The following is a 57671-nucleotide window of genomic DNA, read 5'->3' as shown; positions in this document are numbered from 1 at the left end:
GCGGATTCATCGCGTACTTCCACACTTTGCGCTACGTCGTCGGCAATCTCGTGGTCTGCGCAGCGTTCGCGGCCGTCTTTGCGTTTCGGCTCATCGAGGACACGGGTGATGTCGCCCTGGCGGCCGCCGCCGTGCTGACCGTCGCGGCACTCAATACCGGTGTACCGTTCGGGATCCGGTCCCTGGTGCACGCGTTGCGCTCGGATCTCACGGTGTCCGATCACGATCCGCTCACGGGCCTGCACACCCGACGCGCCTTCTACCGCTCGGCGCACGGCCTGATCCGGCAGCGAGCCGTGGGATCCCACCTGGTGGTCCTCGTGATCGACCTGGACAACTTCAAACTGCTCAACGACACATGGGGGCACGCTGTCGGAGACCGGGCGCTGGCCCGAGTCGGGGCAGCCCTGCGCGACAACTGCCCGTCGGCGGCGGTGATCGGACGGCTCGGGGGCGAGGAGTTCGTCATTATCGACATCCACAGCACACCGCGACCAGCCGATCTTGCCGAGCGGATTCGCCGGGCGATCGCGGCACTCCCGTACCCCACGACCGCCAGCATCGGCAGCGCCAACGCCCCACTCGACGGTGCCGGGACAACCCCTGATCCGCGATTCCTCGACGACGTCATCGTCGCGGCCGACCTGGCAATGTATGCGGCCAAACGTGCCGGCGGGAACCAGGCGTGCCACTACACCGATCTGCATCCCGCCTCCCTGCTCCGCGAGCGACCGTAGTAGCTGAGCTCACGGGGTGATCCGGGCGCCGGCACAGGCCGGGCGGTGTTCATCCCATCAGTTCTGAATTGCGTCGATCGCCTTGTAGATACGCTGCTCGCTGACCGGGCGCGGGGTACCGAGCTGCTGAGCCCACAGGCTCACCCGGAATTCCTCGATCTGCCACGCGATCTCGCCCACTTTGGGATCGGCGGCGCGGGCCTGCGAAAGCGCCTGCACCACATCGTCATAAGCGTCCTCGACGGCGTGCACCCTGGACATCCGCTCCCGGTCGGCAGCCACGGCCTGCGGCAATCGCTCCAACCGACGGGCGATCGCGGTGACATACCGGGCGAGGTCGGCCAACCGCGGCGCACCCGCGGCGGTCACAAACCCCTTGGGCAGCAAGCGGTCCAGTTGAGAGCGAATGTCGGCTACCGCGTCGGCCTGCGCCGGCAGCGGCTTGTCCGGCAGCGCAACGTGCACCTCGTGGGCCGCCGTCAGCACGGCCTGCACCCGGTTCACCACGGCCGTGGTGGTCGCCCCCAGTTCCTTGGCGGCTTGCTGCGCGAGCGCGGTGAAATCAGCCCCGGTCCACACCGCCCGCTTCAGCAGAACACCGGCCGCCGCATCGGCACAGTCCTCGAGCAGCGCGGCCAGGGTGCCGTCCGGGTTGGTGTTGAGCGTGAGGCGCACCCGGGGACTCAGACCGCGTTCGATCGCCTTGACCGGTGAGGGCACCGTGAGCCGCAGCAGCCGGCGCAGACCCGGGCCCATCGCCGCGGCCTGTTCGGCCTGGGTCGCGAACACCCGGATGTCCACGGCCTTACCGGCGTCCACGAACGCCGGGTAACCGCGCACGGTGTGACCGCCCGAGACGTTCTCGACGTTGCGAGGCAGTTCGTCGAGATCCTCGGGCCAGCCGCGTAACCCGCTACGTTCCAGACCTCCTCCGAGAGCGTCGGCCACCGCCGCAGCGACTGGCACCGCCAGCTGCTCACGCAACGCATCGATGTCCTTACCCCGGGCCACCTCGGTGCCGTCGGTGGATTCGACGGCAAAGGTCACCCGCAGATGCTCGGGCACCTTGCTCAGATCGAACGCGTCGATCGGCACCAGGACGCCGCTGCGCCTGCGCAGTTCGCGTTGCACCTCGTCCAGCAGTGAACCGGCGGCCGGATCCAGATCGGGCAGGATGGCCCGCGCGGTGTCCGGTGCCGGGACGAAGTTGCGCCGCAGATCCTTGGGCAGCGACTTGATCAGCGCCGTCACCAGCTCTTCCCGCAAAGCGGGTACCTGCCAGGCAAATCCGTCGCCACCGAGGCGGGCCAGCACTCCCACCGGAACATGCACGGTGACACCGTCGTCGGCGGCGCCGGGTTCGAAGCGGTAACTGAGCGGCAGCGTCAGGTCACCGGTCTGCCAGGCGTCAGGGTGTTCGTCGGCGGCGTCGGTACGCAGCAGATCGGTGCGGGTGAAGGTGAGCAGGTTCGGGGTCTGGTGCCGCTGCTTCTTCCACCAGGCATCGAAGTGGCGGGCCGAGATGACATCCGCGGGAACGCGGGCGTCGTACAGCGCGAAGATATCGTCGTCGCCGACGATCAGATCACGACGGCGGGCCCGCTCCTCCATCTCCTCCAGCTCCGTACGCAACCGCGCGTTGTCACGGAAGAAGTGGTGCCGGGTCTGCCAATCCCCCTCGACGAGCGCGTGCCGGATGAACAGCTCCCGGGCCAACTCCGGGTCCACCTGCGCATAGCCGACACGCCTGCGTGCCACGAGCGGCAGTCCGTAGAGCGTCACGCGCTCGAAGGCCATCACCGTGCCGCGCTTGGCGTCCCAGTGCGGTTCGCTGTAGCTGCGCTGCACCAGATGTCCCGCCACGCGTTCGATCGCCTCGGGCTCGATGCGGGCCGCGATGCGGCCGAACAACCTGCTGGTCTCCACCAGATCGGCCACCACGATCCAGTGGGGTGGCCTCTTGGTCAGCACCGAGCCCGGGGCCAGGACGAAGCGGGTGTTGCGGGCCCCCAGGAACTCCCGGGAATCGCGTCCGCGGGTCTCCTCACGCATCCCGACGTGCGACAACAGACCCGCCGCGAGCGCGGCATGTATGCGCGACGGGTCGGCCGGCTCGTCACTCTCGCGAATTCCGATGTCACGGGCGATGCTGCGCAGCTGCCCCACCAGATCCTGCCACTCCCGGATCCGCAGGTAGTGCAGGAACTCCTCGCGACACATCCTCCGGAAGGCATTGCCGGACAGCTCATTTCGCTGCTCTCGCAGATACCTCCACAGATTCAGGTAGGACACGAAATCGGAGTGCTCGTCGGCGAACCGGGCGTGCTTCTGGCGCGCGGCGTCCTCACGGTCGGCGGGACGTTCGCGCGGGTCCGGGATCGACAGCGCGGCCGCCAGCACCAGCACCTCAGCCACGCAACCTTCGGCCTCGGAGGCGAGGATCATCCGGCCGATCCGAGGGTCCAGCGGCAAGCGGGACAGCCGCCGGCCGATATCGGTCAGCCCACCGTCGGCGCCGAACGCACCGAGTTCCTGCAGCAGGCCGACACCGTCGCGGATGCTGCGCGGATCCGGCGGGTCTAAGAACGGGAACTGCGCGGGACCCTCCAGGTCACCGAGTCCCAGGGCTGCCATCTGCAGGATGACCGCGGCCAGGTTGGTGCGCAGGATCTCCGGATCGGTGTAGCGGGGCCGGGATTCGAAGTCTTCCTGGGAGTACAACCGGATGCAGATACCGGGTGCGGTACGGCCCGACCGCCCGGCGCGCTGCGCAGCCGACGCCTGTGAGATCGGCTCGATCGGCAGGCGCTGCACCTTGGTACGGCGGCTGTAGCGGGAGATGCGGGCCGTGCCGGGGTCGACGACGTAGCGAATCCCGGGAACCGTCAGCGAGGTCTCGGCGACGTTGGTGGCCAGCACAATTCGGCGCAACGCCCGGCTGGGCTGGAACACCTTCTGCTGGTCGGCGGTCGACAGCCGCGCATACAGCGGCAACACCTCGGTGTTCTGGCCGACCACGGTACGCAGGGCATCGGCGGCGTCCCGGATTTCGCGTTCGCCGGACAGGAAGACCAGCACGTCGCCGGGCGGCTCGGCTTCCAACTCGGCGACCGCGTCGACGATGGCTTCGACCGGGTCCCTGATCTCGGTACGCACGATCTCGTGATCGGGGTCGTCGGGATCGGCTGAGTCTGAGTCTGAATCATCAGCCGGTACAGGCACTTCCAGCGGACGGTACCGGATCTCGACCGGATACGTCCGGCCCGACACCTCGACAATCGGTGCTCCGCCGCTACATCCATGTTCGGCTCCACCGCTACATCTATGTTCGGCTCCACCGAAGTGCCTCGCAAAGCGCTCCGGCTCGATCGTCGCCGAGGTGACGATCACCTTCAGATCGGGCCGCCGCGGCAACAACTCCCGCAGATAGCCGAGCAGGAAGTCGATGTTGAGGCTGCGTTCGTGGGCTTCGTCGAGGATGAGCGTGTCGTAACGCAGCAGCCGACGGTCTCGTTGAATCTCCGCGAGGAGAATGCCGTCGGTCATCAGCTTGACCAGCGTTGCGTCGCTGGCCTGATCGGTGAACCGCACGGTATAGCCGACCGCCTCACCCAGCGGGGTTGCCAACTCGTCGGCGATGCGCTGGGCGACGGTCCGCGCGGCCAGTCGGCGCGGCTGCGTATGGCCGATGGTGCCGCGGATGCCGCGGCCGAGTTCCAGGCAGATCTTGGGCAGCTGCGTCGTCTTGCCCGAACCGGTGGCGCCCGCGACGATCACCACCTGGTTTTCGCTGATGGCCTTTGCGATCTCGTCGCGCCGCTGCGTGACCGGTAGATCGGGGTAGGTGATGGACGGGACGGCGGCCTGGCGCGTGAGCACCAGGGCCTCCGCAGCACGGAATTGTTCTATGAGGTTCGTCGGGACACTGACGTCACGAAGATTCCGCAACCGTCTGCCCAGGCGGGCGGCGTCACGAATCGTCAGGCCGTCGAGGCGGGAGCGCAGCTCGGCGACTGATGGTTCGGACACCCGACAAGGGTAGCGACGTCCGATCACCGGTGACGATGCGATCAGCGCCGCTACGATTGATCGGCGGGTTCCGGACTGCGGACTGCGGAGGTGGTCCGACGATCGTTGCCCTCGTGCCCGGTGGTGGCGATGCCCATCGGTTGGCTGACGGTCGCAGGCGTTCGTCTTGGGCCGCACGCTGGCCCCGCAGTTCCACCCCGAACTCGATCCGGCGCTGCTGGAGCTCTGGATGGGTGAAGACCAGGACGGCGCCGCCGCCGCGGCGGTCGGCCTGACCCACGATGAATTACGTTTGCGGACAAAGGAACTCGCGAATGACTCGGCCGTGCGCATGCGCGAACTGGTACGCGGTTACCTGGCACGGGTAGTCCACGCCGCGCCACAGTCTTGAGCTGAGCCGGGTCAGGCGTGATCCGGCGCCCAGTAGGCGAGCATTTCGGCGAACGTTGCGAACGCAGGCTTGGACACGCCGTAGGCCGCTTCGAAGTGAATGCTCAGCGGGAAGCCGAGGTCGGCCACTCCGTCGATCACCCGCTTGTACAGGTCCAGCATCAGCTTGCGCTTGTCGTCCGGGTCGCGATCCGCGAGCTGGCTGACGAATTCCTGCTCCGCAGCGACAGCCTCGTTGCCTGGGTCCTGGATCAGCCAGTTGATCAGACCGACCTTGGACTCCATCTTCGGTACGAAGCCGAATGACAACATGATCTCGGGTCGGTGTTCGGTGGTCTCGGCGAATTCCTTGAGGAATCCCACGATGGTGTCGGAGTACAGCAGCTGCGTCATGCCGTACGTCGCGCCCCGCTCGCATTTGAACTTGAACCGGCCCCGCTCGCCGTCGCGGGTCGGGATGAGGATGGCTCCCCGATTGGGAACCAACTGCTCATAGATCGACAACGCGTCAGTGGGCGCGACGCCCTCACCCTCGCCGTCCTTCATCGTCCTCGGTACTCCGACGAAGGCGATGCCGTCGAAACCGGCCGCGCTCAGATCGGCCAGCCGCCGGCCCAGCGCCGCCTCGTCCAAGAATGAGGTGACCTGCGTGCACAGACCGCCCATGCCGGGCAACTCGGGCCGCAGGATGTTCCAGTAGTCCAGGACATCCATCCGCGGCTTCATCTCGACCGGACGGTCGTCGTCCTCGTCGATCATCCCCGGGATCATGACGTGCCGGATCCGGCCTTCGATCCCGGTCTCGGCGGCCAGCGCGAGCACTTTGTGCGCTTCGTCGACGGGATACTGCACGCCGCGTTCCAGGTTCGGCGGAACGAGTTCCAGCGCGATGGTGTTCAGGGGCACGGACTTGCTCCACATCTCATTGCGTTCAGTCGCAGCATGCCGGGCAGCATTGACCAACAGCAGCCGATGACCTCCAGCCTACGTATCGGGACCGCCGCGGTGACGGGCCGGTCACCCCTGCACGAGCGCGGGAGAGGGCCGACGCGTACCTCGGTGGCGATTGGTACTGCGGTACCGTCACCGCATGACTGACGCAGCCACGCAGATCGCGTTCGTGCAGGCCACCTGGCACCGCAATATCGTCGACCGGGCGCGTGAAGGTTTCACCGAGCGGATCCGGACCGCCGGCTTCAGTGATGACCACCTCGAATTCTTCGAGGTACCCGGCGCGTTCGAAATCCCGCTGACGGCGAAGCGACTGGCGCGCAGCGGCCGGTACCGGGCGGTGGTCGCCGCGGCGCTGGTGATCGACGGCGGCACATACCGGCACGAATTCGTCGCCACGGCCGTCATCGACGGGCTGATGCGAGTCCAGCTGGATACCGATGTCCCGGTGTTCTCGGTGGTGCTGACGCCGCACCATTTCCACGAGCACGACGAACACGTCCGCTACTTCACCGAGCATTTCGTCAAGAAGGGGGCCGAGGCCGCCGAAGCCGTCGCGGCGACCCTGGAGCTGCATAAGTCCCTGGGTTAGCGGCCGAACGCGGACCGGTCATCATCCAGCACCCCTCGAACCGGATGATCGGCCGATCGCCGAACCGACATTAACATGAAGGTCGTTCATGTTATCTGTGTGGGACCATGCGTAGGTGGTCACCCAAACCGGGTTACGTCGCCGTCAGCCGGTGCAGGAACGTAGCAAGCGACGGGTCCAGCGGATCCTCGCCGCCGCGATGGAGCTGCTGGAGGCTCACGGCGCCGACGCGGTGACCACCCGGGCGATCGCCGAGCGCGCCGACGTACCGGTCGCGACGGTGTACCAGTTCTTCCCGAACCGGGACGCCATCCTGTCGGAGATCCTGTTGGAGCATCTCGATCAGCGCGATGCCGACGGCGCTGCCATGCTGGGTGCGATGGCACCGAGCAGCCTGAGCGAGGTCGCCCATACGCTCTTCGACTTTCACTACGAACACCTGCACACCTGCCCGCAGTTGGCGACGCTGCACTACAACAGCCTGGCGCGGGGCCTGCTGGCCGACCCGAGGCTGCGCCGCGCGGAGTTCGCCGAGGCACTCCACTCAGCACTGCTGGCGTGGCAGTTGGTGCGACCGGACACCGATCCGCTGGTCACCGCGGTGGCGGTGGAGATGGGTGACCGTCTGCTCGAAGTCGCCCACCGTGCCGGGCCAGAAGGGGACCGCTCTGTGCTTGCCGAAGGCGCCCGCGCGCTGACCGCGTATCTGCAGACCTACGCCGTCTCGCAGGACTGACCCGGCTCAGATCGGATTGCGGGCGATGAGCTGGGCCGCAATCACATTGCGTTGAATCTCGTTGGTGCCTTCACCGACAATCATCAACGGGGCGTCACGGAAGTAGGGCTCGACGTCGTATTCCTTGGAATAGCCGTAACCCCCGTGCACCCGGAGCGCATCGAACCGCGGCGTCGAGTGCGGCCGCATCCCATCGACGAATTCCGACACCAGTTCGACCATCTGGCGTTCATCGGCGGTGAGCGTTCCGGCAGGCATGCGCTGGACTATGCCTCCGCGATCGGCACCGAATACGGGTTGCCGGCTACCGTTTCGCGCCCACCTCTGCGGGCAACGGTGGGGGCAGTGGTGTCGACGGTGTTGCCGACTCCAGCGGTTGCGGGACGTTCTGCGCTGTCGGTGCACTCTGCGGCGCCGGACTTTCCTGTGGTGCCCCTTGCGGCGTCGAGGCACCCGGTCGGTGGAAATCGATCATGGTTTCCTCGCGGATCGTCGTGTCCCCCTGACTGACCACCAACGACTTTGCTGTCACCATGTAGGTGAAACCGCTGGATTCCGCACGGAAGCCATCGCCGGACGGCGTGGCCGGCACGACCAGTTTCGCCCCGTCCCGCACGCGCACACCGCGGTACTCGTAGGTGTTGCCGGTCTTGCAAATCGCCACCCGCGAGGCGTCGGTGCTGCCGTAGAGCACCGTCGCGTCGACGGTCCCGCACCGCGCGGTGGAATCGACGAACCCTTGGGCGTCGGTGACCGGACCTGCTGATGCGGGCGCCGAGGAAACCGCCAGCAGCGCCGTACACAACGCTGTGGCGAGGGCCAGCTGGGGTACGGGCAACCCGCGCATCGACAACAAAGAACGCACCATCACGGTCCACGACACCACGCGCGGGCGCGCCATGGGAGGGGTCGAAGCCGAGTTAGAACCCGATCGTTAGCTCCCCGAAACGTCAGAGGCGGCTGGCGACGAAATTCGCCGCCCGGTCGCTGTAGGGCGGCAGTTCGTAGTTGCTGTGTGCCGCGCGGTCCCGGCCGCGCTGGACACAAATCGGGTCACCCGGGCTGCACTGGTCGATGGCGCGGCCCGCGAACAGTCCGGTGCTCGACAGCGGCGTGCCGAAACGCTGACCGGGATTGCCGAACACCGCGACCGCCCGGATCTCATCGGCACTCGCCGGCGGCAGCGGCGGGGCCGACCCGAACGAACCGATGGTGCTGCCCAACGGCGGCACGCCCGCCAGCATCGACACGACAGCCGCACCCTGGGAGAACCCGCCCAACACCAATTGGGTCCCCGGGCACTGCTCCCCCATCCAGGCGATGTGCGCGGCCGCGTCGTTGGCGCCGTCAGCTGTGGTGAGGAAGTTGATGCCGGCCGGATAGTTCACGCCGTAGGTACTCACCGAACGCCCGCCCAGTTGTGGCATCAGCGCGTCGACGAATGCCTGCCCCACCCGACCGATACCGGGTGGCTCACCCGTACCTCTCGCGAACACCACATCGACGTCGGCGCACTGGTCGGCGGTTGCCGGGGGGACCGGACCGGCGACGACGACGAGCGCCACGATCAGCGCGGCGGTCAGCGCCATCCGGCGAATCAGCTGCGTCAACCCCCGGTGGCTCATCCGCCGATCAAAACACACCCGCAGCGCGTATGCGGTCGTTCACGGATGTGGCCGCTGCTGTGTGACCCGCCGGGCCTGACGCTCCTCGCAGCGCCGGACCGATGCGCGGAGCCGAGCCGATCGTATTTCGGTAGCGTGCCAACCGTGATCGACGCAGCCGGTCTGGCCTCAGCACTGGGCCGCGCCGGCGTGCGCGATGTCGCCGTCGACGACACCACCCGCGCGTTGTACACCTCCGATGCATCGCTGTACCGCGTGCTGCCCTTGCTGGTGGTACGGCCGTACGACGACGCTGAGGTGGACGCGGTCTTGACCGTCTGTCGCCGCGAAAGCGTCCCGCTGACCTCTCGTGGCGGCGGAACTTCGATCGCAGGCAATGCCATTGGCTCCGGTGTGGTCATGGACTTCAGCCGGCACATGAACCAGGTGTTCGACATCGACGTCGAATCCCGCACCGCGGTGGTGCAGCCCGGCGTCGTGCAGGCCGATCTGCAGCGTCGAGCCGCGGCTGTCGGCCTGCGGTACGGCCCCGACCCGTCTTCGTTCGACCGCGCCACGATCGGTGGCATGGTCGGCAACAACGCCTGTGGGTCACGGGCCTTGGGCTACGGCCGGACCTCCGACAATCTGCTCGGGGTCCGCGGCTATACCGGCTCCGGCGCGCGGTTGGACACCGCCGCCAACGATCCCGGCCCGATCATGCAGGCGCTGCGCGACGTCACCGCAGCACATCTGAGCACCATCCGCACCGAGCTGGGCACCTTCGGACGTCAGGTGTCCGGCTATGCGCTCGAGCACCTGGCGCCCGAACGCGGTTTCGACGTCACCCGGATGATGGCCGGCTCGGAGGGCACCCTCGCAGTCCTGACCGAGGCCACGGTGCGGCTCGTGACCGATCCGGTCCACGCGGTACTGGTTGTGCTCGGTTACGACGACATCGCCGCCGCCGGCGACGCGGCGCCCGGTGTGCTGGCCTTCTCCCCCACGGCGTGCGAGGGCCTCGATTCGCGCATCGTCGACGTGGTGACCGCGCGGCGCGGGCCGAGGGCGGTGCCGCCGCTGCCACGAGGACGGGCCTGGCTGTTCGTCGAGATCGCCGGCGACGATCTCGACGATGTGCTCGGCCGGGCTGCGCGGGTGTCCACGGAATGCGATGCCGTGGCCGCCCGTGTCGTCACCGACGCCGCCGACAAGGCCGCGCTGTGGCGTATCCGCGCCGACGGGGCCGGGCTGTCATCGCGCAGCCCGGCCGGCCGCCCGGCTCATGCGGGCTGGGAGGACGCCGCGGTGCCGCCGCGACGGCTCGGTGCCTATCTACGCGAATTCGATGCGCTGATGGCCGAATTCGGTGTCACCGGCCTGCCCTACGGACATTTCGGTGACGGCTGCCTGCACATCCGAATCGACTGGCCGCTCGAGCGAGCCGGCGGTGTCACAATCTTCCGTGAATTCCTCACCGCCGCAACGCATCTTGTGGTGGGATACCGCGGTTCGCTGTCTGGGGAACACGGCGATGGCCGGGCCCGCAGCGAACTGCTCGCCATGATGTACTCGCCCGCAGCGCTCGACGCTTTCGCGGCGGTCAAACACATCTTCGACCCGGGCAACGTACTCAACCCGGGGGTGATCGTCGACCCCCGCCCACTCGACGCGGATCTGCGGGTTCCCGCGGCACCTGCGCTGCGCCGTGAACTGGCCTTCTCCTACCGCCATGACGGCGGGGACTTCAGCCAGGCCGTGCATCGTTGCACCGGAGTCGCCAAATGCCGCGCCGACACCCGGACGACCGGTGGGGTGATGTGTCCGTCGTACCTGGCGACGCACGATGAGAAGGACTCCACCCGGGGCCGCGCGCGGGTGCTGCAGGAGATGATCAACGGCACCGCGGTCACCGGGGGCTGGCGGGCGCCGGAGGTGCACGAGGCTCTCGATTTGTGCTTGTCCTGCAAGGGCTGCACCTCGGACTGCCCGACCGGAGTCGACATGCCGATGTTCAAATCCGAAGTGCTGCATCAGAGCTACCGTCGGCGGCTGCGCCCGGTCGCGCACTACTCCCTCGGCTGGCTGCCCCGCTGGGCCCGGCTGGCCGGCACAGCGCCCGGTCTGGTCAACGCCGCTGTGCGCCTGCCCGGCGTGGACCGGTTGGCACGGCACGTCGCAGGCATCGACCACCGCCGCACCATCCCACCATTTGCTCCCCGAACCTTCCGACATTGGTTCGGCCGCACCCACACCCAGCCGGCGACCGGCGATCCGGTGCTGTTATTCGTCGACACATTCACCGACTACTTCACTCCCGAGGTCGGCCAGGCCGCCGTGACGGTGCTGGAAGCTGCGGGCCTGCGGGTGCAGCTGACGCGCCGGCCGCAGTGCTGCGGCCTGACCTGGATCAGCACCGGACAGCTCGATGCCGCCAGACGCATCCTGGGGCGCACCATCGACGAGCTGACCGAGACCGCCCGCGCCGGAGTCCCGATCGTCGGCCTAGAGCCGTCCTGCACGGCGGTGCTCCGTTCGGATGCCGGCGAGTTGCTGGGCGAGAAGGCTGGGCCGGTCGCGGCCGCCACCCGCACGCTGGCCGAGTTGCTCACCGAAAGATCCTGGCAGCCACCACGACTCGACCACATCTCGGTAGTGGCCCAACCACACTGCCATCACCACGCGGTGATGACGTGGGATGCCGACGCCGCGCTGCTGCGCGATACCGGCGCGGTGGTCCGCAAATTGGGCGGATGTTGCGGTCTGGCGGGCAATTTCGGCGTGGAGAAAGGCCACTACGAGGTGTCTGTCGCGGTCGCCGAACAGCAGCTGCTACCGGCCGTGCGCGAGGCGGAGCCCGGCACTGTGGTGCTGGCCGACGGCTATTCGTGCCGAACCCAACTGCACGACTTGGCCCAGACCCGCGGGCTGCACCTGGCTGAACTGCTCTCGGCAGGCCTGAACGAGTCGCGGCGCTGACGCTGGCCTGTTGACAGAGTGGTAAAAGTGGTTATCGGGAAAAGATCTGCAGGGCGCCGATCCGGAACACGTCGAGGAGAATCATGCCTGTCGGCACGACCCCTCGACATCGTCGCCGCTTGCGAACGCAGCGCGCGCTCGCTGTCGCCGTGATGACCACAGTCACCGTCGCGGTCACGACGCCGACGGCCTCCGCGGCCCCGAAGTGCTCCGACGTCGAGGTCATTTTCGCGCGGGGCACCGACGAGCCCCCGGGCATCGGTGCCGTCGGGCAGGCCTTCGTGGATGCGTTACGTCCCATGGTGCGGGGGTCGACGGTCAGCAGCTACGCGGTCCAGTACCCCGCATCGTGGGACTTCCTCAAGGCCGCGGCCGGCGCTACCGACATGAGCAGGCATGCGCAGAACACCGCGTCCCAATGCCCGAAGACGCAGATCGTGCTCGGGGGTTATTCGCAGGGCGCGGCCGTCGTCGATGTCGTCGCCACCTCACCCGTCGGTGGCCTGGGCTACGCCGCGCCGCTGCCGGCCGCCGTCGTCCCGCGGATCGCCTCGATCGTCGTCTTCGGTAATCCGTCGGCGCGTCTCGGCCAGCCGCTGACCCGGATGAGCCCCGACTTCGGCGCCAGAACCGCAGACCTGTGCAACACCAACGACCCCGTCTGCTCGCTCGGCCGGGATTTCGACGCGCATGTCAGCTATCAGCGGTCCGGTTTGATACGCCTCGGCGCCCAGTGGGCGTCACGCCACCTCAAGCAACGCGTCTGACGCCTGCCCTGCGACACGCACTCAGTCCAGCTGACCGTATTCGTCGAACCAGTACGCCAGCTTGCCTCGGCGACTGACGGCCCGCAGCCGCGCTTCGGTGGTGGGCCGGACCTTGCTCGTGGTGACGATGAGGAGCTCGTCGCCGACCTCGATGCGCGTATCGGGCAGCGGAACGAAAGTGTGGCCGTCCCGGATGATCAACGTGATCACCGCAGGGCGCGGCAGCCGCAGTTCGAGGATCGTGACGTTCTGCAGACGCGACGACGGCTGCACCGTCATGGTGAGCAGCTCGGCGTCGAGGACATCCAGTGGCGCAGCTTCGACCTGGATCTCCCGAGCGGATTCGGAGGTCACCAGGCCCAGCCGTTGAGCAACGAAACGCAGGCTGGGGCCCTGGACCAGGGTGAAGATCACCACCAGCACGAACACGATGTTGAGCAGGCGGTGACTGTCGGTCACCCCTACCACGATCGGAAAGGTGGCCAGCACGATCGGCACCGCGCCGCGTAGCCCTGCCCATGACAGAAACAGCTGCTCGCGCAGGGGGATACGGAATCCGATCAGCGATCCCAGTACCGAGATCGGACGGGCGACCAGTAGCAGGACGAGGCCGATGATGATGGCCGGGATCACGTCGGGTCCCAGTTCATGCGGGTTGACCAGCAGCCCGAGAAGCACGAACAGGCCGATCTGCGCCAGCCAGCCGACCCCCTCGGCGAACGACCGCGTCGCCGACCTGTGCGGCAATCCTGAATTGGCGAGCACGACCGCGGCGAGATAAGCCGCGATGAACCCGCTGGCGTGGGCGCTGCCGCTGGCGGCGAACGCGACGAGTCCCAGCCCGAACGTCGCGATCGGGTACAGCCCTGACGCGGGCAGCGCGATGCGGCGTAGAGCGATCGCACCCAGAAGTCCCACCGCCAGGCCGAGCGCGATACCGACCAACAGTTCATACACCAGATCGGTGAACGCACCCTCGGGTTCCAGTACGAAGGGCACCACGCTGAACATGAGCACGAGGATCACCGCGGGGGCATCGTTGAACCCGGATTCCGCCTCGAGCAAGCCTGCCAGGCGCCGGGGCAGCGGCAGTACGCGCAGGACGGAGAACACCGCTGCCGCGTCGGTAGACGCCACGATCGCCCCGAGTAACAGGGCGAGCTGCCAATCCATGCGCAGCAGCACGTGGGCACCCACCGCCGTCACCACCGTGCTGATCAGCACACCGACAGTGGCCAGCGACGCCGCCGGCGCCAGCACTTTGCGAATGTCGGAGTACCGTGTCGTCAAACCGCCTTCGACGAGGATCACCGCGAGTGCTGCGGTACAGACGTTCCTGGCGAGTTCGACGTTGTCGAAGTTCAGCCCCAGCCCGTCCTCACCGAGAACGACGCCGACCAACAGGAACAGCAACAGGCTGGGGAACCCCACGCGCGTCGCGACGCGCGTGCCGATGATGCTCGCGAGCAGCACGAGGCCCCCGATCAAGAGGGCCAGGTACAGCTGTTGCAAGCTCATCAACGTGAAAGTAAATCAGTAGCGAAGTCTGCAGCGATCGCCGGTCTGTACGCAAAGATGACTGAGTGGCGGAACGGAAGATGCGAATCGCGATCGCAGGGGCAGGCAACGTAGGACGATCAGTGGCGCAAGAATTGCTCGGTAACGGCCACAAGGTCTTGTTGATCGAGCACGATCGGCGCCAGTTCGAACCTGAAACCGCCGCAGGTGCGGACTGGTTGTTGGCCGATGCGTGCGAGCTCACCACGCTGGAGGAGGCCGGGATCCAGACGTGCGACGTGCTGATCGCGGCGACGGGTGACGACCGGGCCAATCTGGTCGTCGGCCTGCTTGCCAAGACCGAGTTCGGGGTGCACCGCGTGGTGGCCCGCATCAACGATGTTCGCAGCCAGTGGCTGTTCGGTCCCCAGTGGGGTATCGACGTCGCGGTGTCGACTCCGGGCGCGTTGGTCGCCGGTGTCGAGGGCGCCATCGACGTGGGCCACCTCGTGCGGCTGATGAAGCTGCGAGGCGGAAGGTCGGAGCTGACGAAGCTGACTCTGCCCGAAGCCAACCCGCTCGTCGGGCAACGGGTCGATCAGCTGGATCTACCGTCGAATACCGCCTTGGTGACGGTGATCCGGGGCCGGCACGTCATCTTGCCGCGGCCCGAAGAAGTGCTTGAGGCCGGTGACGAGATGCTGTTCATCGCCAATCGTTCCGCCGAAGGATCGCTGCTCGCTGCGGTTCACGGCGGCGAGTTCCTCCATGACTCGCTCGGCGAGGACGAGTGACGGCCCCTACCGGAATGGCCGGGCACCGGTCAGGCACGCTGGTCACCACAATGGCCACTCCCACCGCCCCCGCCCGATGACTGCTGCGCTGCTCGACGACCCCGGCGACTTGTCCGCGCTGCGCGCCCGCAGTTCCAGCCCCGACGCGCTGTTCACCGACTTCGCCGCCTGGGCCGAGGCCAACGGCACCGTGCTCTACCCGGCGCAGGAAGAAGCGTTGATCGAACTGGTCAGCGGCGCCAACGTGGTGCTCGCCACCCCGACCGGGTCGGGCAAGTCGCTCGTCGCGACCGGCGCGCTGTACGCCACGCTCGCTTTAGGGGGCCGCAGCTACTACACCGCGCCGATCAAAGCCTTGGTCAGTGAGAAATTCTTCGCCCTGTGCGACGTGTTCGGTGCGGTGAACGTCGGCATGCTCACCGGCGACGCCGCGGTCAACTCCGACGCACCGATCATCGCGTGCACCGCAGAAGTGCTCGCCAACATCGCGCTGCGGGAGGGTGCGCAGGCCGACATCGGCCTCGTGGTGATGGACGAGTTCCACTTCTACGGCGATCCCGACCGCGGCTGGGCGTGGCAGGTCCCGCTGCTGGAGTTGCCGCGGGCCCAGTTCCTGTTGATGTCGGCCACGCTCGGCGACGTCACGTTCCTGCGCGAGGACCTCACCCGACGCACCGGGCGCCCTACGGCGTTGGTCGCGGGCGCGGAGAGACCGGTGCCGCTGTTCTACTCGTATGCGACGACGCCGATGCACGAGACCATCCAAGATCTGCTCGACACCAAGCAGGCCCCCATCTACGTCGTGCACTTCACCCAGGCCTCGGCACTGGAACGCGCGCAGGCGCTCATGAGCGTCAACGTCAGCACCAAGGAGGAGAAAGCCGCGATCGCCTCGGCCATCGGCGGTTTCCGCTTCACCTCGGCATTCGGGTCGACACTGTCCCGGCTGGTGCGGCACGGCATCGGGGTGCACCACGCCGGGATGCTGCCGAAGTACCGGCGGCTGGTGGAGCAGCTCGCGCAGGCCGGCCTGCTCAAGGTCATCTGCGGCACCGACACCCTCGGCGTCGGTATCAACGTGCCGATCCGGACCGTGGTGTTCTCGGCGTTGTCGAAGTACGACGGCACCCGCACCCGGCTGCTCAGCGCCCGCGAATTCCACCAGATCGCGGGCCGGGCCGGCCGGGCGGGCTACGACACCGTCGGCACCGTCGTCGTTCAAGCGCCCGACCATGAGGTGGAGAACCTCAAGCAGTTCGCCAAGGTCGCCAACGACCCGAAGAAGCGCCGAAAGCTGGTGCGCCGCAAGGTCCCCGAAGGCATGGTGCCGTGGAGCGAGGCCACCATGAACCGATTGATCGCCGCCGCCCCGGAGGCGCTGACGAGCAACATGCGGGTGTCTACGGCGATGATCCTTGACGTCGTGGATCGTCCAGGCGATCCATTCGCGGCGATGCGCCGACTGCTCACCGACAACCACGAGCCGCGCAAGCGGCAGCTTCGGCTGATCCGGGAGGCCGTCGGCATCGCCCGTTCGCTGCTGCAGGCGGGCGTGCTCGAGCGGCTCGACGTACCCGACGCCGACGGTAGGCGTTATCGGCTGACCATGGACCTACCGCCCGACTTCGCACTGAACCAGCCGTTGTCGACGTTCGCGCTCGCCGCGATCGACCTGCTCGATCCCGCAGTCGAAACCTATGCGCTGGACGTGGTTTCGGTGATCGAGGCGACGCTGGAGGACCCGCGCCAGATCCTGGGTGCCCAGTTGAACAAGGCGCGCGGCGAAGCCGTCGCACAGATGAAGGCCGACGGCATCGAGTACGACGAACGGATCGAGCTGCTCGACGACGTCACTTATCCCAAGCCGCTCGAAGAACTGCTCAACCACGCCTTCGACGTATATCTGCGCACGAACCCGTGGGCCGCGGACGGCCGGCTGTCCCCCAAGTCGATCGTGCGCGAGATGTGGGAACGCGCGATGACCTTCCGGGAGTTCGTCAGCGGTTACGGGCTGACCCGTTCGGAGGGTGCGGTGCTGCGCTACCTGTCCGACGCGTTCAAGGCCCTGCGTTCCGGTGTCCCCGCTGCCGCACGCACCGAGGACGTCGTCGATATCGTCGAATGGCTCGGCGAGCTTGTCCGCCAGGTAGATTCGAGCCTGCTCGATGAGTGGGAGCAGCTCACCGACCCCGACCAGCCACACGACGTCCCCGTCGCGACACCCACGCGACCACGGCCTCTGACCGGCAACGAACGCGCCTTCACCGCGATGGTCCGCAATGCGCTGTTCCGTCGGGTAGAGCTGTTCGCCCGGCGACGCTGGGAGGAGCTCGGTGAGCTGGACGGTGACGTGGGATGGCCGGCGCAGCGATGGGAAGAGGTAGGCGCCGCGTACTTCGCCGAACATCCCGATGTGGGCACCGGTCCGGACGCACGCGGCCCCGCGATGTTGATCTTCGACCGTCAACCCGGTAGGTGGCGGGTGCGGCAGATTCTCGACGACCCGGCAGGCGATCGGGACTGGGGTTTCGAGGTCGAGGTGGACCTCGAAGCGTCCGATGAAGCGGGAACGGCGGTGCTGCGGGTGTTGGACGCGGGCCGCATGGACTGAACGTCCATATCGCCGATCACCGCCCCGGCGATTCGGGTGGGAGATTCCTGGGTATGTGCTCTGCATGGATTGGGAGGCAGTGACGCCTCCAGAGGTCTGAGGTTGGGGCAGTCGAGATGAACCATATTGATAGTCACCTGATAGCCGTAGCTGCTGCAGCACTTGCGGTCGCGGGGCCGCTCGCCGTCGCAAGCCCCGCGTCCGCCCAAGAGTGTCCTGACGTGCAGGTGGTGTTCGCGCGGGGCACGTTCGAACCTCCGGGCGTGGGACGTGTCGGACAGGCGTTCGTCGATTCTCTGCGTGCGAAGGCTCCCGGCGAGTCCATCGACGTGTATGCCGTCAACTACCCTGCGTCACTTGATTTTGCGACTGCGGCCGACGGCGTGGTCGACGCGGGCAACAAAGTCCGCGATACGGCCACAGCGTGCCCGAACACCAAGGTGGTGCTGGGCGGGTACTCGCAAGGCGCCGCCGTCGCGGCGTACATCACGGAAGACTCCGTCCCGGCCGGGTACGCGCTGCCGCCGGGCCTCACCGGGCCGATGCCGGCTTCGGTGGCCAGCCACGTCGCCGCGGTTGCGCTGCTCGGCAAGCCGTCGAGCGGGTTCCTGCAGATGATCTACACGGGCGCACCACCGATCCAGGTTGGTGCACAGTACGCACCAAAGACGTTGGACCTGTGTATTCCCGAGGATCCCGTGTGCTCGCCGACCGGCAACGACAACGGCGCGCACAACATGTACGCCGACAACGGGATGACCGATCAGGCGGCCGACTACGTGGTGAGCCACCTGGGCACGGGGGCTCCCATACGCGTCGATCAGTCAGGAGCACACCGCTAGCAGGACCGTCACCCGCACGAGGCGATTGTTCGGCCATATGGTCGGTTTATCGAACGGGCCGGGGATTATCGCTCGGATGGAGCCGACAATCCGCGCGTAGTGCCGAGGGAGCAGATACCAGGGGATGAGCCTGGAAGGCGTCGCAGAGCAGACTGATATCACACGCATCAAGTCGGAGATCGAAATAGCCTGTGATATCTGGCAGTTCGCTGTGCGCAAGCTGATTGCATGCAGCCGGGCGGCAACTGCGACTCAGGTGTCGCCGAGTTCTGCCGCTTTGACGGTCGCCAGTACCGCGCCACGGACGCGGTCCGCAACACCCTGAGCGGATGACGTGTCGAACTTCCCGTCCAGGTGCAGGAACGCCAGGCCATGCACGAGCCCCCACAAGGCGATCGCCATCGCGTCCGGATCGGCTGACGGAAAAGCCTGCTGCACAATGGAGTTGAGATAATCCCGGATGGCTTCCACCGCTGCCACCCGTTCGGCGTGTGAGGAATCACATTGCTCGGCGAACATCACGCGGAAGAGCCCCGGGCGCGCCAATGCGAACCGCACGTAAGCCACGGCGATGGCGGCGAGATCTTCGGGCTTTTTCGGCGCTGGGTGGGCCGCCACGAGTTCTGCGGCCAACTCGCGATAACCCACCGCCGCCACTTCCGACAGCAGGGCATTGCGATCGGCGAAATGCCGGTAGGGCGCCGCAGTGGAGACGCCGGCCCGCCGCGCCGCAGCCCGCAATGACAGCTCCGCCGCGCCGCCCTCCTCGAGCAGCTCCATGGCGGCATTCACCAGTGCCCTGGGTAGATCCCCGTGGTGATAGCGAGCGGCCGACGACACGGTGTCACGGTACCAAGTGTTGACACCGCTTACATTCCCCCTTAGTGTTAGCGGTGCTTACACGATGTGGGCACCGCTGACACCGGGGCGCCACGGTTTGACCGGGGTCATCCCCTATATGAGCACTGCGCACATGTAACAAAGGAGCTGGCGCTGAATGTCATCCACCGATCAGGACACCGTCGAGGTCAAGCTGGGTAGCCGGGTGGTCACCGTGCCGAAAAGCGGCCTGTACGACCGGTACCGGATGGACACCGATCTCGACGAAGTGGCCAGCGACCCGCGTGTCAGCGGCGTCGACTTCTTTCGGAAGTTGCCCAAGACCCGTGTCGAGTCTCCGATCGGCCCCACCCTGACGCCGAACTTCTACCACCGCATCTCGACGGCCCGGCTCACGATGGTCGCGCCGGCCAGGGCCATCCGCGCGCGGCTGCCAAAAGAGTTGGTGCCGTTGGAGATCGCTCCGGGTCTCGGCTTGGTGTCGGCAATGTTCTTCCGTTACGACGTGTGCGATATCGACTTCTACACAGAGGCGGCAATCGGGGTCGCCGTCAGGCCCGCCCGCCACGGGGGACCCGGATTCGTGGACCTGCTGACTGGCCTCGGCAACGATCACCTCCACACCTATGTGTTGTCCCTGCCGGTCAACACCGACATTGCCCAGGTCCGTGGCCACGACGGTTACGGATTTCCCAAATGGGTAACCGAACTCGATGTCGACATCGACGATCGTCGAACGACCGCGCGGGTTGCCAATGCCGACGGTGAAACCGACGTCGCGCTCTCGGCGGCAACGCCCGCGCAGACCAGATATTCGACGGGGGAACATGTTTCCACACTCACCTCGTACACAACTATCGCCGGCGCGTGGCACTCGACGTTGAGCCAGACCAACGTGCTCTCGACGGGAACCACCCGGCTCCCGCGCAACATCGAGCTCGATATCGGGCACGGCCGCATGGCTGACGACCTACGCTCGCTCAAGCCGCTCAAGACTGTTCAGCTCGACGTCATCACTGAAGCTCAGCTCGCCCTGCACTTGCCGGTGCCCATCTCAGTCCAGGCAATTTCGGCTCCTACATCAGAATGAGAGCAGCGATGAACACCAATGCACTGAAAGACGGTAGCGCCAAGTTGATGAATCTTGCGCACCGGTTTGTCCTCACAGTCAGCGGGAAACGGCTGCTGGCCAGACCTTTCGGGATGCCTTTGGTCGAGCTTCACACGACGGGCCGCAAGTCGGGCCAGCCGCGGTCCTGCTATCTGACCGCCCCCGTGCACGACGCCAACCGTATCGTGCTGGTCGCCTCGAAGGGCGGTGACGACCGCGATCCCGACTGGTATCGGAACCTGCGGGCGCACCCCGACGCCGAGTTGGTAATCAACGGCGAACGTCGAAAGGTACACGCCCGCACCGCAAGTGCCGATGAGAAAGCCGAGCTGTGGCCGAAGATCGTCACCGCCTACAAGGGCTACGCGAACTATCAGAAGCGGACGACTCGTGATATTCCGGTGGTGATCTGCGAACTGCAGGGCTGAGACAGGCGGACGTGACGCATACCTACTTGCACATGTCGACGATCTGCTGCCTGGTGTGATCCGCTTCGACGAGCCGCGTGGACTGAGCAGGATCAGTGTTCTGCACTCCGGCCAGAGCATTGATTCCGATTTCTTGTAGCGAGGTGGCGAATGACCGAACGGGGTCGGCAAGCGATCCCGGCGTTGCACCATCGAGACTGTTCAACAGGTATTGACCGCCACCGAAAAGCGCCAAGCGGGAGTTGGCCGCCACGGCCGCCTGCGCCACCGGGTCAGGGCCCAAGCTCATGTGCGTTTGCAACGGCACTGCCTTGCTGACCACGTCGAAAGCGGTGCACACACGCGTTTTCGGATCGCCGGAAAGGTTCGCGGCTCCAGCGCCGCCTGATGAGGGGGTGACCGCTGACCATATGGCAACGGCGACGGCAACCAACGCAATCACCAGTGCGGCGGGCGCTATCCAGCGGGACATTCCTTGTGGCGCAATCTGCACCGCCGACCGAGACACCTCTCGCCGCGGCGTCTCCTCGGCAGACATCTCATCAGAATGGGCGCGAACATCGTCATGTGAATCCGACATGTGACGATGATAGCGGCTGAGGCTGCAGCTCGATCGGTGTCCTGGGCCCAAAGCGGGTCCCAGCATGATGGCCTGCGATCCGCAATCATCCAGTACCACAAGCCTTTCTGCTGCGAGTCTACCCAGCTTCAGTCCTCTTTCGAGTTTGCCGTCTGAGCGTCTGTCAGCGGTAGTCGGAGTAAGAGCCTCATATTTCGGGGATCAGATTGGTTGCGATAAATGCAAGTTCCCGTGCTGTAATTCGGTTTACGCTGTGTTGCCAACACATCGGGACATCGGGATGGTCGCGAATTACGGTGGTGCTGCTCAACACGTCTAGGCTGTTCGCCTGGCAGGAGCACGTTGCGTGGTGTAAAGAGATCGCATGGAGAATCCGCCGTGTGTGTCAGCCGATCCTGCACTGCTGCGTGAAGCCTTGGCGCGACGCTTGTACCGCCGCTCGTTGGTCACGGGTGAGATCACCTTGCCTGCCGTTCCCAGCATGGTCGACGAGTATGTGGCGATGTGCGACAGTGTCTTTGGCGGCGTGGGGCGCAGGTTCACGGCCGAACAGCTCGCTGACCTCAAGGTGATACTCGAGGGGCAATTGGCAGAAGCCTACGCGGCGTCACCACGTTCGACCATCACGATCTCGTTCGACGCCCCCGTCGGTACGGTCTTGAATTATCACGTCAAAGCGCAGTGGCAGACGCTCGAGAGCACCTACGACAATTGGCTCAGCACGCGTCAGCCACCTCTGTTCGGGACGCAACCAGATGCTCGCGTGTGGGCCCTGGCGTGCGAAGCACCGCAACCTCGAAGCTGTCCGGTACTCGATATCGGCGCGGGGACGGGGCGCAACGCCCTGGCGTTGGCGAGGCGCGGCCACCCCATGGACGTCGTGGAACTGACCCCGAAGTTCGCCGAAATGATTCGACACGATGCCGCAAGGGAATTACTCGATGTCCGCGTCATCACGCGTGATGTCTTCGAGACCATCGACGATCTGCGGCGAAACTATCAGCTGATTCTGCTCTCCGAGGTGGTGTCGGATTTCCGGACGACCCGGCAGCTGCGCGGTGTGTTCGAACTCGCCGCCCAGTGCCTGGCGCCCGGCGGACGCTTGGTGTTCAACGCTTTCGTGGCGCGCGACGGTTACGTTCCCGACGCCGCCGCGCGTGAACTCGGCCAGCAGACGTACACAAGTATCTTCACGCGCGCCGAGATATCAGCTGCCGCAGCCGGTTTGTCTCTTGAATTGGTTGCGGACGACTCGGTTTACGAATACGAGAAGGCCCACCTGGCCCCGGCTCATTGGCCACCCACGAGTTGGTATGCGGAGTGGGTCAGTGGTCTGGACTTATTCGACGTGGAGCGTGCGGACTGCCCGATCGAGATGCGCTGGCTGGTCTATCAGAAGACCGGCGGCCCGGGTGATCAGCGCCGGATGGTCGATGTGACGTGCAGGTGACAGGCCCGGCCACAAAGTAGGCTTCACCTTACGAGCGCTTCCCGTTGGGATAGCGAAAGTTATTGAGCCGTCAAGGAGTAATTCCAGTCATGAGTGAGGATCCACGCACCGATGTTGTCTCCCGCCAGTATGAGCGGTGGGCCTATCCCGAGCCGATAGAGGATCTGGAGGCTTGGCTCGAGGACAACTGGCAGTGGTTCGACCCGATTCATGCGCACCGCATTCTGTGGCCGGACCGGGAGTACCGGCCGGATCTGGATATTCTGATCGCGGGTTGCGGCACCAATCAGGCGGCAGTCTTTGCCTACACAAACCCCGCCGCCCGGGTGGTGGCGGTCGATATCAGTCGGCCATCACTGGACCATCAGCACTATCTGAAGGGCAAGTACGGGCTGAAGAACCTGGAGTTGTATCTGCTTCCGATCGAGGAGCTGTCCAGTCTGGGCCGCGACTTCGATCTGGTGGTGTCGACCGGCGTGTTGCATCACCTCGCGGATCCGCTGGTGGGCATGAGGACGCTGGCCGATTGCGTGCGCCGCGACGGTGCGATTGCCGTCATGCTGTATGCAAAGTACGGCCGGATCGGAGTTGAACTGCTGCAATCGGTCTTTCACGACCTGGAGCTGGGCCAGGACGACGCGTCGGTGCGGATGGTCAAACAGACGCTCTCGTCGTTGCCGGCGCAGCACCTGGCGCGCGGCTATCTGAACGCGGCGACCGATCTGCGCTACGACGCCGGAGTGGTGGATACATTTCTGCACGGCCGCGATCGCAGTTACACCGTCGCGGACTGCATCGACCTGCTCGACTCGTCGGGGCTGGTATTTCAGACCTGGCTGATGAATTCACCGTACTACCCGCACGATTCCCGCACCTCGACGAACGAACTCCACAAGGCGCTCGACGCATTGCCCAAGCCCAAGCTCTGGTCGGTGATGGAGCGACTCCAGACCTTCAACGGGTGTCACTTCTTCGTCGGGTGCCGTCCCGATCGGCCAAAGGAGCGCTACACCATCGATTTTTCCACGCCCGCCGCCCTCGACTACGTTCCGGTGATGCGGATGCGATGCCATCTTTCGGGGGCCGAAATTGTCCGGCCGGGTGGACAGACGAGACTCGGGCCGGCCCAGCTGTCGCTGGTGCAACGCGTCGACGGGCGTCGCACGATCCGTGAGATTGCTGCCGGCGTGGCGGGAGGGCCGCACGACTCGGCGACGGCCGAGAGATTCGGTCTTGAGCTGTTTGAGAGCCTGTGGCGCCTCGATTGTATGGCGATGGCCCTGAACATCGACTGACAGGTCGGCCGCTCGCTGCGCCTGCCGTCGCGGAAACGACGGTGTACCACCGGAGTTCGCGGCGGCAGCGTGGCGTCAGAAGACGATGGTGTGGTTGCCGGATCGGATGACGCGGTCCTCGCAGTGCCACAACACCGCACGCGAGAGCACCGCGCGTTCGACGTCAGCACCCAAGCGGGACAGGTCCTCCACGCTGTGGCGGTGGTCGACACGCACCACGTCCTGTTCGATGATAGGGCCCTCGTCGAGGTTTTCGGTGACGTAATGGGCAGTTGCACCCACGAGTTTGACGCCGCGCTGCTTGGCGCGCCGATAGGGTGCCGCACCGATGAACGCCGGCAGGAACGAGTGGTGGATGTTGATCAACGGGCACCCCACCTCGTCGAGGAACTGTGGGGTGATGATCTGCATGTAGCGGGCGAGCACCACGAGGTCGACGTTGCCCCGCAGCAAGTCGAGTAGGCGACGTTCGGCATCTTGGCGGATATCTTTGTGCGCGGGCACGTGGATGAACGGCACGCCAAACGGGCGCACTTGGTCGGCCAGGTCGGGATGGTTGGCGATCACCATCACCACCGACATATCCAGCTCACCACGGCGGTTGCGCCACAGCAGATCAAGCAGGCAGTGGTCCTGCTTCGACGCCATGATCGCGACGCGTTTGGGTTTGGCGGCCTCGGTCATCGTGAAGTCCATGCCGAACCGCTCGGCGATCCGCTCGGAGAAGTCTCGTTCCAGCTCGTCGCGCCTGGCGGCCAGACCCGGGAGATGAAAGATGGTGCGCTGCACGAACATTCCGCCCGACGACTGGGTGGAATGTTGATCCAACGACACGATATTGGCACCCGCATCAGCCAGGAAGGTGCTGACCGCGGCGACCAGTCCCGGCCGGTCCGCACAGCGCAGCAGCAGACGTCCCACTTCTGCGACCGGGAGCAGCGCGTGACCGGGCGGATATTCGTCACGGGTGGTGGCGTCGGCGTCGGTGGCACCGGGTGCGGTGATCATCACGCGTCTCTCCTCATGACATGACATGCAAGAACACCGGGCCCATGTGGGACCCGGTGTTCTGCCGAACTACTTACCGGTGTGTGGAAGTCCCAGGGGCGTCGGGGGGCGACGCCCCTGGGATCAGACCGTGCGGAACTCTGTCGAGTCCCCTGCCGGCTAGCGGACTACCCGGCCTTGGACACTCCGCCCTTGCCGGCCGCGCCGTCGTTACCGGTCTTGCCGGCCGTGCCGGTGGATCCGCCAGCGCTGCCGCCGGGGCCACCCTTGCCGCCGACACCGGCCGTGGTGCCGTCATTGCCGGCCGTGCCGCTGGTGCCGGTGCCGGTGGCCACGCCACCCGCGCCGCCCTTGCCGACATTGCCGCCGGCGCCGCCGGTACCGCCGTCGCCGCCGTTGCCGTCCTTACCGGCGCTCCCGGAGTTGGTCAGGAACGGGATGAACCCGCTGGACCCGGCCGGTCCGCCGACACCACCGTTGCCGCCCGCACCACCGTTGGCACCGTCGGCACCGTTACCACCGTTGCCGCCGTTGCCGCCGTTTTCGGCGTTGATGCCGGCGCCACCGTTACCACCGTTACCACCGTTACCACCGGCGGCGCCGTCGCCGCCTCGACCGCCGTCGCCGGCCCATCCGCCGTTACCACCGGTGCCGAACAGGAAGCCACCGGCACCGCCGGCACCGCCGTTACCGCCGGGGCCACCGTCCTCGCCATTCGCCGACGAGGCAAACCCGTTACCGCCGTTGCCACCGTTGCCGCCAGCCACTACGCCGTTCGAAAGGGCGCCGTCGCCGCCGTTGCCGCCGTTACCACCGCCGCCGAGGGCGTTGCCGCCGTTACCGCCAGCGCCATCGCTACCGACCACGGCGAGGTTGCCCGATCCGCCGTTGCCGCCGTTGCCGCCGTTGATTCCGCCGTCGGTGCCGGCCTGGCCGGTATCGGCGACGCCGTCGACACCGTCAGCGAGTCCGTCGACCGGGTTGTCCGCGTCGGGCCGGGGGTTCACGCCGGCCTGGCCGTCGCGGCCCGCGCCACCGGCGCCGCCGTTACCACCGTTGCCGACGAAGAACGAGGCGTTGCCGCCGTTACCGCCGTTGCTCGCCTCGACCGCGACGCCGGTTTCAGTGTCGTAGCCGCCGTAGCCACCGGCGCCACCGTTACCACCGTTGCCGAAGAAGAGCCCGGCGTTGCCGCCGTTGCCGCCATTGGTCCACGTCTTCGAGGTGGCGTCGTAATATGCGTTGCCGCCGTTGCCGCCGTTGCCGATGAGCATGCCGGCGTCGCCGCCGTCCTGCCCCGCCGCGCCGTCCGCGCCGTTGCCGACGAAGATGTTGACGATCGGGATTGCACCAGCGAGGTCGAGCAACGAGTCCGCGATGTCGAACCCGGGCGCCAGAAGTGAGTTCGGCGTGGGCAGCGAGTCAAACCCGGCTCCGAAGAAATCGGAAATCTCGATGGGGGCTGCCTGGGCTGCAGGCGCCGTCAACAACCCTGCGGCGGGGGCGCCCAGGATCATGCCGCCGGCGCCGATAGCGGCCACTGCCGCCATCATTGGCTTCCGTACCTGCCGAGAGCTGCGACCTCGGCCGATATTCTTGTGCTGCTTGGACATGTAGGAATTCTCCCCTCGGATAGTGCTTGACCACCAAGCACTAGCAACGTAACACACGTCCATTCTTCAGCGCCAAGTCTCAGGCACTCTGACCTCATTTAATTTCATTTTCAAGTAGCTGACGCTTGACGGACCTTGCAGAAGACTGAGAACCCCTCAGCTCTTCTCAGGCGTCCTCGCCGCAGGTCTCTCTTCCTCATTTATGCAGTACAAGCCAGTTTTTTACACGTGTCAGACGACTGTCACGACACTGGGGCGCCATCGTCAGGGCGTCACCCGCCGATCGATATCTGGTGGTTTATCAGGCTGTACTCAGGTTCGAGATTCGCCGTAGTAACCGCGGTTGCCGTTCCGCGACATCGATGATTTCGACCTTCAAGTTAATTCCGAGCAAACAGATTCGCCATATAAATTTATATCCCGAGGAGCCACTTTTAGCGAACTGGCAGAACGTCACCAAAGTGTGCTGTTTGCGGACCGTTTGAGTCACACCATCTCGGACTCGTCCGCTTTTATAAGCGGTAAAACAGAGGTGACAGCCGCTACCGTCGGTATCGAGATTGAGCTTTCAGGTGCGATGCGGGCGTCCGACTACGCCACCTCATTATTTGCTGCGAATAGGTCGGCAAATATGCACCGCCAACCGCTGGAGCGGACCCGATACCCTGCCACCAGGTGTCCATCGGCTCGGTCAGCATCGACCCCAGCGGGATGAACCCCGGGAGCAAACGTGTCAGGTACAGTGGCCCGTCGTTTCCGACATTCGCCACGCAACAAGCTAGGAGCACGATGAACATCACTCGGCCGGTTGCCGCTTCCGTGATCGGCGCGGGTCTCGCCGCCGCTTGCGTCTTCGCAAGCCCGGCTTCGGCGGACGACCTGGCCGGCGCGTACACCCTCGAGATCGGCGGCTCAGACCAGGGCACCTGGGCGCTTACCCCGTGCGATGACTCCTTCATCCCCTGTGTGCACGTGGCGCAAACGGGCGGTGAGGCGCAGCCGTGGACTGCCGACGCCCACTTGTCTGTCGGTTACTGGACCATGTCCGTCGATCGGCCAGATGCGATCGGTTGCAAGGACGGCAGCGTACATCCCGGCCCAGTCTCGTATTCGTGGGACGCTGTCACGCTCGCCGGCTGGACCAGCTCTTATAACACCGGGGTTTGTGGCGACAAACCTCAAACTCTCTCCGCACCGTTCAACCTGGTCAAGGTGAATTGACGGCTGCCCCATAGGGACTTGAGTGTGACGACGACACTCACTGCGCACCACGGCGACTGCAAAAGCGTTTCGCGGCAACCGAACTCAACGGATCCATTGTCATCTGCCGACCGCACCGACGCGGCCCATCGACCCGACCATCTCGCGACGGCCCAGCGTGTGAACGAATCGCCTTGACCTGAACTGAGATCCACGATCCGAGTGTGGAAGCTCAGCGATGAGCGGGTCGGTTCTCCGAGGTTTCGCCGCCAACCCAGCCCGTACGCGATGCTTACCCACAGCATCGCGGCTTACGCTGAGGCAAGCACCGACTGGGAGATGCGACTGTGACAATCGATTTGCCGAAAAACTGGTCCGGCCGGCTGGGTGCGGCACTCACTGACTTCTATCGCGACCTGCACGCACACCCCGAGCTGTCATTTCAGGAACACCGCACCGCCGAAAGGGTCCAGCAGGCGCTCGCGCCGCTCGGTCTTGACGTGACTGCCGGGGTCGGCGGCACCGGCGTGGTGGCAGTCCTGGCCAACGGACCCGGGCCGGTCGTCTGGCTGCGTGCCGACTTCGACGCACTCCCTGTGCAGGAACAGACCGGTCTGCCCTATGCCAGCACGGCGCACGCCATCGATCCGGACGGCAAGGACGTCCCGGTCATGCACGCGTGCGGGCACGATATGCACACGACGGCGCTCGTCGGCGTCCTACAGCTGTTGATCGAGCTCAAGAAACACTGGTCGGGCACCGTGGTCGCGGTGTTCCAGCCGGCCGAGGAGATCGGCGGCGGCGCAGCCGCAATGATCGCCGACGGCATTTTGGACCGCTTCCCGTCCCCCGACGTGGTTCTCGGCCAGCACGTCGGCCCGCTCCCAGCCGGGATGATCGCCTACAAGACCGGGGTGGCGATGGCCGCGTCCGACTCGCTGAAGATGCAGCTGTTCGGCCATGGCGGACACGGCTCACAACCGGATTCGACCGTGGATCCCGTGGTGCTGGCGGCCAATGTCGTGCAGCGTCTACAGACGATCGTGTCGCGGGAGTTGTCACCGTTCGACCCCGCCGTCGTCACCGTCGGGTACCTGCACGCCGGCACGAAAGACAACATCATCCCAGACGACGCGGAACTCGGGATCAATGTGCGCACTTTCGACGAGGGGGTGCGAAGCAGAACGCTGGCATCGATCACCCGGATCGCCCAGGCCGAGGCGACGGCCTCCCGCGCAACCAAAGAACCCACGGTGAGCACCACGCACAGCTTCCCGGTGACGGTCGTCGACGACCCCGTCATGCAGGAACTGGCCACGGTGTTTCGCGAGCACTTCGGCGCAGAGCGGGTCATCGAGAATCCCGAGCCGCTCGCCGCAAGTGAGGATGTCGGTCACTTCGGCACGACCGCGGGTGCTCCGACGGCCTTCTGGTTCTGGGGTGGTTACTCCCAGGAGCGGTTCGACGAATCGGCTCGCAGCGGCCGACCGGTACCGACCAACCACTCCCCGCTGTTCGCACCGGTTCTCGAACCCACGCTGTCCACAGGCGTCGAAGCTCTCACCGTCGCAGCGCTTTCGCGTCTGAAGACGACGCGCTGAACGATCAGGCGCTCAGCTTGCCGGTCAGGGGGATCAATTGGTCGAACAACGTGCCCAATTCGCCGTCGCGTCGATCCTGTGGGGCGAACCCGTCACCACCGAAGTCCTGGAACAGTGACAGTGCCACCTGGGCTCGGACATCAACCATCTGAAAGTTGGCGACGATCTGCCGCCACTGCTCGACGGCACGGATCCCACCGTCTGCGCCGTAGGACACGAAAGCGACCGTCTTGCGGAACCATTCGTTGCCGAGACTGTCGAAGGCGTTCTTCAACGCACCAGGGACCCCGTGGTTGTACTCGGGGGTGACGAAGATGAATCCGTCGCACGAGTCGATCGCCTGGCTCCAACGTGTGACGTTCGGCGAATCGTATTGCTTGTTCGCCGCCCCCGGAACCGTCGCCGAGGCCAGCAGGGGGACGTCGAACTCTTTGAGATCCAGAATCTCGAAATCAGCGTCGGTGCGCTGCGCGGCGCCTTTGGCGACCCAGTCACCGACGGCTTTACCGTTGCGGCCCTCGCGGATTGACCCGACCACAATTCCGATCCTCATGAATTCTCCTTGACTGCTGGGTTATTCGATTGTGTCTGCGGGGCGGTGCCCCATCGCTGACGTGCTGAGGGCTCGATCCGCCGAACGAGCACCTCGGTAGCAATCAGCAACATTAGCCGTACCGCGTTGACCCGGTGCCAGCGTGCGATCAGCTGCGGAACACCGACCACAGCCTCGTAGGTATTCCCGAAGAACCAGGCTGCCCGACCGAATCGAGCGACGGTGGCTGCCGATGGCGGTGCCGGTTTCATCATGTAACCGAGGCTACGACGCTTGGCGACGGTAGGTGACTTTGTCGAGTTCGTTGCCGTATTCGTCGACGGCGACGACGTCCATCTCGCTGACGAACGTTCCGGGCCGGACATCGGCGCGGATGAAGGCGTAGTTGCGGAACCGCACGCGCGACCAGGCGACGGCTTCAGGGTCCTTGTCTCCGTTGGCATCCCAGACATAGCTGTTGGGGACGAAGGTGTCGGTGATGTCGTGGCCGCGATAACTCTCCAGCTCACCGGGCTGGAAGTGGTAGCGCGGCCGACCGCCCGAGCCCACCGTGTAGTACACCGTGCCATCCGTGTCGGGGTAGACGATGGCATTGTCTCCGGCGACCCGGGTCGGGGTGCCCCCGCGGATCGGATCGGTCCGCTCGAACACGTGATTGTGGCCCTGCAACACCAGATCCACTCGATACCGGTCGAACAACCCGCCCCACGCCGCGCGGACCCCGCCGTCGCTGGCGTGCGAATCGGTCGTCGAATACGCACAGTGGTGGAAGAAGCAGACGATGAAATCGATGTTGGGATCGGCCCGATGCGCGGCCAGGGTGCTTTCCACCCAGGTGTTCTGAGTACCGCCGGAGTAGCCGGTGTTCGCCTTGATCTCGTAGCTGACGTCGTTGGCGTCCAGGGAGAGCACCGCGACGTTGCCGTACACGAACGAATACACCGAAGGGCAGGCCGTCGGGCCGTTGCCCGGAAAATCGAGACGGGCCAGGTGGCCGGCATATCCGTGCACCGTATAGCTGGCCTCCATGTCGTGGTTGCCGGTGGCGAACATCCACGGCGTCGTCGCGGCGCTGCGCTCGATAGACCCGAAATAGACATCCCAGACAAAGGGATTGAACTTGTCGAACCCGGATGGCGGGTTGCCCCCGCCCGAGGGTACGAACGTGCCCGGCTTACCTGCCCCCGACGGATCGGCGTAAGCGATATCCCCTGCCAATACGTGGAAGTCGGGTTGCGACGCCACGATCTGATTCAGCAGGTTACTGGTGTGGGCGACGGTTGGGGCGTTGTCGGCCTGGTAGTAGCGGTCGTCGTAATCACCGGGTACCAGTCCCGGTGGCAGCGCCGGAGTGTCGTCGGTCCCCTGGTCGCCCAGCATGGTGAATCGGAATGGAACCTGCGCATCACGTGCGCTCGGCATCGCCGTGGATGCTGACAGGACGTCGCTGACGAAACCGTCCTCGGTGCGCCACCGGTAGAAGTGCCGCGCCCGTCCCGACAGACCGTTGACGGGCACGTGGGCGTAGAACTGCTCAGCGGCCAGCACACCCCCGCGACTGTCCGGGATCTGCGTCACGAGGTTGCGTACCTCAGCCTCGACCGTCGCGCCCAGCACCGGCGTCGGCCCGTGATCGACGAAGACTTTCAAGTTGCCGGGACTGCGCGACAACTGTGCCGCCAACCGCAGTTCAGTGGCAGCGTCCGAGCCGTAGCCCACTCGACGATTGGCCACCGTCAGCGGAGCATCGGCGGCGTAGGCGCGGTGACCGAACGGTGAGACACCCAGACCGGCGACCGCCGACAGCGCTGCCGACCCGCGCAGAAAATTCCGTCGCGATACCCGGTGCCTGCGTAGATAGTCCTGATGCCAGTCGTACTGCTCGGCCATCGTCATGCCGGCGGCCACGGCGGCCGGGATACCGGTGTCAGGGATCTCGCCGGGTGCCGTCAGACGTTGCGTACCCACAGTGGAGATGGTGGTCCAATCCGCATCCCTGCGCCGCGCGACGCGTCGAACGCGCGGTTACATCCGGGTGAATCATTGCTCGCGCGCCACGCCGACCCGCGACCAGGAGACGAGTCTTTCGGATGAATTGAACCGACCCCGTGATGTGACCAGCGCACCCACCCAGGTGCCGCGCGGCGACGAACCTCTGGTGTGAATCGACACGAGGAGACATCGCTCGTTCGGCGGATCGCTGTCATCGGCAGTGGCGTGTCCGGATTGACCGCCGCGTGGGTGCTGGCCCGAAACGCCGAGGTCACGCTGTTCGAAGCGCAACCACGCTGTGGTGGGCACGCGCACACCCATCGGTTGCCGAGCGGCCACGAGGAAGCATCCACGGTCGCGGTCGACTCGGGATTCATCGTCTTCAACGACCGCACCTACCCGACTCTGCTCAAGCTGTTCGATGAACTCGGCGTGCAGTCCCAGGAATCGGACATGTCGATGTCCGTGCGGTGTGACGGCTGCGGTCTGCAGTACGCCGGGGCCAACGGACCCGGCGGATTGTTCGCGCAACCCTCCTCGGTGGTTCGGCTGCGCTATCTGCGGATGCTCGCGGAGGTGACCCGCTTTCACCGACTGGCCCGCGCCGAACTCGCACAGGGCGACGGCAGTGGCCGCACCCTCGGCGCGTTCCTGACCTCTGCGCGGTTTTCCCGGTACTTCACAGCGCATTTCATGGTGCCGCTGGTGGCCGCGGTCTGGTCGTGTCCCCCCAACATCGCACTGGACTACCCGCTCGGATATCTGTTGCGCTTTCTTGACCACCACGGGATGCTGACGGTGTTCGGCTCACCGACATGGCGCACCGTGACCGGCGGCTCAGTCCGGTATGTGGACGCGATCACCGCGCGGTTGCACACCGTGCGCACTGGCGTTCCGGTGCGCACCGTGCATCGCACCGCGTCGGGAGTGGTGGTCCGCGACGACGCGGATCGGCTCGATCAGTTCGATGCCGCCGTCATCGCCACCCATCCCGACCAGGCTCTGGCCGTCCTGGACCAGCCCACCGCCGCCGAGACGGAAATTCTCGGCGCCTTGACCTACTCTGTGAACCACACTGTGCTGCACACCGATACGTCGGTGCTGCCGACGCGCCACCGGGCGCGAGCGTCGTGGAACTATCGGCTGCCGGACTGCGCCTCATCCCCGGACCGGGTCCTGGTCAGCTACGACCTGACCCGTCTGCAACGGATCGACGCGGCAACGGATCGACGGTTTCTGGTCACCCTCGGCGATGGCGGCAGAGTCGATCCCGATGCGGTGCACGCGGCCATGGTCTACGAACACCCGCAGTACACACCGAATTTCGTGGCGGCACAACGGCGTCTGCCCGAGTTGGGCGATCACCGGATCGCGTTCGCAGGCGCGTATCACGGATGGGGCTTCCACGAGGATGGCGCGCGCTCGGGTGTCCTTGCCGCGCAACGACTCCAGGCCAGCTGGTCGGGCGCTGTGCCGCCGCTGCGCCGCGCACTCGGGAGCGCGGTGTGAGGTCGCCGCGGATCGTTCGAACTGACATCCGGCACGTCCGCCGGTGGCCGATCCATCACGAATTCGGCTACCGCAGTTACAGCTGGCTGGTCGACCTCGACGAGTTGCCGCAGCTGCCGCGCCTGTTGCGGCCGTTCGCCCAGTTCAGGTCCGCTGACCACGCCGGGGTGCCGCACCACGGACTGCGCGCCAACATCGATGCGTACCTGGCCGAGCAGGGGATTTCGGTGCGTGAGGGCTGGGTCCTGATGCTCACCAACGCGCGCGTTCTCGGCTTCGTGTTCAACCCGCTCACGGTGTATTGGTGCCACGACCGCGACGGCGCATTGATCTGCGTCGTGGCCGAGGTGCACAACACCTACGGAGGTCGACACCGGTACCTGCTACGCACCGACCCGCGCGGTAATGCCACCGTGGCCAAGGACTTCTACGTTTCCCCGTTCAACGCGGTGGCGGGCGAATACCGCCTACATGTTCCCGAGCCGGACCGGCAACTCCAGATCGCCGTCCACTTGCGCAACCCGGCCGGTTCCACCGTTTTCAGCGCCACGATGACCGGCCGCGTCCATGCGGCAGACACCGCCACGGTGCTGCGGGCATTGGTGGCCGTTCCGTTGGCTCCGCTGGTGGTGGCAGTGCGTATCCGGTGGCAGGGCATGCGTCTCTGGGCGCGCGGTCTGCCTGTTGTCGCTCGACCTCAGGAGAGGATTCGATGACCCTCGAGACCGACATCACCCCTGCCCATCAACAGGGTCCGACGCCGTGGCGCGAGATCGCCCGGGTGCCTCGTGGTCCGCGCGCGCGGTTCGGCGCTCCCATCGCGGAGGCATTGTTCCGACGTGCCACCCGCGATCTGCCCGTCCGCGTGGACTATTCGGGCACAGCCTGTGCCATATCCGCCGCGGACGCCTCTTCGCCGCGGATCGTGGTGCACCGCCCCGATGATTTCTTCGCCCGCCTGGCCGCGGCCGGCCTGATCGGCTTCGGGGAGTCCTACATGGCCGGCGACTGGTCATCACCCGATCTCGCGGCGGTCTTGACGGTACTGGCCGGCGGCATCGACACCCTCGTGCCTGCGCCGCTGCATCGCCTGCGCGGTCTCTGCCTGCCGCGGGTACCCCGCAGCCAATACGGCGCTCGCACCGACGCCCGGGCGAACATAGCCCACCATTACGATCTGTCGAACGAGTTCTTCGGCCTGTTCCTCGACGATTCCATGACCTACTCGTCGGCGTTGTTCGCCGGGGTCGACACTGCGCCGGCATGGCAGGACCTCGGCGAGGCACAACGCCGCAAGATCGACCGTCTTCTCGACGTCGCCGGCGTCGTCGCGGGCACCCGGCTACTCGAAATCGGCACGGGCTGGGGAGAATTGGCGATCCGGGCCGCACAGCGGGGTGCCCGGGTACACACGATCACGTTGTCGCGTGAACAGCAACTCCTCGCTCAGCATCGCATCGCCGCCGCCGGGCTGTCGGGCCAGGCCACCGTTGCGTTGAGCGACTACCGCGATGTGCGGGGCCGGTACGACGCGATCGTCTCGGTCGAGATGATCGAGGCCGTCGGTCACCGCTACCTACCCACCTACCTGCACACCCTGGACCGGCTGCTCGCAGAGGATGGCCGAATCGCGTTGCAGGCCATCACGATGCCAGATCACCGGATGCGCGCGACCCGCAATACATTTACCTGGATCCACAAGTACATCTTTCCCGGCGGATTCCTGCCATCGGTGGACCTGCTCGAGCAGATCCTCGCAAGCCGCACCGGGCTTCGGGTGATCGATCAGTATTCGTTCGGTCCGCATTACGCACACACGTTGCGCCTGTGGCTGCAACGGTTCACCTCCCACACCCGCGGCGCCGAAGCTCTGGGTTTCGACGAGATATTTCGGCGCATGTGGCGGTTCTACCTGGCGTACTCCCAGGCCGGCTTCGCCTCCGGGTACCTCGACGTCCACCAATTCGTGCTCGACCGCGCCTCCGGTGGTCATCATGGCGCTGGATAGGGACACGACGCCCCTCGACGGGCCGGTCTGTGCGAAGATCCCGACATGGACTCCCCCCGCGGTCGTGACCGCGGCACGGGTGACCGCGCAGCAGAATCCACGTCCGCCGCGCGGGCCGCCAACGCAACCGAGCTGGCCCGCCGCCTCGGTGCGATCGCAGCCGGGGATCGCGACGCCTTCACCGAGTTCTACGACATGACCTGCGCACGGGTCTTCGGTCTGTCCTCCCGGATCGTCCGCAACCCGGCACTGGCCGAGGAAGTCTCCCAAGAGGTCTACCTGCAGGTGTGGACCTCGGCGGCGCGGGACTACGACCCGACTCTCGCCAGCCCGATCGGCTGGCTGTTGACCCTGACGCAACGCCGCAGCGTCGACCGGGTGCGCTCCGAACAGTCGGCCAGCGATCGCAACCACGCATACGGTGCCACGCATTTGGGGCGGGAACACGACGTCGTCGCAGACGAGGTCGGTCAGCGGTTGGACGAGCAGCAAGTCGTCGATTGCCTCGCCACCCTGACCGACACCCAGCGGGAAGCGATCGCGCTGGCGTACTACGGGGGCCACACCTACCGCGAGGTCGCCGAACTCCTCGGTTCCGGGCTCCCCGCCATCAAGACCCGCATCCGTGACGGACTGATCCGGCTGAAGAACTGTCTGGGGGTGGGTTTCGATGGCTGACAGCCACACCGACGACGAGCTCCTCGACCTCGCCTACCCATACGCGCTCGGTGCCGTGTCCGAGGCCGAACGCGCCGAGATCGCCCACCGGCTGGCCACCGCGGGCGCACCCACAGCCGACGCGTTTGCCCGGATCGTCGCCGACACTCAGGAGACCATGGCGCTCGTCACCGCCGGCGACGCACTTGCCCCACCCGCGCGCCTGCGCGAATCGTTGCTTCACGCGATCCAGGAACAACCGGGGCGTGACGGCGCCGACGATCTGGCTCGACACCGTGCGCGCAGGCGCCGGTTGATCACGCGGGTGGTGGTGGCCGCGGCGGCCGCCGTCGTGATCGCTGTCGCAGGCGTCGTCGTACTGCGGTCCACCCATCAGTCCACCACCGTGCCGTCGGTCGCTCAGGTCCTCGCTTACCCCGACACCCGCACCACCACTGCCGAGGTCGCGGGCGGCACCATCACCCTGAGTGCGTCGGCCCAGGCCAACGCCGTCGTGGTGGCGATGTCGAATGTGCCGCCGCCCCCGCAGGGGCACGTGTACCAGATGTGGTTCATCCCGTCCTCCGGACCGTCGAGATCGGCTGGCACCATGAGCGCCGACACCATGCCACCCCCGGGCGGCGAGGTCATCCCGGCACTGAACTCGGCGGCCGCGGTCGCGGTCACCGTCGAACCCGGCACCGGGTCGACCCAGCCGACAGGGAACCCGGTCGTCACCATTCCCCTGACCTGATTTCGCACCGGATGACCCATCCGGGCCGGTGCGCGCGGCGAACCACTGTCGATGACCACCGCTGCCGTAGTTGACGAACTGCTCGACCGGACAATCGCCCTGGGGTATTCCCGGGTGGGCATCGGGTTGCGGCAGCGGTTCTGGCCGACGCCCGATTCCGCGAGCGAGACCCTGGCCGGCGCCACCGTTCTGGTCACCGGCGCGAACTCGGGCATCGGACGGGCAATTGCCGCGGGACTCGCAGCACGCGGCGCCACCGTGCTCATGACTGTTCGCGACCGCTCCCGCGGCGAGGCCGCCCGCCACGAACTGTCGGCAGCCGATCCCGACGCCGACCTCGTCGTCGAGCGCTGCGATGTGTCCTCATTCGCTGACATCCGGGCGTTCGCCGCTGACCTGAGCCGCCGCCACAGCCGGATCGACGCGGTGATCCACAACGCCGGAGTGCTGCCCGCGCAGCGCACCGACAGTGCCGACGGACATGAACTGTGCCTCGCCACCCACGTGCTCGGGCCTCTGCTGCTGACCGAACTTCTGCTGCCTCTGCTGGCCGCCGCACCAGACCCGAGGGTGGTGTTGGTCTCCTCAGGTGGGATGTACACCCAGTCTCTGGACGCCGACGACATCGAATACCGAACCTGTCGCTACCACGGCGCCACCGCCTACGCCCGCAGCAAGCGCATCCAGGTCGCCCTGTTGCCGCTGCTGGCCCAACGCTGGGCACGGCGATCGGTGACGGTGGCCGCCATGCATCCGGGCTGGGCCGACACCCCAGGTATCGCGCAGGCGTTGCCCGGGTTTCGCCGCCTGTTCCGTCCGATTCTGCGCACTCCGGAGCAGGCCGCGGACACCGCGATATGGCTCACCGCGACGACACCGACGCCGCCCTCGGGACAGTTCTGGCATGACCGCCGTATCAGGCCTACCCACTATCTACCCACGACCCGCTACACCGGGGCCGAACTCGACCGGGTGTGGCGGTACTGCGCCGGGACGATCGGGCTGTCGTGAAACCAGCGGAATCGGAAGGACTCGCCATGTTGACTCAGTTGCAGGAGACGGCGACCCGCATCTTGGAGTTCGCCGGGTCGACGGTAGGCATCCGCAGCGGGACCGAGGAGCCGCCGCATACGGTGCGCTCATTGGTTCCCGGTGTGGAGATCCGGCAATACGGGCCCCGGATCGCCGCCCAGACGCACGTACAGGCGAACGAGGAAGCGGCCCGCAGCGCCGGTTTCCGGCGCCTGGCACGCTACATCTTCGGCGCCAACCAGCACCGCGAATCGATCGCCATGACCATGCCCGTCGGGCAGCAGGCGACCGGAGGCGGGGCTCAGCCGACGGCGACGACACTGCCGATCGGGCAGCAGCTCGGTGACGAAAGAGGCTGGGTCATCCGGTTCTACCTGCCGACCGGGTCCACGCTGCAATCGTTGCCAACCCCCGACGACGAGCGCGTCGCACTTGTCGAGGTAGCCCCGGAAACCGTTGCGGTGCTGCGCTTCAGCGGTGATCGCGGGCCCTCACGAGTGGCAGAGCAGACTCGCCTGCTTCGAGAAACGCTGCGAGACTACGGATTCACAGCAGTCGGCGAGCCCAGCGCCTGGTTCTACGATCCGCCGTGGACGCTGGCGTGCCTGCGCCGCAACGAGATCGCGATATCCGTCGAGACATGAGCGCGGGGGCACGCAGCGCCAAGCATTTCGGTGTGCTCACCCGGCGCCGAGCGAATGTAGCCGCGCCAGTTCGCGTTCGAGACCTTGGGCACCCTTGTTGAGCAGGTCGGCGACCGCGAATCGCAGCAATGGTTCCATCCAGCGCAGCCACCCCGTGAAGGCGAATGCCGCCTGGTACGTCACCACGCACCCGTTCGGCTGGGCGGCGACGGTGACCGTGTCGTGGGCGACGACCGAGGCGTTCTCACCCCGCAGTTCGATGGACTCGCCCGGAGTGAGAGCAGTTACCACGTAGACGAGGTCACTCGTGCGCCCCGCGAAACGGGAAGTGTTGGCGTAGCGGGTTCCTACGCCGCCGTCACCGGAGATGCGTTCGGTGCGAACCGTCCCGGCATCCCACTGTTCGGTCGTGGTGAAATCGGCAAGGTAGGCGAAGGCCGCCTCCGGTGGGCAGCCGGTGGTCACCTGACGCTGCATCCTGATCATGTGCACTCCTCACGTTGTGCGGTTGGCGCCGGTACTGCCGTGGGCATCGCACATCACCCGGGCTCGGCCGCGATGCTCCCGAGCTGATGGCGCAGGCACTGCTCGAGGGAAGGCCTGCGGAAGCGGTGCCCGACCTCGAGCAACCGGCTCGGCACCACCCGTTGACTTGCCGCGGCCAACTCGCGTGCTCCCTGCTCGCCGAGCAGGAGGGCCGGCCCCAGATCGGGTACCGGCAACACCGCCGGCCGATGCAGGGCGTGCGCCAGGGTCGCGGTGTACTCGGCGTTGCGAACCGGTTGTGGCGCCACCGCATTCACGGGACCCGACAGCGCAGGATCGACCAGTGCCCGGTGATACACGTCGACGAGATCGTCGATGTCTATCCACGACAACCACTGCCTGCCACTACCCAACCGGCCACCCAGACCCGCTGCGAACAGTGGCCGCATCAATCGCAGCGTTCCGCCGCGCGGGGTCTGCACGATGCCGGTGCGCACGTTGACCACCCGCAAACCGGCCGCCGTTGCCGGTGCCGTGGCGGCTTCCCAATCGGCGACCACATCGGAGAGAAACCCGCCGCCGTGTGTCGCGGTTTCGTCCAGCTCGACATCCCCGCGGGCGTACCCGTAGAAGCCGATCGCCGATGCGCACACGAAAGTCGACGGACCGTTGGTGGCGGCCGCGGCGCACTGCGCAAGCCGCCGCGTCGGGTCGATCCGGCTGTCACGCACCGAACGCTTGTGAGCGTCGGTGAACCGGCCGGCGATCGAGCTTCCCGCCAGGTGTACAACGGCATCGACGTCATCGAGCAGATGGGGGTCGGGCGAGTCGGGTTGCCAGCGGCGTTCGGCGTCGCCACGGGGTTGGCTGCGGACCAGGCGGATCACCCGATAGCCGCCGGTCGACAGAAACGCCGTCAGCGCGGTCCCCACCAAGCCGCTCGACCCGGTCACCGCGACGGTGCCCGGCCGTCGGCCATGCTCATGTGACCACCGATGGCTCGCCAGGTCCTCGGCGAGCTGGCTGTGCCGGTACCGAAACGTCTGTCGCAGCAAGCTCCCCGGCACAGCGGTGTCGACATGATCGGTGACGCGGGTGCGCCCGGCATCGACGGCGTCGAAGCGGTGCTCGTGGCGCCACGATCCGATCAGGGTCACCGGGAGCGATCGCCAACCGTCGCGGGCCAGTGCGTCGACGAAACGGGCCGGCGGGTCGTAGGGCCCGGGTTGGTGTTGCGCAGTCCACCGCAGGCCGCCGGGTAAGCCCAGCACTGCCCGGCCGTCGGCCAGCGACTCGGCCTCCGACACGACGTGCAACGGCTGCCACGGGGGCATCAGTCGGTGTATCGCACCGGGGCGCTCATGCCACGCGAAGACCTCTTCGCGTGGCGAGTCCACCACGCTGCTGTGCACGATTCCCACGACACCTCCCCAGAGACGGTCCTCTCTGTGGTTCGGAGCCACCCCGCCGGCGGATGGCACACGGACCGGATCCGGCCGACATATAACAGTGGTGATGATGAATTGCGGATCGAGGAAGTGCCCGTTCTGCGGTGCCGACGTCGACCGCAGTGGCACGTGCGGTCGCTGCGGGCGGCTGCAGGACTCCACGGCTCTGACGGGGTGGCGCCCGGATCCCACGGCACGTCATGAGGGCCGCTACTACGCCGCGGGCCGTCCGACGAACCGGGTACGCGACGGCAAAACGCAATCGATGGATCCAGGCGGCGCCCGGATGCTGCCAGACTATGTCGAGTTGCCCGCCGTCCGATCGATCCGCTCGACGTGGCTCGGAACGGCCGCCGCGACCGTCATCATCGTCATGGTGGCGACGGTGGCCTGGGTGCTGCTGACCGTTGCTCGCCGTCCAGCTCCGCCGCCGGAGACCGGGTACCTCTCGGCATTGCGGGAAGCGGGGCTGACGGACCAGTTCAATTCCGATGCCAACGCCGTCGCCCACGGGCATCAGGTGTGCCGTCAACTCGAAGACGGCGGGCCCCAGCAAGGTTTGCCCGCCGACAAGATCGCCGTCGACTCGTTCTGCCCGCAGTTCACCCCGGGTTTTCATACCCTTGATACCGCCACTGTCTCAGGAATTTTCGTCGTCACCGATACCGCGGGCCTGGACGCAATCGCCGCCGACGGTGCAACGTGCGTTGGGGCCAACGGGTACTCCGACGTGGGCCGTGACACGCAGGTCACCGTAAAGAACGGCAAAGGGGAGATTCTCACGACCACGGCACTCGGCCAGGGCAAGGGCGACAGCACCAACTGCACCTTCTCGTTCAGTTTCCCCGTCACCGAGGGCCAGGATCGCTACGTGGTCTCGGTCGGACACCGCGGCGAGTTCAGTTACACCTTCGAGCAACTGCGCGCCCATGGCGTCCAGATTCGACTCGGCCACTGACGGCGCCCCTTCCGTGCAGTACGGTCCTGGACCGTACTATCCTCACGGATCTATGGTGGGCGCTGTGCCCGAGACCGTTCACCTCGCCGCAGAGTCCTCTCCGTGGTCACCGCGCGAGTCGGAACTGCTCGCCGTCACATTGCGACTACTGCAGGAGCACGGCTACGAACGGCTGACCGTGGACGCCGTGGCGGCGACCGCGCGCGCGAGCAAGGCCACGGTGTACCGGCGATGGCCGTCGAAAGGCGAATTGGTACTGGCCGCCTTCATCGAGGGCATCCGCCAGGTGGCCGTTCCCCCCGAGACCGGCTCGCTGCGAGGCGATTTGCTGCGAGTGGGTCAGGTGATCTGCGAGCAGGCCCACCAGCACGGCACCACCATCCGGGCGGTGCTCGTTGAGGTGTCGCGCGACGCCGCGTTGAGCGACGCGATGCAGCACCAGTTCCTCGACCCGCGGAAGGCGATGCTCGAGCTCATCCTGCGAAAAGCCGTCGAGCGCGGTGAGATCAGTGAAGCCGCGATCAGCGACGAACTGTGGGATCTGATGCCCGGTTACCTGATCTTCCGCTCGATCATCCCGAACCGGCCGCCTACTGCGGAGACTGTGCGGGCCCTCGTCGACGAGGTCATCCTTCCCAGCCTCACCCGGCCCGTCACGTGAGGCAGCATCCGAACTTCAAGATCCCCTCAAAGCCTTGCCCGAGACAGTACCGTACCGTACCGTTCAGGGGGTCCTCCCTCGTCGCGAGAGAAGGACCACAACCCAGCGATCGTGTCACCGGTTATCGAAAGGCTAACGGGTGCAGAAACTTTCGATTGGCAGCTCAGTCAGGCGGGGTTGGATGCTGTTGGTCGCACTCGGGGTGATCGCGGTCGCCGCATTTTCCGTGTATCGACTGCACGGTGCGTTCGGTACCCACCACACCGAAACTCCCAGCGCCCTGTCGAACGAGATCGTTCCGTTCAACCCCAAGCATGTGGTCCTTGAGGTCTTCGGCCCGCCGGGCAGCATGGCGTCGATCAATTATCTGGACATCCACGCTCAACCCCAGCGTGTCGACGACGCATCGCTGCCGTGGTCCTACGACACCACCACCACCGACCCCGCGGTGTTCGTGAATGTCCAGGCACAGGGCAACAGCGATTCGATCGGCTGCCGGATCACCATCGATGACGTGATCAAAGACGAGCGCTCGGCCGACACCCGCAACGCCTACACCTACTGTCTGGACAAGTCCGGATGAGCGGCGACACCGCGGCGAAGACGATCCGCCGGCTCGCGGTGCCGATCGTGCTGTTCTGGTTGGCCATCGCCGCGGTCACCAATGTCCTCGTCCCACAGTTGGAAGTGGTCGGCGAAGCGCACAACGTCGCCTTGAGTTCACCTGATGCACCGTCGCTGCAGGCGTTCAAACGCATCGGTCAGGTGTTCGGCGAGTTCGATTCCGACAGTGCGGCGATGATCGTCCTGGAGGGCGATCAGCCGCTCGGCGCCGACGCCCACGCCTATTACGACGACCTGATTCGGCGAATATCGCAGGACCACAAGCACGTCCAGCACATCCAGGACTTCTGGGGTGATCCGCTGACGGCCGCGGGCTCGCAAAGCCAAGACGGCAAGGCCGCCTACGTCCAGGTATTTCTCGCCGGCAACCAAGGCGAGGCGCTGTCGCTGGAGTCGGTCAACGCGGTTCGCGACATCGTGAACCGGACTCCGGCACCGCCCGGCGTCAAGGCGTACGTCACCGGTGCCGCACCGCAAGTCGCCGACCAGTTCGAAGTGGGTAACGAGGGCACCACCAAGGTCACTCTGCTGACCATCCTGGTGATCGCGATCATGCTGCTTCTCGTCTATCGCTCAGTCGTCACCATGATTCTGGTGCTGATCACCGTCCTCATCGAAATGGCCGCAGCCCGTGGGATCGTGGCTTTCCTGGCCAACTCCGGGGTCATCGGTCTCTCAACGTATTCCACCAACCTGCTCACACTGCTGGTGATCGCTGCCGGAACCGACTATGCGATCTTCGTCCTCGGCCGCTATCACGAAGGTCGTAGCGCCGGGGAGGATCGCCAGACCGCGTACTTCAACATGTACCGCGGGACGGCCCATGTCGTCCTCGGCTCGGGACTGACCGTCGCCGGTGCGGTCTTCTGCCTGAGCTTCACCCGGCTGCCGTACTTCCAGAGTCTGGGTATTCCAGCCGCGATCGGGGTCCTCGTCGCGCTTTTCGCCGCGCTCACCCTGACACCGGCCGTACTGACGCTGAGCAGCCAGGTCGGGCTCCTGGAACCCAAGCGCACGGCGCGCACCCGGGGATGGCGTCGGGTGGGCACCGCCGTCGTCCGGTGGCCCGGGCCCATTCTGGTGGTGACGATCGGAGTTGCGCTGATCGGCCTGCTCGCCCTCCCCGGATACCGAACCAGCTACGACGTCGGCTCCTACATGCCGGCGAGCACCCCGTCCAACGTCGGTTACACCGCTGCCGAGCGGCATTTCTCGAAAGCCCGGCTGAATCCCGAGCTGCTGATGATCGAGTCGGACCATGACCTGCGGAACCCGACCAACATGATCCTGCTGGAAAGAGTCGCCAAGGCCGTCTTCCACACACCCGGGGTTGCGCAGGTGCAGTCCATCACCCGACCGTTGGGTACTCCGTTGGACCACACCTCCATACCGTTCCAGATCAGTGCCCAAAGCGCCGCGCAGATCCAGAACCTGGCGTACCAGCAGGACCGCGCGCGCGATCTGCTCAAACAGGTCGGTGAGATCGACAAGACCATCGGCATTCTTCGACAGCAGTACGCCCTGCAACAGCAGAGCGCCGCCGCTACCCACGACCAGGTCGAAGCGTTCCACCAAACCGTCGCGGTGACACAGGACCTGCGCGACAAGATCGCCAACTTCGACGACTTCTTCAGGCCCCTGCGCAATTACTTCTATTGGGAGCCACACTGTTTCGACATCCCGATGTGTGCGGCGCTGCGATCGATCTTTGACGCGCTCGACGGAATCGACGCGCTCACCGAGCAGTTGGGCAATGTCACGGCGAGCCTGGACAAGCTGGATCAGCTCCAACCGAAACTGTTGGCTCTGATCCCGCCGCAGATCGCCAGCCAGCAGACCAACCGCGACCTGACGATGACGAACTACGCCACCCAGTCGGGAATCTACGACCAGACTGCGGCGGCGCTGGCGAACGCGACCGCCCTGGGCCAGGCCTTCGATGCGGCCAAGACCGACGATTCGTTCTACCTACCGCCGGAGGCCTTCACCAACCCCGAATTCCAGCGCGGCCTGAAACTGTTCCTTTCCCCGGACGGCAAAGCCGCTCGGATGATCATCACTCATGACGTCGATCCGGCGACACCCCAAGGGGTTTCACATATCGAGGCGATCCGGCACGCCGCTGCCGAAGCCGTGAAGGGTACACCGCTGGCCGGGTCCCACATCTACATCGGCGGGACTGCCGCGACCTACAAAGACATTCAGGACATGGCCAAGTACGACCTGATGATCGCCGGGATCTCGGCGCTCAGCCTGATCCTGCTCATCATGATGCTGATCACCCGAAGCCTGGTCGCCGCACTGGTCATCGTGGGCACCGTGGCACTGTCGCTGGGCGCGTCGTTCGGGCTTTCGGTACTGGTCTGGCAGGACATCCTGGGCATCCCGCTGTACTGGGTGGTGTTGGCGCTGGCCGTGATCCTGCTGCTGGCGGTGGGATCGGACTACAACCTGCTGCTGATCTCCCGGTTCAAGGAGGAAGTCGGGGCGGGCCTCAACACCGGCATCATCCGCGCCATGGCCGGCACCGGCGGGGTCGTCACAGCCGCCGGACTGGTGTTCGCCTTCACGATGGCCTCGTTCGCGTTCAGTGATCTTCGGGTGCTCGGTCAGATCGGGACCACGATCGCGCTGGGCCTGCTGTTCGACACGCTGATCGTGCGCTCGTTCATGACGCCGTCCATCGCAGCGCTGCTGGGACGCTGGTTCTGGTGGCCGCAACGGGTGCGCCCGCGGCCGGCCAGTCAAATGCTGCAGCCCTACGGTTCACGCCCGGCAGTACGTCAATTGCTGCTCTGGGAGGATCAGTGACTGCGGCCTCACTCTCATCCGCAGTACGCGTGTGTGGCATATGCCAGCGCCGATTGATACACCGGGTCGAGTGCGCGGGATGCGGTGACGACCGCTATCGCGGCGTCGCGGTCGGCCACGCAGGTCGGTGCGTGCAGGTCGTCCCAGCGTGCGGCCATCTCGCGCACCATCGTCTGGTTGAGCCGGTCGATCGTCGTCCGCGTGTCGGCGAGATCCGGAGCGTTCGCAGGCACGGCGCCGGGATCGATTTTCCATTGTGCGAACCGGCTGTACTCCACCGAGCTCGTCGCGTCGATCTGGTTGTGAAAGATGTTGGCCACGTATGCCGGGTCGATGTGGTTGGCCGTGGCCGACGCGGTCACGGAGTCGATCACCTGCTGCTCGCGTTTCGGGTCGTCGACCGCGCCACCCGTCCGGTACTTGTATGCGGCGACGGAATCCGCGGTCTGAAGGCGTTGCGCCGAGGCGTCGACCAATGGGATCAACGGGTTTTGGAGCTCGGCCTGCGCACCGGGGGCGGCCACGCTGCCGGACAGCCCCAAAATAACTGCGGTACCGACGAAATCAACACAGATACGAAAAGTCCACAGTTCAGAGAATGCCAAAGCCCGCGACCGACCGCAACAGTCCGACGGCGGCGAAAAGCCGCGCCTCGGCGGGTCCACCCGGAGCATGCACTTGGGCATCGTGTTTGTGCACGATAGGCTGACCTGCATGTTGCGTCGCGACAGCCTTGAAACATCGTCACCGCAACCGAACTCAGTGAGCCCGGCGTCCACGTCGTCGAAGTAGGGGAAGGACATGCGCGGCATCATCCTCGCCGGTGGCTCCGGCACCCGGCTGCATCCGATCACCACGGGCGTCAGCAAGCAGCTGCTTCCGGTCTACGACAAGCCGCTCGTCTACTACCCGTTGTCCACACTGATACTGGCCGGCGTTCGTGACATCCTGATCATCACAACACCGGCCGATGCTCCAGCGTTCGTGCGGCTGCTCGGAGACGGATCGGCATTCGGCATCAATCTGAGCTACGCAGTACAGCCCGACCCCGACGGGCTGGCGCAGGCCTTTGTGATCGGTGCCGACCACATCGGCAATGACAGTGTGATGCTCGCCTTAGGCGACAACGTGTTCTACGGGCCGGGGTTGGGCACCAGTCTGCGCCGATTCCAAAACGTCAGTGGTGGAGCGATTTTCGCATACTGGGTGGCCAATCCGTCGGCGTACGGCGTGGTGGAGTTCAGCGCCGACGGAACACCGCTGTCGCTGGAGGAGAAGCCCGCCACACCCAAGTCCCACTACGCGGTCCCCGGGTTGTACTTCTACGACAATGACGTGATCGAGATCGCCCGCTCGCTCCGCAAGTCGGCTCGAGGCGAGTACGAGATCACCGAGGTCAACCAGACGTACCTGAACCGGGGCCGGTTGTCCGTCGAAGTACTCCCCCGCGGGACCGCGTGGCTCGATACCGGCACATTCGATTCACTCCTTGATGCCAGCGATTACGTACGCACCATTGAACGTCGTCAGGGCCTGAAAATCGGCGTGCCTGAGGAGATTGCCTGGCGAGCCGGTTTCATCGACGATGATCAGCTCGCCGCACGCGCCCGGGTCCTCCTGAAATCGGGATACGGCAGCTATCTGCTGGAACTGCTCGAGCGAAAGTAGCCAGAGCGCGGGATACGGCCGGCCGCATGCCATGCCCCGTCCCGCAACAGCCGCAGCCCGTTCAGGCCGACGATGATGGTGGATCCTTCGTGACCGGCCACACCCAGCGGCAACGGCAATGTGCCCGCCAAATCCCAAACCGCAAGCACAGCAATGAAGGTGGCTGCGATGGCAAGGTTGGCCACCACCACCCGGCGAGCCCGGCGGGCCAAGGCGATCACCGTCGGCACGGCGTTCAGGTCATCGCCGATCACCACCGCATCAGCGGTCTGCAGCGTCAGGTCCGACCCCGCACCGCCCATGGCTATGCCTGTGTCGGCGGCCGCCAGCGCAGGCGCGTCGTTGATACCGTCGCCGATCATCGCCACCTTGGTGCCATCGGCCTGCAATTGGCCGATGGCACTGACTTTTTCGTGCGGAAGCAAACCTGCCCGCACATCGGTGATCCCCACCCGACCGGCGAGAAGCGTGGCGGCAGCCGTGTTGTCGCCGGTCAACAGCACCGGCGCGCGGCCGGTCAAGCGGGTGGTCGCCGCCACTGCAACGGCGGCGTCGGGACGAAGCTGATCCGTCAGACCGAGCACCGCGATGGGACGACGTGCGACACCGACGATCACCGTGGTGCACCCGCGCTGCTGCATCGACGCGACCTCAGCGAGCACACCGACGGCAAGCCCGTCCCCAAACGCCTGCCGCGCTGCCACCGTGATGTGCTCACCGTTCACCGTCGCCGTGACGCCTCGACCCGGTTGGGCGGTGAAGTCCACGGTGTCGGGCAATCGCAGGCCTCGCGACCTCGCGGCGCGCACGATCGCCGCGCCCAGTGGATGCTCGCTCGGATGCTCGGCCGCAGCGGCGACGGTCACCGCGTCGTCATCGGTCAGACCGGCTGCCAGAACCCGAATTTCAGCGAGTTCCGGAATACCGCGGGTCAACGTCCCGGTCTTGTCGAACGCGACCCGGCTGGTGGTACCGAGTTGCTCCATCACCACTGCCGACTTGACCAGGACGCCGTTTCGGCCGGCATTGGCGATCGCGGCCAAGAGGGGCGGCATGGTCGCCAAGACCACAGCACACGGCGATGCGACGATCATGAACGTCATCGCACGCAACAGCGCAGCTCGCAACGAGTCGCCCAGTAGCAGAGGGATGACGAACACAGCGACGGTGACCACAACCATGCCGATCGAATAGCGCTGTTCGATCTTCTCGATGAACAGTTGCGTGCGGGCTTTGGTCTGGCTGGCCAGCTCCACCAGCGCGGCGATCCGGGCCACTACCGAGTGTTCGGCGCGCCGGTCCACTCGGATCCGTAACACGCCGGTGCCGTTGAGGGTCCCGGCGAACACCTCGTCACCGACACTCTTGTCCACCGGTAAGGGCTCGCCCGTGATGGTGGCCTGATCGACTTCACTGGCGCCTGCGATCACCGTGGCATCGGCCGTAACGCGCTCCCCTGGCCGGACCAGTACGACATCACCCACCTCGAGATCGCCGGCCCCGATGATCTCCTCAGTACCGTCATCTGAAATCCGCGTGGCGCGCTCGGGTGCCAGATCCAGCAGGCTCCGCACAGCATCCTCGGTGCGGGCAGTGGCCAGCGCCTCCAGCGCACCCGAGGTCGCGAAGATCACGATCAACAGGGCGCCATCGGTGATCTGTCCTATTGCGGCCGCACCGATCGCTGCGGCCGCCATCAACAGGTCCACGTCCAGGGTCTTCTCCCGCAGCGCCCGCAGCCCGGCCAGCGCCGGCTCCCATCCACCGGTGACATAGCAGGACAGATAGAGCATCCACCAGGACCAGGTCGGTCGGTTTGCCAGCTGCATCCCCAGACCGATCAGAAATAAGACCAAAGCCACTGTGGCCCAGCGCATCTCGGGCAAATCAAAGATCTTTCGACGCTTGGGATGTGCGCCAGCAGCCACGGCGGGCCGCTGCCCTGCCCGAGTCACAGCCGGCATGAATCACCTCCACACGTTCATCAGTACGACTGATCGCACAATATCAGAACACATGAACATGTCTTCATTCGTTTGCATTAGTAGACTGGGGGCATGGGACATGGCGTCGAAGGGCGTGACCGCCCGGCCGGGCGGCTCGACGCCGATGCCGCCGCGCAGGTCGCTACGACGCTGCAGGCGCTCGCGACACCGAGTCGATTGATGATCCTGACCGAACTTCGCCAAGGCTCACGCTCGGTGACGGAGCTGGCCGACGCGATCGGCCTCGAGCAATCTCTGGTCTCACATCAACTCCGACTGCTGCGGAATCTCGGTCTAGTCGCCGGCACCCGCACCGGCCGCAGCATCGTCTACAGCCTCTACGACAACCACGTCGCCCAACTTCTCGACGAAGCCGTCTACCACAGCGAACACCTGCGGCTCGGCCTGACCGATCGCGCGAACGACGCCGGTTAGCTGGGTTTTCGCGAGTCGCGTCGTCACTCCGTCGTCGAGATGACGGGTCGGCATCGGTGCGGTCACGGCGCCACCTCGGGCACATGTCAACCCCGCAACTAATTACCAACACGTATGGACGCCGCCTGCAGACCGCTCTACCGTTCAGCTGCACAAATTCCTCACAAATGTAATTTGAGAGCACGATCAGGGGGGCGTCGGGATGACGAGGTTTGCTCGAGTCGCGGTCAAAGTTGTTGCCAGCACTGGCTTCTGCGTAGCCGTCACGGTATTGAGCCCGAACGCAGCGGCCACTCCGCTCAAGACGGGCGGATACAAGTGCCTCGACGCGGCGGCAGGAACTGCAGCACCGGGTGTGGCAGGCGCGCCATGCGCCGCGGCGGCAGTCGAGGCCTCGGGTGTCGTTGCGCCGTTGGCGCCACCGGTGCCGGTCGTACCGGCAGGCATCCCACCGGTACCTGTGGTGCCCGCTGGTGTGCCACCGGTTCTACTGGCGCCACCGGTGCCCGTGGTGCCTGCGGCCGCGGGTGCCCCCATCGCAGCGGCAGCCGGCCCTGTAGGCGCTCCGGTCACGGACCTGGCCGGGGCGGCCACGGGCAAGGAGGCACCGACCAGCCGGCCCGCCGATGCCGACGGGCCTACGCCGGGCGTCCCGCTTCAACCTGGCCCCCAGGGCTGATCCGGAGCCACGAGGCCGGCGGACGACCCACGGCGGGTGCGGCTCGACAAGCCAATTATGTTCGGTAGCAGGCGATCACAATCGACTATTCCTGAACGATGATGGGATCACCGACGTTGACCGTGTTGAAATACCATTCCGCGGCCGCCGGACTCAGGCTGATGCAGCCGTGGCTGACATTCTCGAAGCCCATCGACTCGACGGCCCACGGGGCCGAATGCACGAACAGCCCGCGGCGCGTGAAGCGAACTGCGTACTCCACCTCGGTGAGGTAACCGTCAGGAGCTTCAACGGGTATGCCTACACTGCTGGAATCCATGGTCACAGAACGGTCTTTCCCCAGGACCGTGTAGTTGCCAACAGGGGTTGCATACTCCGGTCGCCCCAGCGAGGCCAGCAGCACGCCCGGTTCCCCGAAGTGGGGCAGGTGGTGCGGGGCAGGCATGTCGATCGGAGTTTCACCGTCGATCGTCACGGTGAACGTGTGCTCCGAGATGCTGGCCACTCCAACGACTTTCGGTCCGGTCTTGAATTCCAGCGGCATGCCACCCACCGAAAGGCTGATCGTGCTGTGCGCCGGCCAATACTGGTCGGGAACCCACTGCACGACTTTGTCATCGAGCCACTCGAACCTACCGGTCCGCGCGGGCGACGACGTGAGTGCAATGGCGCGCTGAGCGGCGTCCCGGCTGACGACCGGCCGATGGAATGTCACCATCACCGGGTGTGCCACACCCACGGCTACAGTTCCGCTGGGCAGAATTGATTCGATGTCCGAACTCAGCGGCAGACGCAGTGCAGCGGTATCGACGTTCGCCGTACCGCCCAATAGGACCATGGCTATTACGGCCAACGCGAGAACACAATGAATTACCGCCCGCATCAGTCTGACCCCTTGATGATGACCGCTTGGTGTTGAACCTCGTCATGGTATGGGTAGTTCTGACCTCGAACATGTTGGCGCGTTGGTGATTCGATCAAGACTTCGTCACAGTTCGGCCACGTCACCTGGAATTCGAGTAGTCGGCTACTCGTGCCTTGGTGACCTGCTCGTGGGCATTCTGAGGCATGATCCCGCTACATCAGCCAGGCTCGAGTACGCGGAGCGGGATGCTCCGGGTAGTGATCTGTTCGGGCCTTGTGTTGTTCGCGTGTGCGTGCGGTACCGAGGCGTCTGTCCCGTCATCGCAGACTGTGGCGTCACCGATGAAAACTGTTGGCCCGACCGCGCGGGTAGAGCCCGATGATCCGCGACGCTCGATCGACTGGGGCCGGATTCACCAACAGCAGGCTGATCTCATTGCCGCGAAGGCAGAGTGGCACCGGCCTGACGAGCTGGCCGTGGAACAAACGGACGTCATCGGTCTGACCATTGGCGACACCCCTGAACTGAATGAGAGTGTCAGCGAGGTGCTGCCGGGTACGACTGCGTCACCGGCCGGCACGGTTCGAGTCGGTCCGACCACAACCGCGGAACTCTCGGCGAGTCCGGACGATGCGATCGTTACGCCCAGTGTTGCGCGTAACGCCTCCACAGACCGTGATATCGCCTTGCTGTGGAGTTGGCAGGTTACCCCGAAGAGGCCGATCGATCAGCTCGTCTTGACCGCTCACGTGCAGGTTCCGCTCGACGGAGGTGGATCCTTGAACACCGATATTCCGTTGCGGATTCACGTGAAGCGCACATTCAGCTACACCGTCTGGCAGATCTTTCACAGCTGGGCAACATGGTCGGCAATCGTCACCACGGCGGTGGCAGGCGTGGGATGGTTCCTGCGCAGGCTCAAGCGAGATCCACACTCCGATGCAACTGAAAAGGCGGCGGAGTCGCCGGCAACCCCCTGCGATGGCGGCGGGCACACCGGTCAGCCCGAGGCTGTGATGGCGCCGTCCGAATCGGGCAGAAATACACCTCGTTAGGCAGGAGCTTCAGGTGGCTTCAGCTGTTGTGCGTGCTCTGATGTCGGTGTGCCACCGATGAAGTCGTCCCAATGTCGACGTACCGGCGCCCAGCGCCGGTCGAACTCAGCAGCGCGCCGTTGGGCGTGCGCGAGCTTGGTCGGCTCGTAGCGCCAGCGCGCCCATGGCGATGTGGGGCGCGCCAGCCGGATGGCGGCCACCCACGCGACCGGCGAGACAAACAGGCCGATCAGCGCAGTCGGGTATTTGCCTTTCAGCGCGGTGACGGCGACCACGCTGAAGTGGAACACCAGAAACGCGACCGCGCCCATCCGCACGGCGTTGAGCGGTCCCGGCACGTCATGCATATTGACCGGAGACACTCCGACCGCCGCCAGCCCGATGCATGCCGCCGCGAGCGTGACGATGTTCACCGACAGCTGGCCCTCCTGCGACCAGTACACGTCTTGGAGCCGGAAGATCATCGCGAATTCGTCAAGCACGAGCGATGCACCGACGCCGACCAACACTCCCGACACATAGGTCCACGCCGACAGTGGCGGCGAGCCGACACCCATGAACGCTCCCAGAATGAGCAGCAGCACGCCGGGCGTCGAGTGATGCATGTGTACGCCACCGCTGCTGATGTTATGGAAGGGCCCCTTGCCCGCCCGGATCAAGCGCGTGATCGTGCGGGTAGCAAGAAAAGTCACGACGAACGCCACGAAGCTCAGAAGCAACGGCCCCTTGTACCCATTGACGACGTCGTGCTGCCACCAGTCGTTCAGCCACACCATCCCAAACCTACTGCCCGCATGCCGCGTGACGTGCGTCGGCGTATATCGCCGCCAGCCCGCACGTTAGTGTGCTGTGGTCGGCCTCAGCGTACAAGCCGATAGAAAAGTTGAGCAGATTCATGACCGCAGCAGAGACATCGACGCTCGAATCCCGGGTCGGCCATTACTACCGGGCGGACGGCCCCTACCTGGTGGGCCGCGAGAAGGTGCGCGAGTACGCCCGTGCCGTGCAGGACTACCACCCTGCGCACTGGGACGTCGCCGCCGCTGCTGAGTTGGGCTATTCAGGCCTGGTCGCACCGCTGACATTCACGTCGACCCCCGCCATGGCCTGCAATCGGCGCATGTTCGAATCGGTGGTCGTCGGCTACGACACCTATCTGCAGACCGAAGAAGTCTTCGAGCAGCACCGCCCGATCGTGGCCGGAGACGAGCTGGAAATCGACGTCGAGCTGACATCCGTGCGCCACGTCGCCGGCCGAGACCTCATCACCGTCACCAACACCTTCACCGACACTGCCGGCGAGCGTGTGCACACGCTGCACACCACCGTCGTCGGCGTCACGGCCGAGGACATCAATCCCGGAACCATGGCGGCTGTGCAGAACGCGATGATGCACGACGTGGACTTTTCCGGAATCGGCGCATCCGACGCCGATTATGAGAAGACGGTTCGGCCCGAGGGTGAGCTGCGGATTGCCGACGGAGGCACGACGCGCACCCCGGGGACGCCGTCCTTCGATGACGTGAAGGTGGGTGACGAGCTGGGCGTACATCACACCCGGCTATCCCGCGGCGATCTGGTGAACTATGCCGGCGTGGCAGGTGACGCCAACCCGATCCACTGGGATGAGGACATCGCCAAGCTTGCCGGGCTGCCCGACGTGATCGCCCACGGCATGCTCACCATGGGCTTGGGGGCGGGTTTCGTCTCCACCTGGTCGGGCGACCCCGGGGCGGTGACCCGTTATGCGGTGCGTCTGTCGCAGCCTGCGATCGTCTCGGCCAAAGAAGGCGCCGACATCGAGTTCAGCGGCCGGATCAAGGCACTGGACCCAGAGACCCGCACCGGCGTCGTCATCGTCGCCGCGAAGTCCGATGGACGCAAGATCTTCGGTCTGGCGACGATGGACATCCGCTTCCGCTGACCGACGAACTGTTATCGCGCGAGATCCCATTGGCCGAAATCGGCTGCCAGAACGTCGTTCACGTCGACGTGTACGCCGTCGATCACGAACCCAGGGGCGGACGCGGTGACGACCTCCCGCTGGAAGAGCACAGCGGCCGGCTCGCGCTCGCCGCGTGACCACGCTTTGGTCTGCCAAGCCCACCGATAGCCCGGGCTGGTCGAAGATCCGATGACACCGTCGGCGATCGCCCAGCCGCATTGGCGACGGCCACCGTAGATTCCGGTGCGAAGTATCCCCAGGACCGAGTTGATTCCCCGAAACCATTGGACTGCCTGGGCTTTCCACGTTTCGGCGTCGATATCCTCGTCGACGCTGAAAAAGATCGGTGCCGACGCGGGGCCGCCGGCCGCGGTGTGCAGGCCCAACGCCGTCTGGGCGTCGGCCACACCCCCGTCGTAGCCGCGGGTGAAATCCGATGGTGTTGGCCACCCAGGCTTGCCGAACTGGTAGCAGCTGACGATCTGCAGGCCTGCCGCTCGCAGGCCGTCGGCATAGTCACGCGTGACCGGTTTGAAGTCGAACGTGGCACCCGGCCGCAATTCGGAGACGTAGACCAGTGCCCCACCGAAGCCTGCGGACTTGATCTGCTCGGGCTGGACCAACCGGTCGGCAAAATCGATTAGTTGCAGGCCGTCTGCCGATGCCCGCTGTGTAGCCGTTGTCGCCGCCAGCGCGCCTGGGACGGCCAACGCCGGTGCGAACAGCACGGCGTACCTGAGGACTTCGCGTCGTGAAGCGGATCGCACCACGCCCGTAGCGTAGCCGCTGAAATTCGGCGTGGCATCTGGTGTGGCCGGCTATTCGTTGTAGAGATGCAGGGCTCTGGCGGTCTCGGTGGCAATGTCACCGCTCAGTCCTACGACGGGAGGACCGCCGGGCTGATGGATCACGTTCGCCAGGACGATGACGTAGGTATCTGACCCCGGGTCCATCCACAGCGTCACGCCGGTGAAGCCGGTGTGACCGAAGCTGCCGATGGGAAAGATCATTCCGCGCGGCCGGGATTGTTCTGTATCGATGTCCCAGCCGAAGCCGCGGAGGTCTTGGCCGGCTATCGCCGGATAATTCGGAGCGAGCAGGGGATCCCTTGTGTTGGGGCTCTTTTCGATGGCTTGCCGAGTGGCCTGATTGGCAGCCTTCAGTTGCGCGGGGTTATGCCCGGGCTGCTGCGGTGTCGTCATCAATTCCAGGGTCGATTGTTTCAGCGGAAACGGGCTTGGGCGTCCGGCGAGGCCGTCAAGCAGCGCCTGCGCATACCTGCCGACATCTTGCGCTGTGGAGAACACCCCGGCACTTCCTGCCACCCCACCCATGCGGCGCGCCGTCGGGTCATGGACGGTGCCACGAAGCAGGTGGCCATAGTCGGGGTTGAGACCCGGAGTGTCGCCGTCGTGCGCGGTCGGTGCGATGCGCGCCAGGAGATCGGTACTCCACGAGTCTGCCGGGCACGGTCCTTCCGCACGCGCCTTCTTATCGAAAGCGATTGCCGTACCGCGAATCTGGTGCGGTCCACACGCTTTGTCCGCGGGAAGGTAGCGGGTGTCCGACATGCTCAGTGGCGCAAAAACGTTGTCGGGCACATAAGCGTCCAATGCTTCGCCGGTGATCTTCTCGACCAGTGCGCCGAGGATGATGAAGTTGATATCGCAGTAGTGGAAGAGTTTTCCGGGATCGAACACCACCCATGCGGCGAGCGCACGGTGAATGCCTTGGACTTTGTCGGCCCGGTCCAGCCCCCATGGCCCGTCCAGGCTCAAATCCCCGGCGATGCCTGACGTATGCGTGAGCAGCATGCGCAGCGTCACCTTGGCGCGCCGCGGGTCATTCGCCGGGTTGAACTCGGGCAGGTACTTCTGCACGGAATCGTCGATCTGGATGCGGCCCTGTTCGTAGAGTTGGAGGACGGCGACAGTGGTCGCGAGGCTCTTCGTCAACGAAGCCAGGTCGAAGATCGTATCCTCGGTCATTGCTTCGGCCGGCGCGGGTTCGCCGTCGAGCCCTGGCTCGTCGGGCAGTTTGCGGAAGCCGAACGCCTGACGGAACACCACGTTGCCGCCGTGTCCGATCTGGACTACCGCACCGGGCAGGCGATGTGCTGCGATCGCAGCGTTCACGAGCTGGGTGACAGGTGTGAAATCACCCTCGGGAACTACCGGGGGTGCAGTGTTTGTGGCCATGGTGGTCGTGGCCACGGTGGTCGTCGGTGCTGCGCTTGCCGACGCCTTGGTCGCAGCCGGCGGCGGCGTTTGTCCGCACGAAGGGATCGCCGTCAGGCTGAGTAAAACGGTTCCAACGGCGCAGACGCGGATGACGCGCGACCCTGACCCCGCCGGGGAGTAGCTGATCATCCTTTCGCGTGACGCCACCGGCGAATACTGTTGAAACACAGCGGATCCGGGGAATGGCTGGTTAGCAGAAGGGGATCGAGGCGATCATCGCTCCCGGCCCAGTCACCAAACTGTCCTTCTTCAACGCCGCACCAAAATACCGCGCCTGCCGATCCACCACCACCCGCTGATCATCATGCCGCACAGCCAACACCTCCCGAGCCAACCGAGCAAACGAAATCTTCTCCGGCCCCCCAATATCAACCACATGATTACGCGGCGACGAAATCGCCACCTCCGCCAAAAACGCCGCCACCTCATCAGCAGCAATCGGCTGAATCAACGCATCCGGCACCCGCACATCATGCTCACCATCCTCATCAGCATCAGACTCCACCACCATCGACTCCACAATCACCCCCGCGAACTCCCCAAACTGCGTCGCCCGCACAATCGTGAACGGCAACCCCGAACCCACAACAATCCGCTCCTGAGCCACCTTCGCCCGCAAATACCCACTATCCGGCAAACCATCAGCCCCCACCACCGACAACACCACATAATGACCCACCCCCGCCGCCCGCGCCGCCGCCACCACATTCCTGGTCGAGGACACAAAAAAATCCATCACCTCCTCATCATCAAAAGACGACGCATTCGTCACATCCACCAAAACCTGCGCACCAGCCACCGCCTTGGCCACCCCCACCCCACTACACACATCCACCCCCGAGCGCCGCGACGCCCCCACCACCTCCTCGCCTTCCCGAACCAAAAGATCAACCAACAGACTCCCGATAAGACCACTCGCCCCCAACACCGTCACCTTCACCCTGCCAACACCTTCCATCCACACCACCAACCCAAACAACGGAAACCCAGACTACGTCGCACACCAC

The 57671-nt window shown here is 65.6% G+C and carries 51 protein-coding genes and 1 pseudogene (1 of these 52 running past the window's edge); 31 read left to right on the top strand and 21 right to left on the bottom strand.

Going from position 1 to position 57671, the window contains the following annotated elements; genetic code table 11:
* A protein-coding gene (locus H276_RS0116490) for a diguanylate cyclase (RefSeq protein WP_019972404.1) crosses the window boundary here: on the top strand, positions 1 to 737 show its 3' portion. 358 nt of this gene lie to the left of the window's left edge; only the last 737 of its 1095 coding nucleotides appear in the window; its start codon lies beyond the left edge, outside the window; it ends in the stop codon at positions 735 to 737.
* Between the two features lie 57 nt (positions 738 to 794).
* Here H276_RS0116490 and hrpA read toward each other — a convergent pair whose 3' ends face one another.
* The gene (gene hrpA, locus H276_RS0116485) at positions 795 to 4766 is read right to left on the bottom strand and encodes an ATP-dependent RNA helicase HrpA (protein WP_019972403.1); all 3972 of its coding nucleotides are present in this window, start codon (positions 4764 to 4766) and stop codon (positions 795 to 797) included.
* A gap of 166 nt (positions 4767 to 4932) precedes the next feature.
* Here hrpA and H276_RS0116475 point away from each other — a divergent pair, with 166 nt between their 5' ends.
* Positions 4933 to 5157: a hypothetical protein gene (locus H276_RS0116475; protein WP_019972402.1), complete on the top strand. Its 225-nt coding sequence runs from the start codon at positions 4933 to 4935 to the stop codon at positions 5155 to 5157.
* Between the two features lie 11 nt (positions 5158 to 5168).
* On the opposite strand, the gene H276_RS0116470 is transcribed toward H276_RS0116475, so the two are convergent.
* Complete coding sequence (locus H276_RS0116470; protein ID WP_026357084.1) at positions 5169 to 6062, bottom strand: mycobacterial-type methylenetetrahydrofolate reductase; 894 nt, start codon at positions 6060 to 6062, stop codon at positions 5169 to 5171.
* 184 nt (positions 6063 to 6246) lie between these two features.
* On the opposite strand from H276_RS0116470, the gene H276_RS0116465 reads away from it, so the two are divergent.
* Both H276_RS0116465 and H276_RS0116460 read left to right on the top strand, forming a co-directional pair.
* Positions 6247 to 6699, top strand: a complete 453-nt coding sequence (locus tag H276_RS0116465; RefSeq protein WP_019972400.1) for a 6,7-dimethyl-8-ribityllumazine synthase — start codon at positions 6247 to 6249, stop codon at positions 6697 to 6699.
* A gap of 115 nt (positions 6700 to 6814) precedes the next feature.
* Positions 6815 to 7435, top strand: a complete 621-nt coding sequence (locus tag H276_RS0116460) for a TetR/AcrR family transcriptional regulator (protein WP_019972399.1) — start codon at positions 6815 to 6817, stop codon at positions 7433 to 7435.
* Positions 7436 to 7441: 6 nt separating this feature from the next.
* Here H276_RS0116460 and H276_RS24200 read toward each other — a convergent pair.
* The 3 genes and pseudogenes from H276_RS24200 to H276_RS0116445 form a co-directional block, all read right to left on the bottom strand.
* Positions 7442 to 7597 (bottom strand): annotated as a pseudogene (locus H276_RS24200) (acyl-CoA dehydrogenase family protein); the annotation flags it as partial.
* 142 nt (positions 7598 to 7739) lie between these two features.
* A complete protein-coding gene (locus tag H276_RS0116450) occupies positions 7740 to 8336 on the bottom strand; it encodes a hypothetical protein (protein WP_019972397.1) in 597 nt (198 codons plus the stop codon).
* A gap of 49 nt (positions 8337 to 8385) precedes the next feature.
* Positions 8386 to 9024, bottom strand: a complete 639-nt coding sequence (locus H276_RS0116445; RefSeq protein ID WP_026357083.1) for a cutinase family protein — start codon at positions 9022 to 9024, stop codon at positions 8386 to 8388.
* A 171-nt stretch (positions 9025 to 9195) separates the two neighbouring features.
* On the opposite strand from H276_RS0116445, the gene H276_RS0116440 reads away from it, so the two are divergent.
* Together H276_RS0116440 and H276_RS0116435 are read left to right on the top strand one after the other, a co-directional pair.
* Positions 9196 to 12018 (top strand): FAD-binding and (Fe-S)-binding domain-containing protein, encoded by a 2823-nt coding sequence (locus H276_RS0116440; protein WP_019972395.1) that lies wholly within the window; start codon positions 9196 to 9198, stop codon positions 12016 to 12018.
* A gap of 152 nt (positions 12019 to 12170) precedes the next feature.
* On the top strand, positions 12171 to 12785 hold the full coding sequence (locus H276_RS0116435; RefSeq protein WP_036461238.1) for a cutinase family protein: 615 nt from the start codon (positions 12171 to 12173) through the stop codon (positions 12783 to 12785).
* A gap of 21 nt (positions 12786 to 12806) precedes the next feature.
* On the opposite strand, the gene H276_RS0116430 is transcribed toward H276_RS0116435, so the two are convergent.
* Positions 12807 to 14303 (bottom strand): potassium/proton antiporter, encoded by a 1497-nt coding sequence (locus tag H276_RS0116430; protein WP_019972393.1) that lies wholly within the window; start codon positions 14301 to 14303, stop codon positions 12807 to 12809.
* A gap of 80 nt (positions 14304 to 14383) precedes the next feature.
* Between H276_RS0116430 and H276_RS0116425 the strand changes: the two genes are divergently transcribed.
* From H276_RS0116425 to H276_RS0116415, 3 genes are all read left to right on the top strand, one after another.
* Positions 14384 to 15076, top strand: a complete 693-nt coding sequence (locus tag H276_RS0116425) for a TrkA family potassium uptake protein (protein WP_026357081.1) — start codon at positions 14384 to 14386, stop codon at positions 15074 to 15076.
* A 76-nt stretch (positions 15077 to 15152) separates the two neighbouring features.
* On the top strand, positions 15153 to 17687 hold the full coding sequence (locus H276_RS0116420) for an RNA helicase (protein WP_019972391.1): 2535 nt from the start codon (positions 15153 to 15155) through the stop codon (positions 17685 to 17687).
* A 116-nt stretch (positions 17688 to 17803) separates the two neighbouring features.
* A complete protein-coding gene (locus H276_RS0116415; protein ID WP_036461229.1) occupies positions 17804 to 18529 on the top strand; it encodes a cutinase family protein in 726 nt (241 codons plus the stop codon).
* Positions 18530 to 18781: 252 nt separating this feature from the next.
* On the opposite strand, the gene H276_RS0116410 is transcribed toward H276_RS0116415, so the two are convergent.
* Positions 18782 to 19369, bottom strand: a complete 588-nt coding sequence (locus H276_RS0116410) for a TetR/AcrR family transcriptional regulator (protein WP_026357080.1) — start codon at positions 19367 to 19369, stop codon at positions 18782 to 18784.
* A 157-nt stretch (positions 19370 to 19526) separates the two neighbouring features.
* Here H276_RS0116410 and H276_RS0116405 point away from each other — a divergent pair, with 157 nt between their 5' ends.
* Together H276_RS0116405 and H276_RS0116400 are read left to right on the top strand one after the other, a co-directional pair.
* The gene (locus H276_RS0116405; protein ID WP_019972388.1) at positions 19527 to 20459 is read left to right on the top strand and encodes an acetoacetate decarboxylase family protein; all 933 of its coding nucleotides are present in this window, start codon (positions 19527 to 19529) and stop codon (positions 20457 to 20459) included.
* Positions 20460 to 20467: 8 nt separating this feature from the next.
* Positions 20468 to 20908: a nitroreductase family deazaflavin-dependent oxidoreductase gene (locus H276_RS0116400; protein ID WP_019972387.1), complete on the top strand. Its 441-nt coding sequence runs from the start codon at positions 20468 to 20470 to the stop codon at positions 20906 to 20908.
* Between the two features lie 22 nt (positions 20909 to 20930).
* Here H276_RS0116400 and H276_RS0116395 read toward each other — a convergent pair whose 3' ends face one another.
* Positions 20931 to 21401 carry a hypothetical protein gene (locus H276_RS0116395; protein ID WP_231376698.1) on the bottom strand — a complete coding sequence of 157 codons (471 nt, stop codon included), beginning with the start codon at positions 21399 to 21401 and terminating at the stop codon, positions 20931 to 20933.
* A gap of 451 nt (positions 21402 to 21852) precedes the next feature.
* Between H276_RS0116395 and H276_RS0116385 the strand changes: the two genes are divergently transcribed.
* The gene (locus H276_RS0116385) at positions 21853 to 22938 is read left to right on the top strand and encodes a class I SAM-dependent methyltransferase (protein WP_019972384.1); all 1086 of its coding nucleotides are present in this window, start codon (positions 21853 to 21855) and stop codon (positions 22936 to 22938) included.
* Between the two features lie 89 nt (positions 22939 to 23027).
* Entirely contained in the window at positions 23028 to 24233 is a 1206-nt protein-coding gene (locus H276_RS0116380; protein WP_019972383.1) for a bifunctional 2-polyprenyl-6-hydroxyphenol methylase/3-demethylubiquinol 3-O-methyltransferase UbiG, read from the top strand.
* 75 nt (positions 24234 to 24308) lie between these two features.
* Here H276_RS0116380 and purU read toward each other — a convergent pair whose 3' ends face one another.
* Positions 24309 to 25241 (bottom strand): formyltetrahydrofolate deformylase, encoded by a 933-nt coding sequence (gene purU / locus H276_RS0116375; protein ID WP_155943137.1) that lies wholly within the window; start codon positions 25239 to 25241, stop codon positions 24309 to 24311.
* A 167-nt stretch (positions 25242 to 25408) separates the two neighbouring features.
* Positions 25409 to 26791, bottom strand: coding sequence for a PGRS repeat-containing protein (locus tag H276_RS25550; protein WP_304412250.1), 1383 nt, complete (start codon positions 26789 to 26791; stop codon positions 25409 to 25411).
* 852 nt (positions 26792 to 27643) lie between these two features.
* On the opposite strand from H276_RS25550, the gene H276_RS0116365 reads away from it, so the two are divergent.
* Together H276_RS0116365 and H276_RS0116355 are read left to right on the top strand one after the other, a co-directional pair.
* Entirely contained in the window at positions 27644 to 28075 is a 432-nt protein-coding gene (locus tag H276_RS0116365) for a hypothetical protein (RefSeq protein ID WP_019972380.1), read from the top strand.
* A 326-nt stretch (positions 28076 to 28401) separates the two neighbouring features.
* Positions 28402 to 29655, top strand: coding sequence for an amidohydrolase (locus tag H276_RS0116355; protein ID WP_019972378.1), 1254 nt, complete (start codon positions 28402 to 28404; stop codon positions 29653 to 29655).
* Between the two features lie 4 nt (positions 29656 to 29659).
* Here the strand turns inward: H276_RS0116355 and H276_RS0116350 are convergent, their stop codons facing one another.
* Positions 29660 to 30208 (bottom strand): NADPH-dependent FMN reductase, encoded by a 549-nt coding sequence (locus tag H276_RS0116350; RefSeq protein WP_019972377.1) that lies wholly within the window; start codon positions 30206 to 30208, stop codon positions 29660 to 29662.
* A 264-nt stretch (positions 30209 to 30472) separates the two neighbouring features.
* Positions 30473 to 32104, bottom strand: coding sequence for a metallophosphoesterase (locus tag H276_RS0116340; RefSeq protein WP_231376700.1), 1632 nt, complete (start codon positions 32102 to 32104; stop codon positions 30473 to 30475).
* Positions 32105 to 32368: 264 nt separating this feature from the next.
* On the opposite strand from H276_RS0116340, the gene H276_RS0116330 reads away from it, so the two are divergent.
* From H276_RS0116330 to H276_RS0116300, 7 genes are read left to right on the top strand one after another with little or no spacing between them, the layout of a single operon-like run.
* Positions 32369 to 33709: an NAD(P)/FAD-dependent oxidoreductase gene (locus H276_RS0116330; RefSeq protein ID WP_019972373.1), complete on the top strand. Its 1341-nt coding sequence runs from the start codon at positions 32369 to 32371 to the stop codon at positions 33707 to 33709.
* Positions 33706 to 34425 (top strand): DUF1365 domain-containing protein, encoded by a 720-nt coding sequence (locus H276_RS0116325; protein WP_019972372.1) that lies wholly within the window; start codon positions 33706 to 33708, stop codon positions 34423 to 34425. Before H276_RS0116330 ends, H276_RS0116325 begins: the two co-directional genes overlap by 4 nt.
* Complete coding sequence (locus tag H276_RS0116320; RefSeq protein WP_019972371.1) at positions 34422 to 35717, top strand: cyclopropane-fatty-acyl-phospholipid synthase family protein; 1296 nt, start codon at positions 34422 to 34424, stop codon at positions 35715 to 35717. The genes H276_RS0116325 and H276_RS0116320 overlap by 4 nt, the downstream gene beginning before the upstream one ends.
* Positions 35718 to 35762: 45 nt before the next feature.
* Entirely contained in the window at positions 35763 to 36395 is a 633-nt protein-coding gene (gene sigK / locus H276_RS0116315; protein WP_019972370.1) for an ECF RNA polymerase sigma factor SigK, read from the top strand.
* Positions 36388 to 37128 carry an anti-sigma factor gene (locus H276_RS0116310; protein WP_019972369.1) on the top strand — a complete coding sequence of 247 codons (741 nt, stop codon included), beginning with the start codon at positions 36388 to 36390 and terminating at the stop codon, positions 37126 to 37128. The genes sigK and H276_RS0116310 overlap by 8 nt, the downstream gene beginning before the upstream one ends.
* A gap of 51 nt (positions 37129 to 37179) precedes the next feature.
* Positions 37180 to 38139, top strand: a complete 960-nt coding sequence (locus H276_RS0116305) for an SDR family NAD(P)-dependent oxidoreductase (protein ID WP_019972368.1) — start codon at positions 37180 to 37182, stop codon at positions 38137 to 38139.
* A gap of 26 nt (positions 38140 to 38165) precedes the next feature.
* Positions 38166 to 38804 (top strand): heme-binding protein, encoded by a 639-nt coding sequence (locus tag H276_RS0116300; RefSeq protein ID WP_026357078.1) that lies wholly within the window; start codon positions 38166 to 38168, stop codon positions 38802 to 38804.
* A gap of 36 nt (positions 38805 to 38840) precedes the next feature.
* Here H276_RS0116300 and H276_RS0116295 read toward each other — a convergent pair whose 3' ends face one another.
* Positions 38841 to 39290, bottom strand: a complete 450-nt coding sequence (locus H276_RS0116295) for an SRPBCC family protein (RefSeq protein ID WP_019972366.1) — start codon at positions 39288 to 39290, stop codon at positions 38841 to 38843.
* A gap of 53 nt (positions 39291 to 39343) precedes the next feature.
* Positions 39344 to 40711 (bottom strand): TIGR01777 family oxidoreductase, encoded by a 1368-nt coding sequence (locus H276_RS0116290; protein WP_019972365.1) that lies wholly within the window; start codon positions 40709 to 40711, stop codon positions 39344 to 39346.
* 97 nt (positions 40712 to 40808) lie between these two features.
* Between H276_RS0116290 and H276_RS0116285 the strand changes: the two genes are divergently transcribed.
* The 4 genes from H276_RS0116285 to H276_RS0116270 all read left to right on the top strand — a co-directional run bounded on the left by H276_RS0116285 (position 40809) and on the right by H276_RS0116270 (position 45792).
* On the top strand, positions 40809 to 41696 hold the full coding sequence (locus H276_RS0116285; RefSeq protein WP_036461235.1) for a DUF732 domain-containing protein: 888 nt from the start codon (positions 40809 to 40811) through the stop codon (positions 41694 to 41696).
* Between the two features lie 52 nt (positions 41697 to 41748).
* Positions 41749 to 42357, top strand: a complete 609-nt coding sequence (locus tag H276_RS0116280) for a TetR/AcrR family transcriptional regulator (RefSeq protein WP_019972363.1) — start codon at positions 41749 to 41751, stop codon at positions 42355 to 42357.
* Positions 42358 to 42496: 139 nt separating this feature from the next.
* Positions 42497 to 42940 carry an MmpS family transport accessory protein gene (locus H276_RS0116275; RefSeq protein ID WP_196807938.1) on the top strand — a complete coding sequence of 148 codons (444 nt, stop codon included), beginning with the start codon at positions 42497 to 42499 and terminating at the stop codon, positions 42938 to 42940.
* Positions 42937 to 45792: an RND family transporter gene (locus tag H276_RS0116270; RefSeq protein WP_019972361.1), complete on the top strand. Its 2856-nt coding sequence runs from the start codon at positions 42937 to 42939 to the stop codon at positions 45790 to 45792. Before H276_RS0116275 ends, H276_RS0116270 begins: the two co-directional genes overlap by 4 nt.
* 14 nt (positions 45793 to 45806) lie before the next feature.
* Here the strand turns inward: H276_RS0116270 and H276_RS0116265 are convergent, their stop codons facing one another.
* Positions 45807 to 46397, bottom strand: coding sequence for a chorismate mutase (locus tag H276_RS0116265; RefSeq protein WP_231376697.1), 591 nt, complete (start codon positions 46395 to 46397; stop codon positions 45807 to 45809).
* A gap of 196 nt (positions 46398 to 46593) precedes the next feature.
* Here H276_RS0116265 and rfbA point away from each other — a divergent pair, with 196 nt between their 5' ends.
* A complete protein-coding gene (gene rfbA / locus H276_RS0116260) occupies positions 46594 to 47460 on the top strand; it encodes a glucose-1-phosphate thymidylyltransferase RfbA (protein WP_019972359.1) in 867 nt (288 codons plus the stop codon).
* On the opposite strand, the gene H276_RS0116255 is transcribed toward rfbA, so the two are convergent.
* On the bottom strand, positions 47430 to 49424 hold the full coding sequence (locus H276_RS0116255) for a heavy metal translocating P-type ATPase (protein ID WP_026357075.1): 1995 nt from the start codon (positions 49422 to 49424) through the stop codon (positions 47430 to 47432). The two genes, rfbA and H276_RS0116255, sit on opposite strands and share 31 nt — an antisense overlap.
* A 93-nt stretch (positions 49425 to 49517) precedes the next feature.
* Here H276_RS0116255 and H276_RS0116250 point away from each other — a divergent pair, with 93 nt between their 5' ends.
* Positions 49518 to 49880, top strand: coding sequence for a metalloregulator ArsR/SmtB family transcription factor (locus H276_RS0116250; RefSeq protein WP_019972357.1), 363 nt, complete (start codon positions 49518 to 49520; stop codon positions 49878 to 49880).
* 202 nt (positions 49881 to 50082) lie between these two features.
* Positions 50083 to 50559 carry a hypothetical protein gene (locus tag H276_RS24190; protein ID WP_036461225.1) on the top strand — a complete coding sequence of 159 codons (477 nt, stop codon included), beginning with the start codon at positions 50083 to 50085 and terminating at the stop codon, positions 50557 to 50559.
* An 85-nt stretch (positions 50560 to 50644) separates the two neighbouring features.
* Here the strand turns inward: H276_RS24190 and H276_RS0116245 are convergent, their stop codons facing one another.
* Entirely contained in the window at positions 50645 to 51442 is a 798-nt protein-coding gene (locus H276_RS0116245) for a L,D-transpeptidase family protein (RefSeq protein ID WP_026357074.1), read from the bottom strand.
* A gap of 323 nt (positions 51443 to 51765) precedes the next feature.
* Here H276_RS0116245 and H276_RS0116240 point away from each other — a divergent pair, with 323 nt between their 5' ends.
* Complete coding sequence (locus H276_RS0116240; protein ID WP_036461223.1) at positions 51766 to 52479, top strand: hypothetical protein; 714 nt, start codon at positions 51766 to 51768, stop codon at positions 52477 to 52479.
* Here H276_RS0116240 and H276_RS0116235 read toward each other — a convergent pair.
* A complete protein-coding gene (locus H276_RS0116235; RefSeq protein WP_019972354.1) occupies positions 52476 to 53255 on the bottom strand; it encodes a hypothetical protein in 780 nt (259 codons plus the stop codon). The genes H276_RS0116240 and H276_RS0116235 overlap by 4 nt on opposite strands.
* Positions 53256 to 53374: 119 nt before the next feature.
* On the opposite strand from H276_RS0116235, the gene H276_RS0116225 reads away from it, so the two are divergent.
* Positions 53375 to 54403, top strand: a complete 1029-nt coding sequence (locus H276_RS0116225; protein WP_019972352.1) for a fused (3R)-hydroxyacyl-ACP dehydratase subunits HadA/HadB — start codon at positions 53375 to 53377, stop codon at positions 54401 to 54403.
* A gap of 11 nt (positions 54404 to 54414) precedes the next feature.
* Here H276_RS0116225 and H276_RS0116220 read toward each other — a convergent pair whose 3' ends face one another.
* The 3 genes from H276_RS0116220 to H276_RS0116210 all read right to left on the bottom strand — a co-directional run bounded on the left by H276_RS0116220 (position 54415) and on the right by H276_RS0116210 (position 57604).
* Positions 54415 to 55194, bottom strand: a complete 780-nt coding sequence (locus H276_RS0116220) for a DUF1906 domain-containing protein (protein WP_026357073.1) — start codon at positions 55192 to 55194, stop codon at positions 54415 to 54417.
* 48 nt (positions 55195 to 55242) lie between these two features.
* Positions 55243 to 56622, bottom strand: coding sequence for a serine hydrolase domain-containing protein (locus H276_RS0116215; RefSeq protein ID WP_019972350.1), 1380 nt, complete (start codon positions 56620 to 56622; stop codon positions 55243 to 55245).
* A gap of 232 nt (positions 56623 to 56854) precedes the next feature.
* On the bottom strand, positions 56855 to 57604 hold the full coding sequence (locus tag H276_RS0116210; RefSeq protein WP_026357071.1) for an SDR family oxidoreductase: 750 nt from the start codon (positions 57602 to 57604) through the stop codon (positions 56855 to 56857).
* Positions 57605 to 57671 lie beyond the last annotated feature (67 nt).

This window comes from Mycobacterium sp. 141 (assembly GCF_000382405.1).
GTDB lineage: Bacteria > Actinomycetota > Actinomycetes > Mycobacteriales > Mycobacteriaceae > Mycobacterium.
The sequence above is the reverse complement of the archived record's forward strand: the minus strand, read 5'-3'. Positions and strand labels throughout refer to the sequence as shown.

Bases quoted from the DNA above. Each gene is read 5' to 3' on its own strand.
- H276_RS0116385 (WP_019972384.1), top strand. From the start codon at position 21,853: ATGGAGAATCCGCCGTGTGTGTCAGCCGATCCTGCACTGCTGCGTGAA.
- H276_RS0116280 (WP_019972363.1), top strand. From the start codon at position 41,749: ATGGTGGGCGCTGTGCCCGAGACCGTTCACCTCGCCGCAGAGTCCTCT.
- H276_RS0116285 (WP_036461235.1), top strand. From the start codon at position 40,809: ATGAATTGCGGATCGAGGAAGTGCCCGTTCTGCGGTGCCGACGTCGAC.
- H276_RS0116320 (WP_019972371.1), top strand. From the start codon at position 34,422: ATGACCCTCGAGACCGACATCACCCCTGCCCATCAACAGGGTCCGACG.
- H276_RS0116310 (WP_019972369.1), top strand. From the start codon at position 36,388: ATGGCTGACAGCCACACCGACGACGAGCTCCTCGACCTCGCCTACCCA.
- H276_RS0116305 (WP_019972368.1), top strand. From the start codon at position 37,180: ATGACCACCGCTGCCGTAGTTGACGAACTGCTCGACCGGACAATCGCC.
- sigK (WP_019972370.1), top strand. From the start codon at position 35,763: ATGGACTCCCCCCGCGGTCGTGACCGCGGCACGGGTGACCGCGCAGCA.
- H276_RS0116425 (WP_026357081.1), top strand. From the start codon at position 14,384: ATGCGAATCGCGATCGCAGGGGCAGGCAACGTAGGACGATCAGTGGCG.
- H276_RS0116350 (WP_019972377.1), bottom strand. From the start codon at position 30,208: ATGAGGATCGGAATTGTGGTCGGGTCAATCCGCGAGGGCCGCAACGGT.
- H276_RS0116250 (WP_019972357.1), top strand. From the start codon at position 49,518: ATGGGACATGGCGTCGAAGGGCGTGACCGCCCGGCCGGGCGGCTCGAC.
- H276_RS0116435 (WP_036461238.1), top strand. From the start codon at position 12,171: ATGACCACAGTCACCGTCGCGGTCACGACGCCGACGGCCTCCGCGGCC.
- H276_RS0116430 (WP_019972393.1), bottom strand. From the start codon at position 14,303: ATGAGCTTGCAACAGCTGTACCTGGCCCTCTTGATCGGGGGCCTCGTG.
- purU (WP_155943137.1), bottom strand. From the start codon at position 25,241: ATGATCACCGCACCCGGTGCCACCGACGCCGACGCCACCACCCGTGAC.
- H276_RS0116445 (WP_026357083.1), bottom strand. From the start codon at position 9,024: ATGGCGCTGACCGCCGCGCTGATCGTGGCGCTCGTCGTCGTCGCCGGT.
- H276_RS0116340 (WP_231376700.1), bottom strand. From the start codon at position 32,104: ATGACGATGGCCGAGCAGTACGACTGGCATCAGGACTATCTACGCAGG.
- H276_RS0116380 (WP_019972383.1), top strand. From the start codon at position 23,028: ATGAGTGAGGATCCACGCACCGATGTTGTCTCCCGCCAGTATGAGCGG.
- H276_RS0116235 (WP_019972354.1), bottom strand. From the start codon at position 53,255: ATGGTGTGGCTGAACGACTGGTGGCAGCACGACGTCGTCAATGGGTAC.
- H276_RS0116420 (WP_019972391.1), top strand. From the start codon at position 15,153: ATGACTGCTGCGCTGCTCGACGACCCCGGCGACTTGTCCGCGCTGCGC.
- H276_RS0116300 (WP_026357078.1), top strand. From the start codon at position 38,166: ATGTTGACTCAGTTGCAGGAGACGGCGACCCGCATCTTGGAGTTCGCC.
- H276_RS24190 (WP_036461225.1), top strand. From the start codon at position 50,083: ATGACGAGGTTTGCTCGAGTCGCGGTCAAAGTTGTTGCCAGCACTGGC.
- H276_RS0116365 (WP_019972380.1), top strand. From the start codon at position 27,644: ATGAACATCACTCGGCCGGTTGCCGCTTCCGTGATCGGCGCGGGTCTC.
- rfbA (WP_019972359.1), top strand. From the start codon at position 46,594: ATGCGCGGCATCATCCTCGCCGGTGGCTCCGGCACCCGGCTGCATCCG.
- H276_RS0116225 (WP_019972352.1), top strand. From the start codon at position 53,375: ATGACCGCAGCAGAGACATCGACGCTCGAATCCCGGGTCGGCCATTAC.
- H276_RS0116245 (WP_026357074.1), bottom strand. From the start codon at position 51,442: ATGCGGGCGGTAATTCATTGTGTTCTCGCGTTGGCCGTAATAGCCATG.
- H276_RS0116415 (WP_036461229.1), top strand. From the start codon at position 17,804: ATGAACCATATTGATAGTCACCTGATAGCCGTAGCTGCTGCAGCACTT.
- H276_RS25550 (WP_304412250.1), bottom strand. From the start codon at position 26,791: ATGGCGGCAGTGGCCGCTATCGGCGCCGGCGGCATGATCCTGGGCGCC.
- H276_RS0116255 (WP_026357075.1), bottom strand. From the start codon at position 49,424: ATGCCGGCTGTGACTCGGGCAGGGCAGCGGCCCGCCGTGGCTGCTGGC.
- H276_RS0116465 (WP_019972400.1), top strand. From the start codon at position 6,247: ATGACTGACGCAGCCACGCAGATCGCGTTCGTGCAGGCCACCTGGCAC.
- H276_RS0116270 (WP_019972361.1), top strand. From the start codon at position 42,937: ATGAGCGGCGACACCGCGGCGAAGACGATCCGCCGGCTCGCGGTGCCG.
- H276_RS0116450 (WP_019972397.1), bottom strand. From the start codon at position 8,336: ATGGCGCGCCCGCGCGTGGTGTCGTGGACCGTGATGGTGCGTTCTTTG.
- H276_RS0116295 (WP_019972366.1), bottom strand. From the start codon at position 39,290: ATGATCAGGATGCAGCGTCAGGTGACCACCGGCTGCCCACCGGAGGCG.
- H276_RS0116215 (WP_019972350.1), bottom strand. From the start codon at position 56,622: ATGGCCACAAACACTGCACCCCCGGTAGTTCCCGAGGGTGATTTCACA.
- H276_RS0116240 (WP_036461223.1), top strand. From the start codon at position 51,766: ATGAAAACTGTTGGCCCGACCGCGCGGGTAGAGCCCGATGATCCGCGA.
- H276_RS0116400 (WP_019972387.1), top strand. From the start codon at position 20,468: ATGAACACCAATGCACTGAAAGACGGTAGCGCCAAGTTGATGAATCTT.
- H276_RS0116405 (WP_019972388.1), top strand. From the start codon at position 19,527: ATGTCATCCACCGATCAGGACACCGTCGAGGTCAAGCTGGGTAGCCGG.